Source organism: Lachnoclostridium phytofermentans ISDg (assembly GCF_000018685.1).
Lineage (GTDB): Bacteria > Bacillota > Clostridia > Lachnospirales > Lachnospiraceae > Lachnoclostridium > Lachnoclostridium phytofermentans.
Window position 1 is genome coordinate 3,785,593 of the sequence record NC_010001.1, and the last position, 57,671, is coordinate 3,843,263.

Consider the following 57,671-nt stretch of genomic DNA (forward strand, 5'->3'; position numbering starts at 1 on the left):
TTTTTCTGCTTATAGTTGTCCACGATATTTTGAAGCTTAGCTACTGGAACTGATCCTTTATACAGCTCGCCATCAATCACTGTTAATTCATCATCATTCACATGTTCTAGTGTAATTTGTGCACCATTTACTACTGCTTGCAAGGTTAACTGCATTTCATTCCTCATATTGTTCACCATAGTAAATGTACTTGTAAGACAAAGTACTATACAAATGAGTAAGCATGGCGTAAATACAATCGTAAGTAGCCTCTTTGTAAAATTAAACTTTGTTTTCATTTTTTTTTCCTTTCGCTTACCTCTCAGAATTTACAATTTAATATCGGCTATATCTAATAATTAATTAATATATTTTAGTAAATTAGTACTATTTTTTAAGATTATTAAGAAATACTGTTTCTAATTTCAGACAAAAAAATAGGATCATGTAAAAGAACAAGTCTTTCAAGCATATATCCTATCTTTTATATCATAGAGGCATTTTAAGAAATTCGTTTAGAATATCTCAGAAACAAAATTTCATTTACTCTATTCTAGAGTCCTTGCTTACTAATATTATCAATAGTACGAATGATATGTTCATGTGCAAGTGTTTCCGCTTGCATACCATCTCTTTGACGAATTGCTTCGAAGATAGCAGTATGCTCTTCAATTGACTTTTCTGCACGCTCATTTTCTGACAAGCTAATTTTACGAATGCGTTGAACATAATGATGAAAATCAGAGAGTACATGTTTTAGTATTTTACTGTTTGAAGCCTCATAAATTAACTCATGAAATTTATTATCTAATTCCAAAACCTGCTCATGATGCTGCTTCTTTATATGAAATTCTGCCAGATAAACCACTTCTTCTAACTCTTGAAGTTGTTCTTCCGTAATATTCTCGCATGCCCATCTGGCACATAACCCCTCCAAATAAGACCTGATTACGTAAATATCCTGAATGTCTTTTTCTGTGATTCCAGTAACATAAGCCCCTTTGTTTGGAATGATATTGACCAAACCTTCTAACTCTAGCTGTCTTAAAGCTTCTCTAACCGGAGTTCTACTAACTCCCAATTCATTTCCTATTGTATTTTCTTTTAATTCCTCATGTTGAGCATATTTCCCCGATAAAATATCCTCTCTGATACGGTTAAATACTCTACCTCTTAGTGAATATTTGTCCGTAATCTCATGTTGTAGTTCCTTGCTATCCACGAAAAACTCCTCCTGTGCACGTCACACTTAACATATAGTATTAACGCAAGTATGACAACCCCGTTGTTCTTTATTTGTACAACAACGAGATTGTCATTTATCCTATGTTACATTGCTTCAATTGTCTCCATAATATAATCAGCGAATTCTGCTCCAGTTGCTCCGGTGTTACGTCCAGTTATCACTAATTTTTTCTCGGTAACTGTACAGATATCAAGTGCTTGATAAAGTTTATCTGCTTCTTTACCATATCCGATATGTGCAAGTAACATCGCACCAGCACGAATTACGCTACAAGGATCGGCGTACTGGTCTCTGCCCTCCTGTACCATTCTAGGTGCAGAACCATGAATTGCTTCAAACATCGAATAACGTTTTCCGATATTAGCACTTCCAGCAGTACCAACTCCTCCCTGGAACTCTGCTGCTTCATCTGTAATAATATCACCATAAAGGTTTGGAAGAACCATAACTTGAAAATCTTTTCTTCTCTTCTCATCTATAAGTTTCGCAGTCATAATATCAATATACCAGTCATCCGCTGTGATATCTTTATAATCCTTTGCGATTTCACGGAAGATATCTAAGAACTTTCCATCTGTAGTTTTAATGATATTTGCCTTTGTTACCGCTGTTACTCTAGTTTTACCATTTGCTTTTGCATATTCAAAAGCAGCTCTTATAATACGTTCTGATCCCCCACTTGTTACTACGGTAAAGTCCACTCCTAAGTCCTCGGTAACATGGATGCCCTTACTACCAACCGCATAAGCACCCTCTGTATTCTCACGATAGAAAGTCCAATCAATTCCTTGTTCTGGAATTCTAACCGGTCTAACGTTAGCGAATAAATCTAATTCCTTACGCATCGCTACATTAGCACTTTCAACATTTGGCCATGGATCGCCTTTTCTTGGTGTTGTTGTTGGCCCTTTTAAAATTACATGACATTCCTTTAATTCTTTAAGTACCTCTGCTGGTATTGCAGCATGCTCAGCTGCTCTTCGCTCAATCGTTAATCCATCAATTACTTTGAACTCAACCTTACCCTGTAAGATATCGTCTTTTAGTAGGTATTCCAGAATTCTTTGTGCCTGGCTGGTAATCGCTGGGCCAATTCCATCTCCACCACATACACCGATAATTATTTTATCGAGTGCTTGATAATTAAGAAAATCTCCTTGTGCCTTCATTACCTCAACACGCTTTAATTGCTCCTCAAGGAGCTTTCCGAATGCTTCTTTTGCAGCTGCTATCGATTCCATAGTCATTTTTATATCCTCCTATCGTCTTTCCGAGTTTACACTTTAATCTGTTACAATAAAATTAATCCAATGTTACATTTATGTTTGGTAAATCTACATTATACTCTGACTTGTACGTATTAATCATCTCGATTAACTCTGCGTCAGTCATAACAGTGATACGTCCCTCTTCATACTCCTTATCTACTAACAACTTAATCTTGTTCACCAAAGGATTCGTCTTGTCTAGCATGGATTCCCCTTTTAATTTATAGTAGGTATTCATCCAATGTGCAATTCCTGCTAAACCAGAAGTGTTGGAAACAGAAACCAAGACCGGACGGTTTAAAAACTTTTCTGTATCAAATATATTATATATCTCTTCATTTTTCAAGAGGCCGTCTGCATGAATACCCGCACGGGTCACATTAAAATTCTTCCCTACAAACGGAGTTCTATGAGGAATCTTATAACCAATCTCTTTCTTAAAGTACTCTGCAAGCTCGGTTATCACGGTGGTATCCATACCATCTAAGCTCCCCCTTAGCTGTGCATACTCAAATACCATAGCTTCTAATGGAGTATTACCTGTTCTCTCACCAATACCAAAGAGTGAGCAGTTTACTCCACTCGCTCCATACAACCATGCAGTCGTTGAATTCGTAACAGCTTTATAAAAATCATTGTGTCCATGCCACTCTAATTGTTCCGATGGAACGCCTGCATGAGTAAGTAAGCAATAGATGATTCCCTGTACACTTCTTGGTATTACTGCACCTGCGAAGTTTACTCCATAACCCATGGTATCACATGCACGAATTTTTACTGGAATACCATATTCGATACCGAGTTTCATCAATTCAAAACAGAAAGGAATGACAAACCCATGGATATCCGATCGAGTGATATCCTCCAAATGGCATCTTGGAGCAACTCCTGTTTCCAAACACTCTCTAACTATACTTAAGTAATGCTCCATTGCCTGACTTCTAGTCATCTTCATCTTATAGAAGATGTGATAATCAGAACAGCTAACTAAGATTCCAGTTTCCTTGATTCCAAGATCTTTTACTAATTCAAAATCTTGCTTGCTCGCACGAATCCAAGAAGTAACCTCAGGAAATTCATAGCCACGTTCCATACATTTGTAAACAGCATCTCTATCTTTCTTACTATATAGGAAGAATTCACTCGCTCGGATGATACCATTTGGTCCACCTAGTCTATGTAGATAATCAAATATCGTAACAATTTGTTCCGTAGTATATGGAGCCCTTGATTGCTGACCATCACGGAAAGTTGTATCAGTAATCCAGATGCTCTCCGGCATATTATGAGGTACGATACGATCATTAAATGCGATCTTTGGTATCTCATCATAAGGAAATAAATTGCGGAAAACATTAGGTTGCACTACATCTACTAATTCATAAATATGCTCCTCAAGAGACAATAAATTATTATGATAATTCATGTATACTTTACGATTCTCCATTGCGCTCTCTCCTATACTTCAAATAATTTGTTCCATTGTATACAATAATACCTTTCGTGTCAATAAATTATTTGATTTATATTTTCCCACTGTATATCGATTATTTATACATATCATAAAAAAAGTTATACGAAAAAAAGAGCCCTTGCTCGATAGTTAATTTATTACATCAGCTATATTGCAAAAGCCCCTAAAAGTAATTCGCTATATCGTATAATGTAGATTTAGTATCTTAAATTTATTAATACAAATAATAGAGTAAAGAATTATTATAAATATTAAATTAATTATCATTAGTTAGATGTTATCACAATCTTGTGACATTAAATATTTGAAATAATAATTTGTGATTTAAATAAAAAGTTTGTAACGAATTTGATTCCTACCAGTCTTAATTAAGAGAGTGAGGTGATAAAGTGTCTGAATTTGACAAAATATATTCCGATTACTTCCATGTTGTCTTTAAATATATATATTCCTTATGCAGGGATGCTAATGTTGCAGAGGAGATAACGCAAGAAACTTTTTTTAAGGCAATGAAAAGTATAGACTCCTTTCGTGGGGACTGTAAACTAAGAGTCTGGCTATGCCAGATAGCGAAAAATACTTTTTTAACTTATTATGATAAGGCGAAAAAGCAGCAAGATGTTTCTGTTTTGATACAACCGATAGAAGCAGATTTTGAAAAAGATTATATCAACAAGGAAACAGCCTACGAAATGCATAAGTTATTACATGGCATGGAAGAACCATACAAGGAAGTATTTACACTAAGAGTTTTTGGAGAATTATCATTCCTTCAGATAGGAGACCTATTTGATAAATCAGAAAGCTGGGCACGTGTCACATATTATCGTGCAAAATTAAAATTAAAGGAGAAAATGTTATGAATAAATCATGTGATATCGTAAGGGACTTAATCCCCTTATATATAGATAATGTATGTAGTCAAGAAAGCCGTAAATTTGTAGAAGAACATGTGGAACATTGTGAATCGTGTAAAGAGGAATTAAGTAAAAATCGAATTGAATTTGAAAGTATGACGTTTAAAACCGATAAGGAAGAAGTGGAAGCAATGAAAAATATCGCGCATAAATGGAAGAAGGATAGAAAGATATCTTTTATGAAAGGAATATTCTTTACATCATTATTGGCAACGGTGGCATGTCCTATATTATTTAATATCATTGGCTCTAAAGTATTAGAGGATGGGACGCTTGTTGAACCATTTGCACTTATTCCACTGGCTTACTTGTTTTTATTAATTACGATTATTTCAGGGATTATTATCGCTTTAAAAAGCAGAATAAAAAGAATGAAATAGAGATAAATAAGATCTAAAGCGCGTTGTAATGCTGTAATGCCAGGAAGGTATAAAGGGGCTTTTGCAATTATTTTGCATAAGCCCCTTTATCATTCTTATTTAGAAAACTCATCAATACGCTGTTTCATTACTTTATTAAAGTTTGCAACCCTTCGATCATACGTCTCTTCCATAAATCTGCTTGCTAAGAGGAAGTCTGCTGTCGCAAGGTTATTTGCAATTGGAATATCATAAACAACTGCAATACGAAGTAACGCTTTCACATCAGGATCATGTGGTTGAGACTCTAGTGGATCCCATAAAAATATAATAAAATCAATATTACCTTCTACAATACGTGCACCAATCTGCTGATCACCACCAAGAGGGCCGCTATTAAAAGCACGTACCGGAAGTCCAGTCTTCTCGGCTATTAATTTAGCTGTGGTACCAGTTCCGCAAAGAAAATGTTGCTTTAATACTTCCTTATGCTTTTCTGCCCATTCTACAATTTCTTTTTTCTTACCATCATGTGCAACTAATGCGATATGCTTCGTTTTATCCATGGTAAAATAGATATAATCATCCTCTAACATATTGTTCTCCTTTGTTACTATAGTATAACTTCTGATAAAAAGTGCGTTTAGCACCGTAAAACTGTTTATTAGAACGTTATTTAGTTCCAATAATAAAGATAATTAGATTATGTAGTATTCTGTCCAAAGTTACCATTCTCATAACCATATTTATTACAATCTTCTATAAAATATCTTATCACGCATTCTTCATTTGACAGAATTACAACCCTTTCTTTAACTATCATATCAAAGTTAAAACGTTGTTTCAAGCTGTATTTCAAATACAAAACTCTTCCTTTTTTTTATGAAAAATGATATGATAATATTACTTGAAAGAAAAGAGGTAATGCAATGAGTCAGAATGTTATTGTTGTAGCACTTGGTCGAAGTGCATTTGGTGAAACCTTCCCAGAACAACGTGCAAATGTGAAAAAAGCTGCTTGTGCAGTTGCTGATCTTGTTGATGCGGGATATCAGGTAGTTGTTACATTCAGCAATGGTCCTCAGATTGGTATGGTGCATACCGCCATGACAGAATTTAGTCGTCTTGATTCGAAATATACAGTAGCTCCTATGTCCGTTTGCGGTGCAATGAGCCAAGGATATATCGGATATGATTTACAAAGTATGATACGTACGGAGTTACTCTTACGTGGAATTTATAAGCCTGTTTCTACAATTATTACACAGGTAAAAGTAGACCCATTCGATAAAGCATTCTCTCAACCATCAAAAATTATCGGTAGATTTATGACAGAAGCTGAGGCCGCGAAAGAAGAAAAGAAGGGTAACTACGTGTTAAAACAGGACAAGGGATACCGTCGTATTATTGCTTCTCCAAAGCCAATGGATATATATGAAATTGATGCAATTAAAGCACTTGTCGATGCAAATCAAATCGTTATCGCTGGTGGCGGCGGTGGAATTCCAGTATTAGAACAAGGCCCGGTACTAAAGGGTGCTAGCGCTATTATTGAAAAAGATTTAGTTGCTGGAATGTTAGCAAATCTATTAAATGCCTCTACCTTACTTTTCTTAACTGATGTGGACAAAGTAGAATTAAATTATGGAAAAGAAAATGCAACACCACTCGATACACTTTCAGTATCCGATGCTACAAAGTATATGGAAGAAGGTTATTTTGAAGAAGGTGCAATGCTTCCAAAAATCGAAGCAAGCGTTGAGTTCGTAGGTGCTGGCAATGGTCGTCGTGCAATTATTACTAATCTTGAGAAAGCACTCGAAGGGTTGTCTCATAAGACTGGTACTATCATTGAGTAATCAAAGATAAAAGTACGCTACGTGAACTACTTGTCATAATGAAATCATAACCTAAACCAAATTAACGTGCGCCCGCTGGGCGCACTATTTTAAAAACCTGTAAGTTATCCACACATAACTTACAGGTTTTGTTTTTTGTTAACATATTTAATTATAATATCAACATTAATCCGCAATTTCTAACGATACCACTCTTTAGATATCCTCGATTAATTGCTATATAGCGTCTTTTAATAAAGTTTGATTGAAACATCTTTAGATACTCTTCCACGATGGATTTTTGATGTCTTTGCAAGTCCTCATGGAAAAAATGTAAAAATTCTTCCGCTTGATCACGATTTTTAGCTAGCGTTAGCTTTTGATCTTTGATTGACGACATTCGTTTGCGAACGTAAGAGGGAAAATTTATACTTCCAACTACATTGGCGGAATGTTGTCTATAGTCAAGCGTAGCTTTTGGTAAATAACTAATATGCCCAAACGCTGCTGCAATTAACGCCATCCACCAATCATGATACCTAGCAGCATTTGGAGTCTGGGAAAGATAATACTCAAATGCTCGATTAATCATAATCGTACATCCAATGCACTTATTTTCCATTAATAGATGCGCTAGATCAATCTTATTTAAATTAAAATGTTGCGTCTTAAAAAAAGATTCCGATATCTCATTCAGATTTTCATCCACAATTACAGTGTCGGTAAACACAAGCAATGGTTGGTCAACACCATAACGTTTTTCCATCTGTTCCATACGCTTTAATGTTTTACTTACCTTATCAGCATGCCATACATCATCCTGGTCACAGCACATAAAGTATTTTGCTTCTTCAAAATTCTCCATTACCGTTTTAATTCCGTTTAGAAAGTTCTTCGTAACACCTAAGTTACGATGATTTTTATAAAAGTGCAAATTGTTCTCATAGCGATGTTTATATTCCTTTAATATCTGAATGGTTTCATCGGAAGACCCATCATCAAAAACATGTAATACAATATTTTGATGATTGCATGTTAATATAGAATCTATTTGCTCCCTTAAGTATTTTTCACCATTATAGGTGCTCATAATGATATCTACCCTGCTCATATTAATACCCATGCCTTTCATTGCCTGCAATCAAATTAATTCCAATATGACTTATTCATACTAAGCCATACTTTGAATGGCTGTGGTAATAATCGATGTTGCTTCCCAAGAAGATAACCCAAGTATTTAAATCCACTTTCTAGAACAAAATCAATCAATTCTATATATTCTTTTTGATCCATTAAATAACTAATTGTTTGCTTTACTAGCTTTGTGCCTTCCTTTTCAGAAGAGATATTTTTAAATATCGACTGATACTCCTCTTGAGAAACGCCCAAATCAAAATTTCTTCGGAGTTGTTGCATCCATGTGTAATGATGACTATGAGTTACAGTTGCTTTACTTGCATAATAAACCTTATACCCAGCCTTAATTACTCCTGCTGCATATATCATATCTTCATTAAACATTGTTCTTGCAACAAATCCTCCTAAATCCTCATAAACCGACTTACGGTATGCTGCACATACATTAGAACAGAAGTAAGTCTTAATTCCAAGACGATCCAAATCCTCTTTTGACTTTATCTGATCTGTAGATGGATAATTAAATATTCTTGTATATTTTTCAACTAACTTAGCATTCTGCGCTGCTTCCTGTCTTCCATAAGTAACAGCGACTTCCTCCATCTTGAATGGTTCTATTAGATTTTCTAATAGGTATTCATTATTTGGAATCGCATCCTGTGTCATAAATACCATATATTCAGAATTTGAAAGACTAGCACCATATGCTCTTGTACCACCATGGTCAAATTCTGATTGCTCAATGGAAATTAAATGAATGTCCACAGATTCACTTCCTGCGATTTTTGTACGAGAGACCAATTTATCAACTCTTTTTTTGATTACCTCTGTTGCGTAATCTGGTAATACCTCTGTATTAAGAAGCCATATATTCTTAGGCTTTATGGTTTGTTTTAATAACTGGATTAATAGCTTATCAAACTTCTTGTCCGGTCTATACAGCGGTATTATCACATCCAGATTCTTATTTTGATCCATTGTTCTTCATCCCATTCCTTTGTTGATATATTCATGATTATATCCAAACAGATAAATCTCATTCTTTCTCTTATAGGAAAGCAGTATGTATAATCCATCTCATTATATGCTAGAACAAAGAGTCCGTCAAGAAGTCACACATACCCCATTTGCTTTCATACATACCCCCTTTAGTTTCAATATGCTTCTAGCACATAGTGACCTGGTGCTCGTTCAACCATTCTTTGAGCGTCCCTTTCCTTATATTTACTAGAAATAATATTAAATTCTTTCCACTCGTCTTTACTTAAAACATTAACAAATTTACTCTCGCTGTGTTTACCTGATATAATATCAACTTCTCTTCCCTTGTATTTATTTGAAATTACATCAAAATTTATATTCCGAGAACTTGGTTTCATCTCACTTTGGTTATCATTTAGTTCTCCTCTTCTCTCCATAATTACTCTTCTTAACGGATCAGGTTTTGGAATAGAGGAAATCAACATCTTGGTATAAGTATGATAAGGAGTTGTAAAAAGCCGATTCGTCGGCGCTATCTCAACAATCCTTCCATGATAAAGAACTGCGATTCGATCTGTAAAATATCGCATTACTGACATATCATGTGAAATAAAAAGGTAAGTTAGCCCGCGAGTTTCTTGAAGTCTCTTCATAAGATTTAATATCTGTGCCCGCACTGAAACATCTAAGGCTGAAATAGGTTCATCTGCCACAATAAATTGCGGTTCCATAATAAGTGCCCTCGCAATACCAATTCGCTGCCGTTGTCCTCCAGAAAATTCTGTTGGATATCGATTTTTATATTCAGGCCGTAAGCCAACCTCAAGCATTATTTTATCAATCAGGCTTTCCCTCTCCGAATTCGATAATGCTTGATTCGTAGCAAAAAGCCCTTCTCCAATAATATCTGAAACTTTCGCTCGCTCATTTAGGGATGCCATTGGATCTTGAAAAATCATTTGCATTTCATGACATAGCGTTCTTCTTGTATCTGTAGATAGTTTATGATTAATTTTCATACCTTTATAAGTTATGTCTCCTTCTACTGTATCAATCATTCGCATGATTGCTCTTCCTATCGTAGTCTTTCCTGAACCAGACTCTCCCATAAGACCAAAGATTTCTCCTTTTTGAATCGAAAAGCTTGCTTTCTTTACAGCCAGATTTTCTCCGCTTTTCCCATGATTTCCCCCATATCCAATTGATACTGAATTTAAACTTAATAATTCCAAGATAGATCCTCCAGCTAAGTCTACTTACTTAGGAATATTATATTTTTAATACATAGGTTTCAGCAAAGTCCAAATACATAAGATTACAACTAAATGCAAACACATCTAATAATAGTCTAGCCTCACTTGCTTCTAATCATATGTGTTCCTAATTTCCTTTGAATTTCCCATATGATAATACTCTTTTAGAATTCTAGGTAGCTCTACCTTCGGTGCTCTCTTATCCATTAGCCAAGATTTTACCTGATGTGTGTCACTAACTTTATAGTAAGGAGGAGCACAGGTAAAATCCCGAACTAAAGCATAAGGATTTCTTGGTGCAAATACATCACCTATTATTTTTTCCCCCGGATTTGGTAATGTTCCACTTAGATAGACTAGCTCCTGCCCCGGTTGATAAAGAGCAGGTTGAGATGACAACAACGACCAAGTATAGGGGTGTCTTGCATCACGAAAGATGTCCTCACTTGTTCCAACTTCGATAATTTCTCCTGCATACATGATAGCAACACGGTCAGCGACCTTTGCAACTACTCCAAAATCGTGCGTAATATAGACAACCGTCAATTGGTATTTACGCTGTAATTCCATCAATAAATTAAGTACTTGTTCTTGTATCGTAACATCTAGGGCAGTCGTTGGTTCATCACACAATAATATCTTTGGTTTACATGCAAGCGCAATCGCTATTACAACTCTTTGCCTCATACCTCCAGAGCACTCATGTGGGTAATAATTTCTTGCTCTTTCAGGATCACGAATTCCAACTTCAGTAAGAAGTTTGATTACTTCCTCTTTTCGCTTCGCTCTACTTAGTGATTGGTGGATTGAAATTGCTTCCTCAATCTGATCTCCTATTGTGAACAAAGGATTTAGGCTAGTCATAGGATCTTGTAATATCATCGCTATCTCCTGCCCTCTAATATTCCTAAAATCTCGTTCCAAATGATAAGCTGCTAAATTTTTTGCCCGATACAAAATTCTCCCTGACACAATCTTTGCATTTGGTTCTAATAGTCCAAGAATAGACTTTAATAATACTGATTTTCCACAGCCAGATTCCCCTACAATAACTAAATTCTCTCCTTTCACTACTTCTAGACTTACACCACGAAGCACATGAAGTACTGATTTTCTAACAATAAAATCCACAGTTAAACTTTCTATTGATATAATGCTTTCTACCATACTAACCCCTCTTCTGTTGCAATAGTGTGAAAAACCTTGATTTTTTACACATAAAACCATACCCATTCAGTAGGCATGTAAAAGAAATATTTAATTTAAGAAATCTAAGGTTTCTTTCACCTTGAATACATGCCAGCTTAGTAGTAGGCTGGAAGTTTGTGCCGAGGATTACGCAGGAACTTCTGTGTGAGAAATCTTGATTTTTCACGCTATTATCTGTGATTTTTCGGGTCTGCAGCATCCGCAAAAGCATTTCCAATCAGATAAAAGGAAACTGTAATAATAGAAACAATCAAAGTTGGAAATAAAAGCTGATACCTAAGCCCTGGCATCATCAGTTTCGCTCTTCCTGCTTGAATTAGATTACCAAGGCTTGGAATATTTAATGGTAGCCCTAAGCCAAGATATGTTATGAATACTTCACTTCCTATCACAGACGGAATAGATAGTGATACTCTCATCAGAATAACGGAAATCAGATATGGCATGCAGTTCTTTCGAAGGATTCTTGATGTACTAGTTCCAAGCATTCGAGATGCTATATTAAATTCCTTATCCCTAATTAATAGCATCTGATTTCTAATAAATCTTGCCATTTGAATCCACCCAGTTGCACAAAGTGCAAGTATTAAAGTCGGTATTCCTGGTCTTAATATATAGGAAATTAAGATTAGTACAATTGTAGAAGGAATATTATCAAGCAGATTATAGATTTCTGTAAAGAATGCATCAAGCTTTCTAACATAACCCCATAGTAATCCAACTATAGTTCCGATGAAAGCCTCCAAGAAGGATACGGTAATTCCTAAAAACAAAGAAGTTCTAGTACCTGCCCATGTTCTGCTCCATAAGTCCTGCCCTATCGAATTTGTACCAAACCAGAAGTCCTTATTCGGTGCTTGATTTCTAATTTGCTGCCCTGTTTTCCTACTGTTATAGATTAGATTCGGATCCTTTTGCTTTGGTAAGTAAGGCTGTATTGTTATAAAAACAATTAATAACAAAAGGACAAACAAGAAAAACATTGCAAAGCGATTTTTTGCAAAGGTTTTCCATGTGGTCTTCCAATATGAATCTTCTTCTATATCCCTAATCTTATTTTCTTCTATGATTCGATTCGCAAAACGAAAGGAGTCTAACTCTGATGCATTTGCCCACTCTTTCGTTTTTTGTTCTCGCCACGTCATCTAAGCACCTCCCCTTGAAGTTAATTTCACTCTAGGGTCAATAAGACAAAGTAGGATATCTCCTAACAGAACCCCTAAGATTCCTGTTACTGCAAATAAAATGACAATTGCCTGTACCATCGTATTATCTTGTCTTTGAATCACCTGAACAAGCAACCCTCCCATTCCTGGAATACTATATAACGACTCTACATAGATTGAGCCTATCATTGTATTAAAGATGGAGTTTGGTAGATACTGAATCATTGGTACAATCGCATTCTTTAGCATATGCTTTTTAAGGATTCGATCAGAAGAAACACCTTTCACCTTTGCTAAGATAACATATCCTTTATTTTCTTCCTCTATGAGATACCTTCTAAGCCATGTTGTATAAAATGCTATATTTCCAAGGGACATAGAGATGACCGGAAGAATCCACGTTGTTATATCATTTGCATGATAAAGCATCTTAATATGAAGTTTTTCCGTCCCAATTGCCTGTATTAACAATATGTAAATAGCAGAAGGCACCGCCTGTAATATAACTAGAAATAGCGTTCCAAGTCGGTCAATCCACTTTCCCTTATGAGAAGCCATCTTCATACTAAGTGGAATGGATATTAGAAGTGCTAAAAATAAGGAGCTTAATCCAAATTTCATTGAAATAGGTATTTTTTGTTTTAAGATATCGGTTACTAAAACATTTGCCATATAGGTTCGCGAATGGCCAAAATCTCCATGAAAGGCACCTTTCACATAATGAAAAAATTGTACTGGTAGAGGATCAAGTAGCCCCATATTCTTTAGCCCTGATTCAATTTGCTCCTTCGATAATTTTTCGTAATTTGGGAAATAGCCCTCAATTGGCATCATCCTAAGAAGAGAGAAGACGATAAAAACTACAAGAAGTAAGGTTAGTATTGAGCGTATAAATCGGCGTAATATATATTTTCCCATGACTTCACTCCTTTTCCTAACCTTCATCAACCATCCTTCTTTTGTTTTTTCTCCTTCTCCCAAACTGCCTTATTAATTTCCACTATTTTGTTATTCAGTATCACTTTATAGTATTTCATCCCTTTGTATCTTGAGGTAGAAACTCCAAAACTTGCATAGGAACTTTCATAAATATTTAACTTTGTCATCTGATAAGATACCGGTGATATACTAAATGGTATCACTAATGCATGTTTAATCAGAAAAGCTTCCGCCTCTGAAAATGCTGTATAACGTTCTTTTATGTCTAGTACACTTTCTTTCGCTTTTGTAAGTAACTCATAATAGGTATCAATGACAGGCTTGATGGATAGTTTTTCTTCCTTTGATGGTAATAGATTCGTTGCCAAGTCATCATCAAAAAACTCTGTAAAGGTCTGCGGGTCTGCATAATCAGCTCCCCAGTTACATTTTAACATCGCATAATCTCCTCTCTCCCTTACTTGAGAAGTAAAGTTCTGAGAAGGTCCAGCCTCTACTATAAATTTCACAAAATCTTTTCCTAGAAGATTTTCCATCTGCTGTGCTATAACAATACATTCATTTGCCCAGTCGGTAGAATTAGCACGATATCGTAATAAAATCTTTACCGGGAAGGTACAACCTACCTCTTTTAGCTCCTGCTTAGCCTTCTCTTTATAGATAACCGCCATATCTTTATTAAAACTATCTCGTTTGGATATATCATAGAGTGCTGGAAACTCTGTGTAATCTTCCTCTTCAAAGCGAATGAAGTTAGGGGGGGTAATTGTATTTAACAAAAGTTCTTCTGGGTGGTTTGGTTCGGCTACTCGAAGTGCTTTCACTCGGTCCATCGCACTCATAATAGCCAAGCGAAAATTCTCATTCTGAACTGCCTTTTTCCAGTTCTGAGGCTCATATCGTTTATCAAATTTCGGATTAAAGTTAAATATGTAAAAGAAGGAGTAATCCGTTTTTTTTCTACCTCTACTTACCAGATCTTTTGTATTTTCCTGATCCATAAATGTATCAAGTAAATCAGAATGTATCGCTGCATAATCAATTTCACCGCGTAATGCAAGTGCGGGTGCCAAGGTTGCTGCCTCTGAGTTATAGGTTTCTTCGATTCTTTTTATATAAACACGATCAGCGTCCCAATTTTCTTCATTTTTTTGATAAATACGTTTTTCTTGAGGCTTAAATACAGATAGTCTGTACGCTCCATTATAATAGAGCGTATCTGGTCCTGTTGCTGCACCAAATTGCTCTTTTAATTCGTCTAATAAAGGACCATAGGCTGGCATAAAGCATCCATACGTTAAGTAAGATAGGAAATAAGGGCAAGGTTGTTCTAGTGTATAGACTAATGTATAGTTTCCAAAGGATTTTACTCCGACTCTTCTAAAGTCTCCTTGTCTATCATAATAATCTTTTGCATTCTTAATTAAACCAAACAAGAGCTTTGCAGTCTCACTCTCATATTCTTTGGTTAAGACATATTGCATCGCACTGACAAAGTCCTTTGCAGTTACTTCTGCTATCTTTTCTCCTTTTTCATTTACCCAGTATTCTCCTTCCCTAAGTTCGAATGTAACTGAAAGTCCATCCTCACTTACCTTCCAACTTGTCGCTAACGAAGGAATTAAATTACCAAAGGAATCATATTCCACAAGAGTATCAATCACATTAGCACCAACTCGTATTTCATGAGAAGATGAGGTAACGAGATAATTTAAGGTAGAAACCTCAGAGGAATACAACAAACGATAGGTCGACTCCTCATTATCTACTATTTTACTTGTCCCGAAGCATCCTGATACAAACAGTAAACTAAAACAAAGTAAAAGAAGAACAATTCTTTTCTCTACTTTCATCCACTGCCTCCAACGCCCCACCTAAATGGTAAGATACAAATCCTGTCTTTTAACTTTATTTCCTACCTACTGAAAATATGAGTTAGTAAACAAGAAAAATACGCCTTGCATACTTTTCTTGATATGAATTAAAAATTATCTTGCTTTATGAAATATAGACAATGAAGTCATACATATTCGGTCTCCGTGTCCATCATCTCATTCAATCAAAATATCAATGATTACATATTTTAATTTTTGTAAACTCTTTTAAAATAAACCATAGCATAAATTATTCCAGAAAAAATAAATGCTATTTCTATAAAAAAAATCCAACCATTCTTTCCGTTAAATTGTACAATTGTGTTTCCTAATAAAATTAGAAGTATAGATGCATATTTAAGATTAGATGTAGATAATTTCGAAATAAATAAACTGTTAATTCCAAGTAGTGTTAAGAATAAAATAATTAAAATAAAAATATTATAAATCATTCATGAAATACCTCCTATTAAATATATATTGAAAGAATATTAGAAACTATATTATATTACTATTATTAATATAATTCTACATAAATGTTAATAGTTAGTGTAATGTGATATTGATATTTTATATAAGTGTTATATAAGAGTTTCAAGATAAACCAGTATGAGCTGTAGTGTGATTAATTGAGATATAGAAAAAAAGAGAAGAATCTCCACGTCCTAGTTAGAAGTTCTTCTCTCATTTTTTATAAATTAGTTATCTCTATTTGTGTTTTATCCATGACAAGTAAATATTAACAAAGCGTACTTTTTTTACTTGCTTGTAATATCATTCACTCATTTATAGTAAGTTCATGATATCTATCGTTGCAATCATATTCAAAAAATATTCCTTAGTCTGATAAGGCTGGGTTTGCATAATCTATAAAGCTAATATTTAAGTCAACATTTCCTTTGATACCAGGAATTGTCCCCGAATCAGAATACTGATACATCTGAAAATCATAAGGGAAAGTTAGGTTATTTCCGTAATAAGCAAACCACAAATCGTACTCCGATAATTGCTCTAAGTCAATCCCCATGACCATCCATTTTGTGTTTGCATAAATCATTGGATGGTAACCTGCCGTTTGAATCTTCTCACAGAAAGTCTTCGTAATATCTGTTCTAAGCTGTCTCGCTAATTTATTCGCTCTTGCATCATAGGTTGTAACATACTCAGTATCAAAAATAACTGGATAAGAAATTTTGTAATCTTTGATTAACTCTAGGATAAATTCCGCTTCCTCATTCGCTTCTTCTAATGTTACTGCTTGTGAAAAGAAATAAACACCTACAGAAACTCCTGCTTTCGTAGCTCCTTCAACATTTTTAACAAAATATGGGTCAATCTCTAAAGTACCTTCATTAAATCCTCGAAAACCTAGACGAAGGATTGCAAATTCTACTCCGGATTCCTTTACCTTTTTCCAGTCGATATCTCCCTGATACTTCGATACATCAATTCCATGAATTGATTTCTTAACCCCTTGCTCCATGTATTCTAACTTACCATTTGACGGAATAAAATTCTCTGGCTGGTAGGATAAACGTGGAATATTATTAGATAATGGCACCAAATATCGCTTATTTTCATGACCCCATAACGCAATTCTATCCTCTAAGATGTCTGTACTTGGAATAATCAAACCACCTTTTTCACTATCCTCTTGATCCGCGGTTACGTAAGCGCTATAGGTTGTCTTACCTAAAGAAATAACTCCATCCTTTAAAATAAGTTTTGCAGATAATTCTCCAAGATACTCCTTCTCAGAAAGTGAGACCACTGTTTCAAAGACAAATCCTTCCTCACCAATCTTTAAATCAAAATTTTTATCAAATTTCAGTAAAAATTCATCATAGTATACCGCATCAATATAAGCTTCTTTAGTTATAGCATAGGTATAGGATGCTGAGCCTAACTTCATCGTCATCCTCATATCTCCGTCTTGATTTGTGACGCTGTGAAGTTCCTCATAATTTAATACAAATAAATCTTTTATCGCTTGCTCCATAGAAAACACTGGATATTCCCATAAAGTATCGACATCCATAATTCTCACTTCCTTCGGGATGCTACTATCTTTCCCGGCATAATTTAGAAATGCGAATTGCTTCATTCCTTCTGATAGAAAAGAGCCATACTTAGGACATAAGCCTTCCAAACCAGAAGTTAGATCGTAATTCCAATTCAGCTCCATCATCTTTGTCCCATTATCGATAAGAATTCGGAGACGATCCTCTATTTCTTCCTCTAAAAATTCGTTACGATAACATATCTTTACCGTTCCATCTGTAAATACCAGATATTCAAGCCCAAATAACCGTTCCGTTGTTACTTTAAATGGTGCGATTTCGTTTTGCAGCTCAGGCGTAATTAATTTTGCTAATTCCTTCACTTGCTTTACTGTTTTTACCGCTGGGGATAACTCACCACCACTATTCCCCTCCTGAAAGATAGAGCCACCAGAAGTTGGTACATTACTTCTCGCATCTAATGTTAAGTGAACTGCAAAAGAAATCCCAATTATAAGTAATATTGCACCCTCTAAAATTGCTAGTTTCTTAAATGAGGTTCTTCTTCGTTTTTTATTCTTTTTTTGCTCCATCGATTCCGTGTAAGGGTTTCTTACCGGTTGATCATTAAGTTTTTTCTTGACCTCATCAAGCTCGGATAAGACAATTTCCAAATAGTCCTTCATATCCTGAAGCTCTCTGTTATCTCTTTCTCCGTTATCCATTGTACTCTCCTATTTATTAACTTTCGCTTTTTATAATAATCGAAAGATTGCTTCGTGAATCTTCGTTGCTATGTATGCGTTATTCATTGTATATAAATGGATTCCATCCACTCCACTTGCTACTAAATGCATAATTTGTTCTACTGCATACGCAATTCCAGCATCTCTTAATGCTTCTTCCTGGTGTTCATAACGTTGTAAAATCTTAGCGAGTTTAGAAGGAATACTAGCTCCACACATGGTAACCATACGCTCAATTTGTTTCTTATTTACTACTGGCATAATCCCAGCCTCAATTGGAACTGTAATTCCTTTATTTCTTGCTTTTTCTAAGAAATTAAAAAAATAATCATTATCAAAAAACAATTGGGAGATCAGATGATCTGCACCACAATCCACCTTATACTTTAAATATTCTAGATTCTCCTCCATACTAGATGCTTCTATATGAATTTCAGGATAACAAGCCCCAGATAGATGAAAATCTCCCTTAGTCTTAATGTATTCCACTAAGTTGCTGGCATAAGTAAAGTCTTTTTTGGGCTCTATCTCTGGATTCCTGTCTCCCCTTAAAGCCAAGATATTCATAATTCCTTGACTTTTTAGATACTCAAGGGTGGTATCCATATCTTCTTTCGTAGAATTTACGCAAGTAAGATGAGTAAGTGCATCGATTCCATAATTTGATTGTATATAAGATGCAATATCACAGGTAGTATGATCAGCCGCATTACCTCCGGCACCATACGTTACGCTAATGAAATCAGGATTTAATTTTGTTAACTCGCCTAAAACACGATATATACTTTCCACTGGACTATCCTTCTTTGGTGGAAATACCTCAAGGGAAAATACGGTTTTCCCTTGTCCGAACTTTTTTGATATCTGCATCGGTCTGCTCCCCCTGTTTATCTCTTTTTGAAATCTTATCAGACCCCGACCTCCTATGTCAACAACTTGCGGTAGAATCTGTCAATAAATATTGCTCCCATTGGTGCTGTGATTAAAATAGATATTACCGCTACTGTTAACACAGTCTCACCGCATGGTAATCCCATGGAAAGAGGAATAGCTCCAATCGCTGCCTGAACAGTAGCTTTTGGTGTATAAGCAAGCATACAAAATACTCTTTCTTTCCTTGTCAGCAGTGTTTTTATTAAACAAAGTAATACTCCTAACATTCTAAAGCAGAGTGCACCAAGAACCAATAAGATGACAACTCCTCCTGCTTTCACTGCATAAGAAAGATCAACCGACGCACCGACTAAAGCAAATAGAACAATCTCTGCAGCCACCCATAATTTATTATATTTTGCAGATAAACGTTCTGAAAGAATTGGATAGGTTTGATATAACGTAATTCCTAAGCTCATGATTGCAAGTAACCCCGACATTGGTAGAAATTCTTGCATTCTTGTCTCTAACTCTAATAATAAAAATGAAATACTTAATAGTATAAGAATCTTCACAGAGTCACGGTAATGAAACTTACGAAAGAACCAATTTAGTATAATCCCAGTGATTACTCCAAATAAAATTCCAAGAACAATGGATACCGGTATTCCGACAAATGCAAATACTGACACACCTTCTCCCCCCGCAAGAGACGTAAATGCAGTAAATAATACAATGACATATACATCATCTACTGATGCTCCTGCTAAAATAAGCTCTGGAATACTATGTTTCTTTCCACGACCCTCTTCCATAATACGAAGCATTCTAGGAACTACTACCGCAGGAGAAACTGCAGCAATTACAGCTCCGATAATTGCAGCTTCTAATATAGAGATCTTTAATAAGGCTGGAGCCAATAATACAACTCCTATGATTTCTAAACTAGCAGGTACAAAACACATTAATATCGCTGGGCGTCCAACCTTTTTCAGGGATTTTAAATCAAGAGACAAACCAGCACGCGTCAAGATGATTACCAACGCTAATTTTCTTAAATCCGGTGAAATCGTAAGAATCGATCCATCCAGCAGATTAAGAGCATAAGGACTTAAGATCATTCCAGCTAATAGGATTCCTATTAAACTTGGTAATTTTAACTTTTGTGCAAGTCCTCCTAATAATAAAGAAAGCAAAAAAATGAGTGCTAAACTTATTAACATAAAAACCTCCTAAATTTGTATTAAATATCAAAAAAGCTGATTCCCCCTGTGATAATTCACAGAAGTCATCAGCTTTATAAGCAGTTTAGGTAAAACCTTGGGAGAACTTCATTCCCGTCAGTAAGTATATCAGTTAATTTTCCGTATGTCAAACTAAATAAATCCACTATTTCATCTTCTAATAAACCCACCTATTTCATCTTCCTAAATAAATCCAGCTATTTCATCTTCCACTTTTTCTAAATATGAGTTAGAATGGTACTGATTGGTAGAATGTGTATTAAAGAGCGTTACATTAGAACTAATAACTTGTGTCATACTATAGCAATGACAATAGTTACCGTTACATATAGTAAAAGATTTTGCACGTAATCATCTCTTACTTTAAATTAACGTACATACTGATACTTAGAACAAGAAAAGTACGTAACACGAACATTTCCTTGTAGAAAAAAATATTATACGAATACAATAAAAGGAGTCTTATCTTGAAAACATTAAAAGATTTATACAAAATAGGTGCCGGTCCATCCAGTTCTCATACCATGGGTCCAGCCAAAGCAGCAACTCTTTTCAAAGCAGATTTTCCTGATGTAGATTATTATGAAATAGTTTTATACGATTCCTTAGCAAAAACAGGACGTGGACATCGTACCGACCGAGCACTGCGACAAGCGCTTGCTCCAATTGAAGTCAAAATAATATTTGATACAACAACAAAAGGACTTCCTCATCCAAATACCCTTGATTTTCGTGCAATGAAGCAAGAAGAGCTTGTAGGTAGTATGCGTGTCTATAGTGTTGGTGGTGGGAGTATCCAAATTGAAGGTCGAAAAGACGCTGAATTAACAGATATCTACCCATTAAATAGTTTTACCGAAATTGCAGAGTATTGTCGTACTAACAATTTGCGTATCTGGCAATATGTTGAGGAAATAGAGGGGCCTTCGATTTGGGATTATCTCTCTGAGGTCTGGTTCCAGATGAAAACTTCCATCCATCAAGGCCTGTCTACACAAGGTGAACTTCCTGGAGGATTGCATATTCAAAGAAAAGCTTACTATCTTTTAAATCAACGTCATATGGACGAATCTGCAGAGACAAGGGAAAATCGTACCGTATGTGCTTATGCCTATGCAGTAAGTGAACAAAATGCAGATAACGGAATTATTGTAACAGCTCCGACATGCGGCGCTGCCGGTGTAGTACCCGCTGTACTTAAATATATGCAAGAGAAAAAAGGATTTTCTGATATAGATATTATACATGCTCTTGCTACTGGTGGAATCATCGGAAACTTAATTAAAACAAATGCATCCATTAGTGGAGCAGAGTGTGGTTGTCAAGCTGAGATTGGAAGTGCATGTAGTATGGCTTCTGCGGCTTTAGCAGAATTAGTTGGTATGGGAATCAATCAGATTGAATATGCTGCCGAAGTCGCTATGGAACACCATCTAGGGCTTACTTGCGATCCAATAAAAGGTATGGTGCAAATTCCATGCATTGAGCGAAATGCGGTAGCAGCCATGCGTGCTATTAATGCTTTAAGTTTAGCAAACTTTCTAGCGGAAACCAGAAAAATCTCCTTTGATATGGTTATCGCGACGATGTACCAAACCGGAAAAGACATGCTCCATCATTATAAGGAAACCTCAGAAGGTGGACTTGCTAAGATGTATCCGGTTGATGAAAATGAAAATGACAGTGACGATGATAAATAAGAAAAATAAATCTCAAATGTCAAATATATATTCATAGTTATTTACCGTATCATAAATTATGTAAAAGGACTTTAAAGTAACCGTTTAACTCCAATATATTGAGACATTAATACTGCCAAGTGATAATCTTGTAACTTCACTTGGCAGTCCTCTTATAAAAGGTGAAATTAGGTTTAAGTTTTCCATCTAACCTATTACTAATTCCCTCATTAAACTCTTAACGGTAGTCATTTCTTTCAAACGATAAACTTCTGAACCGCAGAATAATAACGCATTGTCAATATTGCCTTTAACTGCATTAATCAAGGCCTTCGTAATACAGTATGGTGTATTGCTTGGATTGCAGGTTACAATACATCGTAAACAACGATCAATTCTTTCTCGTTCTGTTTTTATTTTTTCTAAGAACTTATTGTGAATTGCTCTTCCTGGCATTCCAACAGGACTTAGAACAATTTCTATGTCTTCTTTCTTCGCCTTCAAATACTCATTCTTATACGCCTGCGAAGCATCGCATTCCTCCGTTACAACAAATCTCGATGCTATTTGAACACCGTCTGCTCCTAGGGATAAGCAATGTATAATATCATTATGATCAAAAACTCCGCCTGCTACAATCACTGGTATTTTAACCTGATATTTCTCTTCATAGCTCTTTTTGCAGTCTATGATTTTCTTAATTTCTTCTTCATAGTTCCAGTTTTCAAATCCATCTAACTCTTCCAAAGAGAATCCTAAGTGACCTCCAGCTTTTGGTCCTTCAATAACTAGAAAATCCGCAGTTCGATGATATTTTCTATCCCACATCTTTAAAATTACATTAGCCGCTTTTACACTAGACACAATTGGTGCTATCTTGGTATTAAATCCTTCTACATACTCTGGTAATGAGATGGGTAACCCCGCACCTGAAATAATTACGTCTGCTCCACTTTTCGCTGCACAAATGACATATTCCTTATAATTTTGCGATGCTACCATAATATTAACACCGACAATTCCATTTTCAGAAATTTCTTTGGCCTTAATCAAATGCTTCTCTATCGCACGAAGATTCGCATTCACTGGATTGGTATAGAAGTCTTCCTCTTCAAATCCAATCTGCGCAGTGGAAATAATACCAATTCCACCTTCTTTTGCTACATTCCCAGCAAGACGGCTAAGGCTAATTCCAACACCCATACCGCCTTGAATTATTGGAAATCTTGATTTTAAATTACCTATAATCAGTGGTTTTAGCTCCATGATATTACTCCTTTTCATACTGAATGTTTGCAATGCAATACTATAAGCCGTCGACGACTTTCTCACACTCTTATACACTTTACTTAGCAATTTCTTGCGCTATATAAAATTCAGTATATTTTTTATTCTGAAACGAAGTTTATATCTGTTCTTTATTCCCCCACCACCGAATAATAAGTTTATTCGTTTAAAGCATTGATTACATTATTTAAGATATTCTATAATATCTTCTGGTTTTTCAACAATAACCTGAGCACCGCTGCGTATTAATTCCTCCCTATTGCGAAATCCCCAATCTACGGATAAGAATTTTAAACCAGCATTCTTCGCAGTTTCTATATCTACCTCAGAATCACCGATATACAAAGCTTCCTCTACACAGCTTCCCAATTCTTTTAGTGCAATATTTACGGTATCGGGATATGGCTTTTTCCGAACCCCCTCTCGCTGTCCAATGGCAACTTCGATATAGTTTGAAAAATACAACTGATTTAAATCTTTCACTGCTGCATCAAACTTATTCGATACTATAGCAAGATGATACCCTTGATTTTTTAGACTACTCAAAAGTGTAAGAATACCATCATAAGGCTTTGTCTTGTTATCGCAATTCCTTGCATAATGCACTTTGAAACACTCCAAAACTTCCTTTGATTTCTCGTTATCTAGTTGCTCAGGAACTGCCAATTCCATTAAGCGAGCTACCCCATTTCCTACAAACTGGCGAACTTCCTCTAAGCTTCTTTCTGGATAACCATAGGTGGAAAGTGTAGCATTCACACTATCCTTAAGATCCTCTAAGGTATTTAATAATGTACCATCCAAGTCAAATATCACTGTCTTAATTTGTTGCATTTTTTCCCTCATTTCTGCGCACGCATGAATGCGTGTGCTTTACTGTGCACATCAAGTTTTCTCCTAAATCTTTCTCCTTCGCTTAAATACTATTATTATAACAAGCTGTGTAAAAAAATCAAATTTAAAGGGAATGTAAAGTATACTCGCATTACCGCTTTTGGTAATATTCCTTTATACAATGAAACACAGGAAAACGTTGAAGATTTATCTAAAACATGATATTGACTTATGACACCTGAATCAGACATCTTATTTTATGCATAGTATTGGGCCTGTGCATTATAAAGCGATGCATAGATGCCGTTTTCCTTTAACAGCTTTTCATGGGTACCGCGTTCTGAAATATTACCGCCATCTATCACGATAATATTATCGCAGAATTTGCAGCTGCTCATTCTGTGGGAGATATAAATTGCTGTCTTCCCCTCTACTATGGTACTAAAATTCTCATAGATTTCCGCTTCTGCTATGGGATCAAGGGCAGCAGTGGGTTCGTCTAGGATTACAAAAGGGCCGTCCTTGTACAATGCCCTGGCAATTGCGATTTTTTGAGCTTCGCCTCCTGATACTTCTACCCCTTCTCCGTTATTTTTATAAAGCTGCGTATTAAGTTTATGAGGCATCGATTCTATCCGGTTTCTGATTCCTGCCTTTTCAAGAACTTTCCACTGTCCCTCTTCCTCAGAAGTCTCTCCTATGGTTAGATTGTCTGATAGTGGAAGAGCTAAGAGCTTAAAATCCTGGAATACAACAGAAAAGACCTTGGTATATTCCTCATAGTCGTAGTACTTTATATCAATTCCATTCAAAAGAATTCTTCCCTCTGTCGGGTCATAGAGCCTGCATAGCAGCTTAATTAAGGTTGTTTTTCCGGCTCCGTTCTTTCCTACTATGGCGTATTTTTGACCCACCTTGAATGTGAGGTTAATGTTATCTAATATTTTGCTACTCGTTCCCGGGTACCAAAAGCTTACATTTTCAAAGGCAAATTCATATTCACCGTCAGAGCGTTTCTCAATTGGAAGGGTCCCTGTATAGTTTGAATTTGGCTTATTGATAAACTCATAATAGGTATTTAAGTATTCTGTTCGGTAATAGAAGCTGTTATATTCTACGATTTCACTTCGGATGGAAGCTGTAAGTTCAAGGATGGCACCTGCATACATAAACACTTCTCCGATATTGATAACCCCATAAATTGCCTTTCCTCCCAGTATCACATATACCAGCCCAGAAGTTAACTGGGTTAGTAATACAATGACCCCCGTATATACGCCGTCCGTTGTTGACCATTTTAAAAAGATACTGTTGATATTCTTCATGATGCTTTTTAAATAATGATCTAAGAGTCCCTGCATGGAATAAATTCGAATATCCTTTCCATACTGGTAATTATACATAAGTGCCAGCATGTATTCTCCAAGAGAATTTAAATGCTGATTTTTCTTTTCCACCTCATAAAATTTCTTATAGGATATAGCGGATAGCTTAAGGCTAATTAGAAAAATCACTGTGAAGACCACAATTATCAGGAGGGAAGACCATATAGAGGAAAAGAAATTCCTGCTGTCCGTTTTTACGTGGGTAAAAAGAGAAATCACAAAGGCAAGTGAAAACAGGATCGAAAATCCTTTTTCAATCAGAATGTAGATGCTTTGTATCTGATTGCTGATGCCTCCCGAGCTATTTTCTCCTCCCTGGACTCTTCGGATGGCATCCATGGTCTCAGTTTTTTCGAATTCCTCATATTCCATGGTAAATGCCTTTTCTGCAGTTTTTAAGTAGATAGTATCTGCACAGGCTTCTCTTAAAACAATGACAGATTGATCACAAGCTTTTTTAATCAGATTCAGGATCAGGGCTGCGGTCAGTAATATTATAATGTCAAGGATGCATTCCTGGTACTGCCCTTTTACCACTTTGTTGAGAACTCTCCCATAAAAGAACAGTTGTGTAAAAGGACCTGCTGCTCCTGCTAATGCACCCATTACGATAATCCATATAATATTCGGATGATCCGTTTTTATCAGCTTTATAAAGGAAATAGAATCATGCCATACTTTCTTGAATTTCATCTTCTTCCTCCTTGTAATATTTACTCTGGATTTGAAACATATTTGCATACTTTCCGTTAAGCCTTACAAGTTCTTCATGGCTTCCCTCTTCTGCAATCATCCCCTTTTCAAGAAAAAGGATTTTGTCACAGTACCTGGTAGATGCCAGCCTGTGGGATATAAACAAAGCGGTTCTTTCATGAAGTAGACTCTGATACTGCTCATAAAGTTCACTTTCTGCGATGGCATCCATAGCCGCAGTAGGTTCGTCAAACAGTAAAAGTTTAGCCTTCTTATATAAAGCCCTTGCAAGCAATAGCTTTTGCAGCTCGCCGCCTGAGAGCTGTATACCGCTTTCTTCTACATCCTTATTTAAGTAAGTATTTATTCCTTTTGGTAGGCTCTCTATCTTCTTCCTTAATCCTGCCAGTTCCAGCGCTTGATCAAGGTCTTTTCGATTAATTTTACTATCTGGCACCCCACAGATGTTCTCTCCTATTGTTAAGGACAGAACAGCAGTATCCTGGAAGATAACAGCGATTTGCTTAAAATAACTTTCTATATTAAGCTCCCTGGTATCTATCCCATTAATAAGTATTCTGCCACTTGTCGGCTGATAGAAACCGCACATCAGTTTTACAAGGGTAGTCTTGCCGGCACCGTTTACTCCTACCAGTGCATATTTATCCCCCTTATTCATGTGAAAGCTGATATCCTTAAGCACATAACTTGATGCGCCTTCATACTGGTAGGAAACATGGTCAAATACAATATCAAGAGCCATATCCTCTTCCTCTATCTCCTTCCCATCCTTGTGGGAAAAGATATCTTTCAGGTCGCAGAATTTTCTAAAATCACAAATCATATAATGGCATCTCCCAAGTTCCGAGATCTCCTCTGTAATCTTCATCATCCAACTTGCCACTCCACTTACGATACCAAGATAAAGGACAAATTCGGATACAGATAGACCATGCATCAGCAAATAAATCAAATACCCGTAGCATAAACCATCCCTAATAAACTTTAAAAGGATTTCCACCACATCATTTACATAATAGATACCTCTGACTTTAGACTTAATTTTCTTTAACCTGTTATTTGCTGATGTGTACACTCTACCAATAAGCTTATCTAACTGATAAAGCCTGATATCCTTACCTGCCTTTAAATCAAAGGACTGCTCCTGTAAATAACCTTGTGTAATTTTAATCTTAGATATTTCGTTCTTTTGTTTGTTCTCATAGAGTTTGGCACGGTGAAATACCATTACCTGAATTGCTGAAAGCACCAGCAAAAGCAGCAGAATAACCGGATTAATCCATCCTATTACAACGGCATAGGTTATAAGCCCTAATACATTGGTTAGAAGGAGAACATTTCGGTGCATAAAACCCTCCAGACCATGCCAGTTACCATAGACGCTGTCTCCCGCTTTTTTTAGTTCCTCCCTCACTGACTCCTTTTCCAATTGGCTGTAATCTATGGAAAAACACCTTTGGAACAGGATCAAAGAAAAGAAATTCATTCGGATATCAATATACTGGTTTCTGTTTCTATTGGACAGAAAAGCCTGAACAGCTGAGATGGCACCATACACCGAAAATACTATGAACATCATCTGAATGAATTTTGGTACCCCCGCTCTTTTCTCCAAAAGTCCCACTACAATAGAAGGAAGTATAATCCCGCAAAGCGGAAGTAATACATTAAAAATGATTTCTGCCAAACCGTAGAAAATCAGTGATTTATCATACTTCCACATATTTGCATAAATATAATGAAAGTTGTCTCTCAAAGAATAAGGCACTTCTTTTCCCTTTTTCATATACACGCTCCTTAATTTTCTTTTTGTAAATACAAGAAACTATCTGTTTCCTGTGTAATCCTTTTGTAGTCTACAGTAGCACTATATCATCATTTATCTTTTTATTAAAAAAAGTGCACGAATAGCTAAATTTCGTGCACGAGTGGTATTCTCTAAAGTGGGAGCATGATTTCCGTTACAAATACCCCTGGTTCATTTTTTCTGTTTATATATCCCTCATATTTTTCCACAATATTAGTAATACGTTTCAGTCCATGTCCATGGTTTCCCCGTTTTGTTGTTATATAGTCTTCATCCAGCTTTCTTATTACTTCACCGGTTGCATTGGCAACGGATATATAGAGCTGCTTTTTAAGCACTCCAACATAAAGGCGGATAAATCTTTTCCCTTCCTGCTCCGACATCTTATTACAAGCCTCTACGGCATTGTCAATAAGGTTCCCGATAAGCACGCACAGGTCAATGTCCGACACCGTAAGGTCTTTTGGTACTTCGGCCTTATAATGAATATCTATATCATCCTTTAAGGCAAGAGAAAGCTTGGAGTTAAGAATCGCATCCAGATTGACATTTCCGGATTCTATCAGATAATTGATACTGTCCAGATCATTCTCTAGCCTGTCCAGATACCCTTTTGCTTCCTCAACCTGATTCACCTTTAAATGTGCTTTTAACGTCTGGAGGTGATTATGGTAGTCATGGCGCCAGCCTCTCATGGTCATATAAATATTCTGTACCTCATTTACCTGCTTTGTTAATAGCTGGTTCTGATACAAAACCGTATTTTCTTCATAGGTTTTCTTAAGATAATAAACGCTACCTTCCGTGAGAAAATAAAGGAGCAAAAGAATGTATTCATGAAATATTCTTCCCTCAGATACCATTATTCCATTCACAGTTATCGCTCCTGTTATCAGATAGAATAACCCATGATACCAAAAGGACATTCTTCGGTGTCTTACCTGCAGTACTTCAAACGAAAACAGTTCAATCATTGTAAGACTTATTATGGTTGCAATACTTTCGCCGTAAAATGAACCAATCCCAAACCATATTCCTGCTATTACAAAGGGAACCAGAATATAAAGAAAACTCTTTTTATCCTCTCTTTTAATCTGTCTACAAAGGAGATATAAGACCATGACTGCTAATGGAATTGCTTTTAAACAATCTGATATCAAAGTTCTCCTCCTTTATAATAGTTAATAAACGCCTGGTTGACTGCTTCGTAGGAATTCCTGCTGATTGGTACCTTCTCTCCACTGCTTAAGATACAATCCGTTCTTGTTATTCTCTCTATCTGGCTTACATTTACCAGATAGCTTCTATGGGTAGCAATAAAATCTTTCCCCAGTTCTTTTGCGATCTCATTGATATTCTTTTTTACCTCAAGGTTTTTGTCTGCCATATGTATCTGAATATAATGGCCAAGAGCTTCTATATAGCAGATATCACTATGCATAAGCTTAACCTTCTCTCCTGCACTTCCTAAAATAATATAGCTCTTTTCTTCTTCCAAGGATTTTAGTACCATATCTAGGAGGGGAAAAAGCTGTTGCTTTGTAAGAGGCTTCATCAGATACCTGGCAGCCCCTACCTCATAGCCCTCAAATACATACTCTCTGCTATTTGACAAAAAGGCTATGGTTACCTTCTTATCTATCTTTCGAATCTTCCTTGCCAAATCCACTCCATTCATCTGGCCTAATTCGATATCCAAGATAATAAAATCAAAGGAGAAGGATTCTTGGTTCTCAAAAAGCATTTCTTCCGCACTGGCATACACTACAATATCGCAGCTCTTTCCGGAAGCACTCTCCCATTTATCAGTCAACTCCTTTAAAAATATATATTGTGCTTTCTCATCATCACAGTATGCAATTCTCATAACACATCTCCAATAGGTGTATTTCTTTATAGTATTCCATTTATCATTATATTTGATAAGCTATATTGATGTAAATAGTTAAAGTAAATATGATGCTGAAGAAGTAAGTAACCTTAGATTTATTTCAGACAGCTTTTTACATAATTTTCATAATATATTTGACGCCAGTTTTTTAATATGCTAGTATAGTTATATCGACACTATTGCAATAGTACAGGAGACACTTATGGATAAATTACTGTCAGTGTAACATCAAGCTGACCATTCTAATACATTTTTCTTAACTCTGCCCCTTTTTTAAATTTTTATAAAGTAAAGCTCTAAAATTGTATTATAATTTTAGAGCTTTACTTCTTTCTATTCACTTCTTGCTATCATGCTTATTAACGGAAAACCATTCTGCTTTTACTACATCATGGCTATGTTTTGTTAAAATATGTTGATTCCACGATAAATATTGCACTTATCACTTTGTTGATGTCTGTTATAATCAAAGCATTAAACAAACGAACTGGTAAGCTGTATTACTTGTTATTATTAAGAAAAAGAACCCTCCTCGAACTTTTCCTTGTCATGAATATAGAAGGACAAATAGAATACTCCCCAACTTCTTCATGGATTATTATTCAATTTGCCCAGGGTAATTTAACATACATAAAATTGCTTAATTAGACCTTCAAACATCTCATCTGCCATCTTTAAGGCTTCTTCCTCAATCTCATCAAAAATTGCTACGTCCTCAGCATATTTACCACTTAATCTTAATACGGCTTCTTGTTCTGTCATCTGAAGATGACTATCGAAGAAATCTCTCCAATCCTCTACATCCCAGTATGGATTAATCTCAGCTAAAAATGTTACTATTTCGTCTGCGTTTTCATACCATTTACGACGAGCTTCATCCGCTGCCGCAGTATCTCCCTTTTTCAATGCATTCACTAACTCACCTGCAAGTTGCAAATGTTGAGTAAAAAGGTCTTCAAACTCTAGCGCAGTCTGCCTTCCATAGAATAGTCTGAAAAGATTTCCAAAATCAGTTGGATTTCTCATTAGTCTCTTCGTAACTGGTTCCAAATCTCCCAATGATGCTGCTGTGCTGATGATAAAAGAACGTGTCCAAAGAACATGCTGTTGCCATAGATCACGTAACTCATTTGATAAATCTAATTGTCTTCTTGTGAATTCGTAGTTCATACAATCCATACCATAACTCCTTGAAGAAGTTTCATATAATTTATTGTATGCTTGAAAAAATAGTGGGTTACTGAATTTTTTGTATTCTTTATTTACATTTTGATTATGTGGATACTCAAAAGAAATCTTATTCTAACATAATCCTTTATAAACTGTTTAACTATTGATTTAATAAGTATATACCACTATCTGCAGTATCTTGTTTCTGCTTTAGTTGTTGTTTTTGTATAAATTCAGGTCATGTAAGATTAAATTATTGATATTGAACATATGTTCTGTATGAGATATAATATAGCTTATAATAGAAGGTTTCAGTGAGGTGTAACTATGATTTATCTAGATTCTTTTACCTTTCCGGACGACGAGATGGAGTTTGACTTCATATTATCTATACAACGAAAATGTTATAACACTTTTTATCCCTTTAAGATATTGTCAAGGAAAGAACTCTCAATACTAAACTTTGAACCAATCACAATTTTATATGGTGGTAATGGTTCTGGTAAAACAACAGCTTTAAATATTATTTCGGAAAAGCTTAAGTTAAAAAGAGATTCCAGGTTTAATCAATCTAGCTTTTTCCCTGATTATATCAAGCTTTGTGACTATTCACTGTTAAGAGAAATCCCAAGCAATAGTAGGACAATTACCAGTGATGATGTATTTGACTATATGTTAAACATTCGAATGATGAACGAAGGTATTGATGTCAAACGAGAAGAACTTTTTGATGACTATTTAGATGCCAAGTATTCCAGTTTTAAATTCAACTCCATGGATGATTATGAACAATTAAAAAAGGTGAACCAAGCAAGAAGTAAAACGCAATCAAAATATATTCGTACTAATCTTATGGAAAATATACGAGAACATTCAAACGGTGAAAATGCATTTCTGTATTTTCAAGAAAAAATACAAGAAAATGGATTGTATCTTCTTGATGAGCCTGAGAATAGTCTCTCGCCAGAACGACAGATGGAACTCATTAACTTCATACAAGATTCCGTTAGATTTTTTGGGTGTCAATTCATAATATCAACGCACTCTCCATTCTTATTAAGTATGAAATATGCTAAAATCTATGATCTTGATGAAACTCCAGTGAAGGTTAAGCCTTGGACAGAACTTAAAAATATCAAAATGTACCATGAGTTTTTTGAAGCACATAGAAATGAGTTTTAATATCTTGTTATCTTATTTTTAAGTACATCATGTCATAACTTTTCTTTGCCATATAAAAAAGTGACTATGAAACCTTGTAGATAAAATCAGGTTTGATAGTCACTTTCTATTTTTTTATTTCCGATTAGAACTCTTTATACATCTCCTTTTTCGCGCCACATACTGGACAATTATCAGGAGCATCATCTAGTATGGTATGACCGCAAACTGGACAGATATGAACAGAAGTGAATTCCATATCTTTACCTTCTTTAGCACATTCCTGTGCTTTAGCAAACATATCAGCATGAATTTTTTCTGCTTCTAACGCGAAATGGAAGGAACGCTGTGCACCTTTTTCTCCTTGAAACTCGGCAGTATTTAAATATACTGGGTACATCTGCTCTACTTCGTGGAGTTCACCATTAATTGCTCCTTGAAGGTTATCCACTGTTTTACCATTACCGAATACACCACCTGCTGTTACAGTTGCATCTGCCATCTCTCCATCAATTTCACGAAAATGATTGTTCGCATGAACCAACTCAGCATATGCGATTGCTTCAAATAATCTTGCAATGTTCTTAAAGCCTTCCTTTTCTGCAATCTTAGCCCATGTTAAATATCTCATATGAGCTAAGCTTTCTCCGCCATATGCGGAATGTAAAAAGTCACTTGTCATAGCGTTTTGAACTGCCATATTTATACCTCCTAATTATTCCGGGATCAAGGCTTGTATTCTTTAAAAGGATAAGCATCGTTTTGATTCCCTTTTTATATTTAATAAGGTCCCAGTGAAAGTACGATGTTATAATATACTTTCACTGATACCAATATTACAAAACTTTGTTTCCATCTTCTTTGGGTGATAAATTTTTTAATTATACCTTTGACAATATTTCTATGACCTATACTAATTTCTATGACTTAACTATTTTCTATGACTTATACTATTTTCTATGACTTATACTGTTTCTATGACTTATTCAATTTTCTATTTTATACATATTTTCTATACTTATACAAATTCATTCATTAATTGCTTAATAACCGTGCTATCTCTTTGCCGTTCAACCAGTGGCTCTCTTCCTGCTAGAACAATATTTTTTTGATGGAAGGTTTGTTTTTGTTCTTGATATAACACGCCAATTGGAATTCTATCATCAAATTCCATTGCACGTTCCATAGCCTCTAGTTTATTGGAAGAATCATAGTCTTCCTCCAAGTGATATACTCTACTCTTATAATAGGCATACGTATTTACTTTGTTAAAGGTAACGCAAGGTTGTAATATATCTACTATTGCATAACCAGGATAAGTAATTGCCTGTTTCATAATCTCAGTTAAGTGTTTGGTATCTCCACTAAATGCTCTGGCTACAAACCCTGCTCCTGCTGCTATCGCCATAAGAACTGGGTTTAGAGGAGTATTCACACTACCAGTTACTTGAACACCAGTAATCTGTCCTTCTGATGTCGTAGGGGAAGCCTGACCTTTCGTTAAACCATAAATCTGATTATCATGAACAAAGTGCGTAATACCAACATTTCTCCTGATGTTATGAATAAAATGATTACCACCTTCGCCATAAGAATCGCCGTCTCCTGTGTCTACAATTACCGTCAGTTTTTCATTTGCAATCTTAGCAGCAACTGCTGCCGGTAATGATCTTCCGTGTAGTCCACAAAAACTATTTGCACTAATATATTGAGGTGTCTTCGCTGCCTGACCAATTCCACCTACCATTAAAACTTCATAAGGATCTTTCTTTAATTCTTCTAGCGCTGTCTTAAGACATTGTAGAATACTAAAATTACCGCACCCTGGACACCATGCTGTTTCATACGTTTTGAATTCACACATACTACTTCTGACCTCCTTTTCGTATTTTTTCTACGATCTCTTCACCGGAAATCTGTCTGCCATCGTATTTTAAAATACTACCAGTACAAAGAATTCCAGTCTGTTCACGAATAAGGTCTTTTAATTGCCCCGTTGCATTTTGCTCTATGTTAACAATTTGCTTTGCTTTACTTGCCTTTTCCATTAAGAGTTTCGTAGGAAGTGGGTAAACATCACCAAAGGATAATGCACCATATTTACCAGGTTCATCTTCATTAAGTATACTTACCGCTTCTGCAATCGGACCATAGGTGGATCCCCATCCAAGGAATAAGGTCTCACAGTTTTCCTCACCAAAAAATTCTGGCTCTAAGAGCTCTTCTCTTAAAAGTTCTAGCTTCTTCATACGTTTATCCATCATTTGATTGCGCACATCCGCCGACTCTGTAATAAAGCCACGCTCATCATGTTCATCACTATCAACTGATACAAAGTTTCTTGACTTTCCGGGAATCAGTCTTGGCGAGATACCATTTTCCGTTAATTGATACCTTAAGTATTCTCCCTCTTTGTATTCGTCATTCGAAGGATTAGCAATTTTTATATTTGATATATCAAATGGTTCTACTGTCGCTGTAGAATCTCCCAAATATTGATCGCTTAATATAATGACTGGTATCTGATACTTTTCTGTAATGTCAAATGCACGAATCGTTTGGTAAAATGCATCCTTATGATTTCTAAGTGCAATCACCATCCTTGGAAACTCTCCTTGAGCCGCAGAAATTACGAATTTCAAATCACTCTGTTCTGTTCTAGTAGGCAATCCAGTTGCAGGACCTGGACGTTGTACATTCACCGCAACCAAAGGAATCTCTGCGATACCAGAAAGTCCTAGTGCCTCAACTTTTAAACAAAATCCTCCGCCAGAGGTTCCTGTCATAGCTCTTGCTCCTGCATACGAAGCTCCAATAGCCATATTAATGGCAGCAATCTCATCTTCTGCCTGCTCTACAACGAAATCTGCTTCCACACTCTTAGAAGCTAGATATTCCATAATAGCTGTTGATGGTGACATAGGATATGCAGAATAGAACTTAATTCCTGCTGCAATTGCTCCAAGTGCTAATGACTTACTACCAGATATAATCATCCAATCACTAAAGTTACCAGGTGTTATAGAAAATCTAGTTTCTACACTTTCATAACCAAGCCTTACTGCTTTTACGTTCATATCAAGATACGCTTCTTTTACTAAGTTCTTCATTGTCTCTTCTACATGATCTGTAGCGATACCAAAAAGCTTTAATATTACACCAATCGCAATACTTCCGGAAACTCGAACGTTACCAAGTTCTTTTGCCATACCACCCATATTAAGCTTAATTGCTTTTGGATCTGTAGTAGTTAATTTCGTATCACATAAAATAAAACCATCTTGCTTTAAATTTTGTTTATGTAATTCTACAGTATCATCATCAAGGGCTATCATACCGTCCAATTCATTACTATGTGATGTTATTATTTCATTTCCAAAACGAATCAAGGAAAAGTTATGTCCGCCTCGAACACGAGACATAAAATCCTTTATTGTAAATACATAATATCCTGCTTTTTTAAGTAAAACTTCTAGGTTTGCAACCGTTGTATCGATTCCTTGCCCGGCTGCACCACCAACTAAAATATTGTACATAATGCACCTCCTTAATAATTTAGTATTTTATTGTATTATATAACTTATATTACCATAAAACAACCAAATATGAGTAGTATTTTTTATACATTTTGCAAAACACTCTATATTTAATTGTTAATATGCGTTTATAGACAATGTTAATCGCCTCATTCTAATAATGTGTCCTTATATTTATTAATTGTGATATTATTCTCATATTGCAGATACTATTCATCAGAACACAACATGATAACTATTAATTTTTCAGCTTACTATTCAAACGTGACTTTTTCTGAGTTTTCAAATTTTCTATTTAATCAAATATTTTTTATTTTTTTATATTCACATTTAATCTGCAAAATTTTCCTATGGGTGCATTTATGTGAAATATTTAAACGTTATACTATATTCTTAAAGTAATGTATTATGTATTTAAATAGATTCTTAGCCATACCCACTATTAAATGTGATAACCACTTTATGATTGATAAAATTGAGGAGAAGTCAACAGAGCTGTCACTAAAGTGTGGCAGCTCTGCATAAAGGTAATATGTTTTAAGTTATTTGTGTATTGTTATTTATGTACTGTAATCTTGACTACTTCTGGATAATTTTAAGTAGTGCTATAAATCTATAGCTTATCCGATTTTACCCAAATCTTTGAATCAGATATCACGCTGTAATATGAATTTAACAACTTTTACGTTGCCATCCATTTCTGTACCATTTATAAGAAAGCCACATTTTTTTGTATAAAAATTAATATTTTCAGTTTTATCTTCCGGAGTTACCAATGTTATTGTTCTCCAATCACTATAGTATTCTAGAGCATATCTGAAAGCTCCACTACCTAACCCTTGATGTTGATATTGTGGAATCAGACAAAGGCAACCCAAATAATAATTTCCATCTCCTCTATTCTCAAGAGATATAACGCCTACAGGTAACTCATCCATCGTTATAATGTGTTTTTCAGATTTCTGCAGTGACAAAGTCATACTTTCTACTGTTCTCCCATACGCTGGGCATTCACCATATTTCAGATAATCCGATAAGAATGCTTTGTTGTACAATTCTATCAATAATTCTGAATCTTTTTCATTCGCTTTTTGATATCTAATATTCATCAAAATTCTCCTTATATTAAGCTTATTTATTCTTAAGAATACTTTTTGATGTATTAATACTCATTCAGTATAGAATCCAACTTATACATAAGTGATTTATCTTATATTCTATGTTCCTTCAAAGTATTCTACTATAAGCCTCAACTCTAAGTCTTTTTCAACTCTATTAATAACGATGCAATACATAATATCGAAGCATATCATCTTCATGAGTATATAAAAATCCTAACTTCTCTAGAACATGCTGACTCCTTCTATTTCTTAATACCGCATCAGCATATAATGTTAATAGACCTAAACTTTTAAAAGCATAGTCAATCATTAGCCTTTCAGCCTGTGTACCATACCCATGCCCTTTAACACTATCATTTACAAGTGCTACGCTTAATGTACCGCACCTCTTTTTAAAATCTATGTACTTAATCTGTATTTCACCAATTGTTTTATCATCTAGGCAAATAGCAAAGTAATGTCGCGTCGGGTCTAATACTTTATTTTCATAATAATCATCCACTAAAGGTTTCGAATATATATATGACTTTATATCCGAATCTTTAGAAAAAATCATAGGGTCATAAATATATTGCTTATAAAATTCATGAACTCTCTCTTTGGTATACGGTAATAAAGAAATCTTAGGCATATCATTTCCTCTGTTTTTTCTTGTTTCGATATGTTGATCCAACCCATTCACACTTCCATTTCATATAAAGCCATTGACTGACCATTGTCATAATCAATGATTTTAACAATTTTAAATCCTGCATTAAGGTATATCTGCCTTACTTCTTTTTCATTAAGACCCCACGCTGTTACTTCTCGCATTACCCATATGGCTTTATCAACTTCTCCTATTTTTAACTTTAACTCATTCATACAATAGCTCCACCTTTTACTGATTCTCTGTTTCTTACTTCTTTTACTTCGTATCTATAGAGCATATAAGAATGTCCAAGTAACTTTTAAAATGAACCCTCTTTTAGTGATAAAAATTCATGATTAAATTGATTTCCTAAACGCGTAAGTTCACCTAGTACACGATTTAATCCATTATCTGTTTTATACCAATTATCTCTATTAATATCATGTCCATTTTCATTATATGTAACTGAACTAATAAAGAACTTAGTGTTAGGAAACGCAAATTGATAGAACATTAAGCATCTCCTTGCATGAAAGTTTTTACAGCATATAATTTCTGTTTTGGGACTAATGCCTTTGGCATTAGTACTTGTCTTGTAAATCTTGCATTTTCAGCTGTGCTCCCAGATTGGTTTTCACCTATAATCTTTTCTTTTTCAACATTATTTATTGTTAATACATCCGTATAGAAATCACATTCCGTCAGATAATCTTTATGATATATCTCACATTTTGATTTTACACCATTAAATTTTCCGGTCTTTACACTTACACCACCCGAAGGAACTATGATAGGTGCATAACCATTTAAGGCTGATAAATTCCGGTATCCACTCATTAGCTATACCATGTAATAATAAAAACTGTGTTTTACCATTACTGTACAGCGGAACGCCTACTGAACCAGCATTCAAAATCATCTTTCCATTATGTTCAATTTTATTCTGAATATGAGTATGACCACATAATATAACGGATGATGCTATGGAGTCCATAATTTCATAAGTCCTAGCGCTCTTTGTTACTAGTTTTTCATTTACTTTATAGGGTGAACCATGACATATTGTAAGCTGAGGCATATCATCGATAGTAATGGTTTCAGCGGGTTGTAGCTTCTGAAAAAATTCTAAATCTTTCTTGTCTAGATGGTTATAAGTATACAGCATTGCACCTGTCGTAGAATTATTATCCTGCCATATTATTTCACTATTCTCACGAAAATTTAGCCAATAATCATCTTTGTTTCCCTTTATAAAATTGCACTCATATTTCGTATTCATCTCATAAATTATTTGCATGGTTTTTTGGGGATAACCTAGATCACCAAGATAATCACCCAAAAATATATATCTATTTATGTTATGAGATAACGCATAATCAATGCATTTTTTCAAAGCAATATAATTACTATGAATATCTGATAAAACTGCAATATCCATTTATGTATTCCACTCCTTATTTGTTAATTGACCACAAATTATAATTTCATTCTCATTCAAGGTAATAAGCTTAAATTTTCAATTAAGATTAATTAGAGTGTACCTAAGGGCTCCTTTTAAAAACAAAAATCTATGAATATCATGGATTTCTATCAAGCACGTTATTGGATTATAATTCTGCCACCTTATAGTACATTGATTAAAAAGCTTACCAGCACATCTATTATTTATGTACTCTACTGTGTACTAGAGTAATACTCTATATATCATATCCATTTTTCATCAAAAGTTGCTGCGCGGTACTTATTGAATCAACACCAGTGGCATTTTTAATAGGAGCAAATTCTTTTTCTCTGATTACTTCGAACGGAAGGCAGTTATCGAAAAGATGAACCATATCTAATACAAGTTCTTCAAATTTATATCCATTAGGTTCTTTCGGTTCAATATATTTATCATCAACAGTTAGATATGGTATTTTTTTCTCTACCACATGAATAGGTAAATCATACTTCATAATATCTTCTAATTTATCTAAGCGGAACAAATAATTTAGCGTAACTCCAAATGCATAGCTTAACTCACCATTATCTTTTCTTTCATTAAGTATTTCGTCAGTCATCTCGTAATATTCTACAATAGATGGCTTTCCATCTTCTAAGCATAATACACCAACACGTTCATCTGGATTAGATTTTCTTACTACTTTTGCACCGCTTAAATGATTGGTTGCAATTGTGGCACCAACAAAATATGGATCTGCAATTTTTTGGAGAACATTATCGACAGAAAACACATTTATCCACTCTATTTTACTATTATGTAAGTCATCAAGTATATTTGCCTTAACCATAGATGAAAACCAACCTCCATTGCCATTAGGAGATAGTGAAAGTTGGTCTGGGGCTTCCATTAATAATTTGCCAGCATAATCCACCGAAGGAGTCATATCTTGAATATAAAAAGTTATAAAATCGTTGGGATAACCAAAAAAGTCATGTTCATTCAAAAAAGATATCGTTTGCTCATTATTTTTTTTACTTGTCATTATGTATAATGGTATCCAAGTATCTGCCGCTTTTGCTGTATCTATAATATTTTTAAATATTAATTCAAATATAAATACATCTTTTGTAAGACCTATATTTACCATTCCTTTAGGAATTTCACATCCTAGACGTGTACCTTGTCCTCCTGCTAATACAACCGCAGCAACTTTACCAGTTTGAATTGTCTTAATACCAATATCATAATATATATCTTTATTGGATTTAATTTGTTCAATACTCATCCCTTCAAGGGGTTCGTATATGACACTATTTTTGCTGATATTTTTATGAATGCAATAAATAAGTTTCCAATCTACTTTTTCTATTTGGGCAGCTAAATTATCCTTGTCATCTTGAGATAATTTATCATAATAAGATAAAAGATGCTCCTGATTGTGTTCCTTTAGTAGCAATGATAAATCACTTTTATTCATAACTTTCTCCCCTTATGATATATGCAATTATTTCTCCAAACTAAGAAAATAGTTTATATACTAAAAAAGCTCCCTTCTTTAATGATATTTCAAGAGCGTGTAGCGTATGTAGACCCATAATAATTACCTATTAACTCTGCCTGATTTCCCATTAATTAGATAATCTCCGTATCGGAAAAAACATGTATCCTTTTCCTGTTTCAGGGCAATTGAAATCATGCACAGCACCTGCTAATGTTATATTGTTCTCCTGTAAATATTTAATTACGTTTTGAAAAGTATCATTATTTTCATTTTCAACATAAATATACTCATACCCAGGAACAACCCATTTCGTCCATCCAAGCGGAGCTTCTGAACCATCTAAGCATTCTACTCCGGCAAGATATAAGCCTTGCGAAAAATCATTTTCCCAAGGGTTGAACGAGTGCGAAAAATCAGACATTACTCCCCATATTCCGAGAAGATTCCCGTTATCGTCCTTTTTCGCTAAGTGTGACACTTCATTAAAATGTGAGTTTGCATCATCCCAAAGTTTTTCAATAAATCCATCGCCATCCTTTGTTGATCCTTCTTTCCCAATAACAATAAATGAATCTACTATACATTTTTCTATATTCATAAAGAGCCTCCATAATCATATTATATAGTTGATAAACAAAAATATTTATAATTTTATTTCTAAACCGTCATACGCAATATGATATTTATTTAAATTGGAATGAAACTCCAAGTTCTCATGTATGTCATTTCCTTCATGTGATATATGCGTAGCATAGACATAGGTATTTTCGTTAATAATCTTTCTAACTCGCATTTCATTAATAATTTCAATGACTTGTCCGCTATCTAGATGACCTCCTTGATTATACCCTTTTCCATAAGTTTGGTCTAAAACAACTAAATCAAGTTTATAATTTTGGATTATGTTCCATGCTTTGCTTGATAAATTTAACAAATCAGTACCATAAAAGATATATTTTCCTTTATGTCCGATTATATATACTAAGGCTTCTAATCGTTTATCGTGTTCTGAATCTATTGCTATTATTTCATAATCATTTAGTACTTTTATATCTCCACTTTTTATCAAATGTAAATTATAATTCATATCTTTCTGCCAACTAGTATCATTTATATCAAAAGTTGGTTCATTTTCTTTTATCCAATGATTCATATCACTACATGTACCAGAAGAGCAAATAATATCAAGATGAGTTAGGTTTTTTGTAGCATATTTCTTCATATAGATTTTCCTCTTTCTAACAATCTATGATTTTCGTAAAAATCATGGGATTCCGTAAGTACGAGATGGGATTTAAAATCCAATCCTGTATGTTTTTCCTTGCCTTTAATGTTACTCCTTCTTCTTCCGATAATCGCTTAACATACATTAATAACCTCCATAATAATTTGATGATGTAAACTCATTTTATCAGATTTTTAAATATAAATAAACATAAATTACCAAACCAGTTGTGTATTACTAAAATTTTATATGCACTCTCTCTACACTTTATCAAATAGTGTAATCTTCTCAAGCATTAAAATTATGACCACTCTAGAGTATATTTAGGATCAAAACTCAGAACTAGAGAACCTGATAATCATGAATAATGCAATGTCAAAAAAGTGGTGCACATACGGTGTACATTTAAGCGCAACAAAAAATCCCTTGAAAATCAAGAGATTTTGTAAACGCGAGACGGGATTCTAATCATATCCCTTTTATACATCTATTCTCTCTCCATGGATTACCACACGTCCTCCATCTGGACATTTTGCATCAAATACAGGAGCCTTACCATCGCCATAATCTAAAATCGCTCCGTTTTGTAACGCATAAATCGACGGATATGCGCAATTCCATAATTCATGACACATAGGCGGACATAAATCTTCTACGATGAAACAATCTCCACTTTTATGATAACCACCTCGGCATTTGCTTTCAACAACCGTTATTTTAACCTTTATCATATGTTTCTCCACCCCAATTCTAATTTATAAGTTCTGATACAATTTATTATAATCAGTAGGTAATTCCGTAAAGCCATCCCAATCTAAAAACTATTTTGTGTTTAATTAAAAAGTTCGAATTAATTTAATACCTTATTATATACCCACTCCTCTAAAGCTCTTTTGCTGAATATATAATGGCCTCCCACTTTAGTATAAGGTATTCCTTCTAACTTACCGTTTTCAATATCTATAATTAAAGCATCTTGTTCATAACCGAGCACATTCCCTAGTTACACAAGCATTTTTCCGAACCAAATCCTAAACAGTTTATTTCTTCAATAGATAGATTAATATTTCTATTCTTATATTCTTGTATAACCTGTTCCCGTATAAAATTAGCATCACCTAACGTTGCTAATAAAAATTTGCATTTTGTACACCTCATATAGGTATTAAAAATTGTTGATTTCAGTAATCCATTGTCAGCTAAATCTTTTACAAAAGAATAAAAAAGAAGTTTTGGTAAAGGTTTTATTTTGGATACTTTTGAATAAACTTCGGGAAGAGAATTACTTATTTTCATTACACAAATAATTATCTGCGAATATTCATGAGAATATTTTTCAGTAAGCTGCTTGGCTTCGATTCTATAATCTAATGTATTCTTATCAAAAAAACCTTTTCTAATGAGTGAATCATATATTTCTTTATGTTCCAAATAATATAAATCTCCGAAATATTCTTTATGTATCGGAGCAGGTAAAAACGCCACTATCTTTTCTATATCGCTTAATTCATCAATTGCACACTCTATTCCAGCTTTACGATATTCTGAAGGTGCTATTCCATATTCTAGTAGGAAGGCTCTTGTATAAGCTTCATTACTCTCATAGCCATTATCAACAGCAATATCTAGAATACGATTTTGTTTCAAAAGTGATTGTGTACTTAATTCTAAACGACGTTTCTTTATGTATTTATAGGGTGTATACCCTATAATCTGCTTAAAACTTTCTATGAAATATGGAATTGACATATCTGCGATCTTACTACATTGCTCAATAGTTATTACATCAGGAATGTTCTTATTAATATATTCGATGGAGTCAAAAATGCTAGTTAAATTACTCATGGACTACCTCCTATTTACCGACATTATAACAAAGTTAAATTCAAAGTACTTGATAAAAATTAAGATAAGTATTAAATCTTTGAATTTAAAGGTAATCCATTCTGCGCCAAAAGGGGTTCTAGTTTGAACGAACACATCCTAAATACTGAGGATGACTTACATTAACTAGATCTGTAATTCTACCAGATAATTGTGTTGGACGGAAAGTAACTTTATCTATTTCATCTAAGGACATCCATAAACTTTCTTCTTGTTGCCAGTCTTTTTCTGTGATTTCAATAGTTTTTTCACTTATCAGTTTTGCAAGGAAAATATGTATTATTCTATGAGAATAATCAAAATGTTTTTCTCGTAGCTCATTGTTATCACAAATTTCTTCTGCAAGTGCAATAAATCTAATAACTCTTACTTTATATCCTGTTTCTTCTAAAACTTCTCTTGTAACGGCATCTTCCATCGTTTCAAATTGATTTTGACCACCACCAGGTAGATCAAAATAGACCTCGTTATTTTCTGTAATACATCTATTAACAAGTATTCTATCATTATGTAGAATAATTGCTTTAGCTGCGCTCCTAATTGCCATATCATTTACCTACCTTTTTAAACTATTTTATGGCTATATTCTTAGAGAAAAATAATACCAAGTCATCATCGTTACAACATTGCGCATACTGCCCTAATTGTTTGCCCTGATACCAAACCCCTGAGCCATCAGGTATATATCCACGTTTAACATATATTCTTTGCGCTGCTCCATATCCTGAATGTACACCAACTGCCAGATATACCAAATCACTAATATTTGCGGCTTCTCCCTCCACAATATCTAAAAGTTTATTTCCGATTCCTAGATTATTCTTGTCAAAAAACACTCCAAAATCAACGATCTCTGGAATGTTCTGATTGCCAAAAGGTCCCTCTTCAGGACTTAATACAAGGGTGCAGATTCCGGCTACATTTCCTTCATATACTGCTACAAAGACTTTTCTTTTATTTTCTTGTTGCTCTTTAAAATATCCTAAATATGTTTCCAAAGATGGATGCCAGCCATAAGATAAATATGTATTATAAAAAACACCTGCATCTTCTATCAGTATATCCCTAATTGTTAACGTGCTTGATTCAAAGTATATCATACTATCATCCCTTTACTATCTCTCGCATTTTGACGGAGATTTTTGACTTATCCGATTGCCAGGATTGAAATGAAAGTTATTGTAAATCATTAGATTTCAAATTTAAATTTGATTTCTGTATTTGTAATGTTTTTCAATTCATTTATATTAATTATGACACCGCCCATAGCTTCATAAAATTTCTGACCATTTACATTTTCTGTGTTACAAGAAACAATAAACTCATTGTAACCATTTGCTTTAACAGTATCGCGTGCTACATTCATTAACAATCTACCAATGCCTCTTCTCTGGTACTCCTTTAAAATATAAAGTAATCCCAGCTCTTGCTTATAGTCCATATACGGTTTGAATGGTGTACCAATGTCCATAAAGCCTATTACTTTTTCTCTATCCAAGGTAACAAATAATTTGATATTAGGGTTATCTATGATTTTCTTAAATGTATTTACATTTCTTTCAACGTCAAAGTTATCAAGACTTTCATCAGAATAAATACCCCGATACGTTGTATTCCAGACTTGTTTTTTTACAATAGCCAAATCTAAACAATCTTTGTACTCCGCCAATCGATAGCTAATCTCTTTCATTTGGTTTTCCTCCATAACTGCTTCTAACAATTAATCCAAACAAAGAATATTCATTTCTATTAGTTAGTAATACTTAAATATCATTTCCATCGGTGACACTTAATTGTTTTAACTCAATGTCCATGCATTTCTATATTCCTTTCGTAAATACCGGCTTAAAGGATCTTCCAACACTCATCTAAAGCCCAATTCTGCATTTTTACAAATAAATTGCCTTTCAAATCTTCATAATCAACCCATTCTAGACAATGATCCTTTTCTATTGGTAATTGTTTTTGTTCCAATAATGTTCCACTATAATAAGTTTGTATTGGATGAAAATATTTAATTGTAGGATGACTACTATAATGATTACTATATGTTTCGGCTGAGCAAACACGTTTTTTAATTACAACTTCATATCCTATTTCTTCCATGCATTCCCGAATTATGCACATTTCATCACTTTCACCTTGTTCAATTCCACCACCTAACAGGAAATAACCTTTAGATGTTTTTACAACTCCAATCTTACTTTCTTTTATTGGAATAAGGTAAGCACCTTTTCTGTCTGTATATTCGACATTTATCTTTTCTCCAAATATTTTATGCATTATTGTCACCTTCAAATCTGCTTATGCAAATATGCACCACCAGACACCGTATTTATCGATTAATTCCACACCGCAAGGGCAGAAACACAATTCCCCAAATGGTGTTATAATTTCGCTTCCTTCTAGCAATGTTTCGTACGCCTTTCGCACCTTATCTTCTTGACCTTCTCCAAATTGAATACAAAACTGCATTGTATTACCTGTAACTCTTTTTTCACCACCCGCTCTGGTATCGTCATTTGCTTCACCAACTGCAATAGCTTGTCCGCAAACATTAAGCTCTCTATGTATTACTACTCCGTTTTCATCAACGTCTTGATAGCCTATCTGGGCATCAAATGCCTTTTTATAAAATTCAAAAGCCTCGTCACTACCCTTAACATAAATTTGCAATAATACTCTAAACATACAATATCCTCCTTAAGTTTGATTTTATAAGTAAAAATTATTGGTGTGGCATTTATGGGTTATAGGATTAAGGGGTTATATAGATAATTAAATCTGTAAATTACAAATACCCATGATAGGGAATTGAAATCAAATTACATTTTTTGTTATATATCACAGGTTTATTGTACCACACATAATTCAAACTATAAACTAAATTCTTCCAATTAAACAATATACATTCCATCACTTGTTTGCATCCTAAGCACTTTCCTAATTGGTGTATACTTGCATTCTGTAAACCAGAAATAAATCGAAAATTATGTATTGCACATATTAGGGCAGCAAAAAATCCCTTGAAAAAAAACAAGGGATTTTGCAAACACGAGATAGGATTCGAATAAATCCAGGCACATATGGATGTGTGCTTATTTCTTTATCAATTTTGATTCACATTTGGTAAGGGTAGTGAATCAACTTAACTTTGTATTTTGCTTATTATTGGATTATTCCTTTACAACAGGGTACCAGAGCTCATAAGTATAGTTTTCTTTCGGAAAGTCATAATCAAAATACACTTCAACATCAGGGATAGAATTATCCGCCCTTCTGTATCCGGAAGATGGGAACCATTCCTGCCATATACGATTAATTAACTCTGTTACTGTGCCCTCAGCTTCGAAAATAGCCCAAGTTGCTTCGGGAATATTAATCTGGTCTAAATCTTGCACCTCAGAATTCTTTGTTGATGTGGCTATGTAATAATCAAATGTGTGCTCACCGCCAAAGTTGGCACATAAGCCTAACAAGCCTTTTGGTTCACCATTCGATTGCTTTATGATTTTTTCATAGGTTTCTTGTGGTAAATCACGCCAGAAATGCGGTAGTAAATTTTCCACCATATCATTTCTGAATGTTTTCTTGGCTCCGACAACTTTAAAAGCCTCTTTTTTCTCGATTCTACACTTCATATTAATCTCTCCATTCAATATTATTTGGAAAGTGATGCGAGGATAAGAATTAATAAAGATTTTACGGCTTCTTGCATATTGAGGTGATACCTTATGTTGATTTTGAAAAGCTCTGTTAAATGCAGTTGGCGATGAATAACCATATTTCATGGATATATTTATAATTTTTTCATCACTATTTTGCAGTTCTAGTGCGGCAAGCGAAAGACGTCGGCGCCTGATGTATTCGCTTAACTGTATTCCTGTAACAATGAAAAACATATTTGATAGATCATTTCGAGAACATAATGCTAATTTAGCAGCATAGTCAAAATCAATTTCATTACTCAGGTTTTCTTCAATGTAATCAAGAGCTCTGTTCAATCGTATGTTCCAATCCAAATAGCACATCTCCTTTCATTTACAAGTATATCAGGAGAGAAAAGTGTAATCCTCTCTTTCGTCATCTTCTTATGAGAGGTTATTCGATTATTCTATGTACTTGTTAATAGTTTCATTGCTCCAAATATGAGCCTCTACATATCGTTCAGGTCCAAATTTACCGTCGTCATTCCAGTCTTGTGGCAAGCCGTACTTAGCTATTATATCGAGGATTTCATCATATAAATATAGTTTTTTGCGATATTCTTTGTTATCGGTTATGCGAGGACTGAATGTAGGGTGGGAGTCTCCGTATGTAAAAGATATTGATGTTAAATCGAACTCCTCTATTGGAATTTTTATATATGCACAATTTTCAAACCAAGTACTAAGCCATGGGCTATGTTCTATAACCATATAATGAGGTACTTGCCTTCTGATAATTCCACCCTTTTCCTTGAATTTTTCTCTTAATATTTCTTCATAGTATAATCGGTCTTTAATATATGTTGTTTGCCTTTTAGCACATTGGACATCAGGCTTATTTCTTTTTATTTCATCTAAAATCATTTTTGCCTCTTCAGCGGAGGTATCAGATAGATTTCTAAATGGCCCTATTGTTTTATCATAATAATGATATAGATACATTTTTAATTTACTCCTTGCTGCATGGTTCGATTAGCAACTTAAGATATTATAGGACATTATTCAATTTTTTTTAGTCCTTCAAAAAGTTCATTATACGATTTTTGATTTTTGCATCTACCATATGATAATTCTTTATTATCGCCATATTCAAGAAGAAAGCACTTTGTCAATTCTTCAACCGTTTGTTCTAATGAAATAAAGAATTGACTATATGCAAAATCATAAGCTGGTGTCCCTTCTTGAAAATTAGCAGTAATTAAAGACTCTGTAACTTGGTCAAGCGGGTACATTTTCAAATGAAACAATTCATGAACAATTACTTCTTCAAGATTTTCCTGTTTAGGATTGGCCCTATTAAGAAGTAGTAAGGCTTTTCTATCATCGCAGTCAACCTTAAAATCTCCTGTTTTTCTCCAATTGATATCATCAACAAATTCAAGCTTAATATCCCAGTCTGGGATTATACGTAATTTCTTACACCACTTTTCAAAAGACTGAATTATTTTGTTTTCATCAACCTTCATGATTACCTCCCAAATAAATACTTTATTTTTTGATTTATATCTTTTAATGGTGATTTCTTTAATTGATTCCATATCTTCTTGGGCAAATTGCTCTACACTTATTACAGTCTACTGTACCAAATCCTCTTTTGGTACTTCCATATGTATTCGCTCTACATTCCTTTTGCTTTACGCCAATTCCGTCTAAAGCTTTAACAGGACATTATTAATGCATATATTACAACTATCAATACAAAAACTTTCAGAAAGGGGATCCGACGTAATTTCTAAGTCAGTTAAAACTGCACCTATTGTCAACATATTCCCATATTGTCTGTTTATCAAAAGTGAGTTTTTTCCTATGCGTCCTAACCCCGCCTGTTCAGCAGCATGTTTCATAGAAATTAGTCCTCGACCCTCCATACTTTCTTCATCCCAGTATTCATATGGGGTATCACAAGGCAAAGGCACTGCAATTTTATCGTAATTTTTTTCTATCATAATAGCTGTTTGAAAAGCTATTTTATCAACCATCGGACAGCTTATTTCGTTAAAATGAGCGTATATTAATCTTGAATCTACATGTAATAGTCCCTTGGGTAGAGCAACAGCAAAAACGATAACTGTCTTACATTCTTCAAATATGTCTAAGGGGCGAAATCCTTTTGGCGCATTTGAAAATCTGTCAACAGATGCAAATCCACACACATCAGCTCCCAAGCTCAAAATGCAATCTCTAATTTGTTCTTTCACGTTTTACCCCCTTAGACAATGGTTTGTTTTATTTCAATGCATAAAATATTTACTTAATAATTATGCTCATTTTGTGATGCTAAGTTGCTTAACGGGAAACCACAATTCAATATAACCATATTCTTTGTCCCCACCATAAATCTCAAAATTCGCACCGGAAACTCTTTCATAATTAGCAGTAGGTAGCCATTCTGAATAGAATCTTTTTTGAAGATTTCTCAAAACTTCCATAGAACCTTCATTCCACATAAATTTTTCCGATGGAAATATGGCATATGTCTGTGAGGGTATATGTTGGATTGTATAGCCATCCGTTTTGAAGCTATCCGAAACAAAGGAACATAACATATATGGGAATGTATTTCCTTCTGTTTTCCGGTAATTTTCAACGCCATGGATTTTACATAAATCCTGAGAAATAAATTTTGGTAAATCCCCTGATGCATTAAATAGTCTTTCGTAATCACCATTTTGATGCGACTTTCGCCATAATTCAGCAGGGCTCACAAAACTATCTTCTCCTGATAAAGATGCAACTGTTTCGATTCCAAAAACATCAAAAGCTTCTTTTGTTTCAATTCTGTAATTCATTTCTTTCTCTCCTTTAATTGAAATTTGAAAGGAGATTTTGGGATAAGCTTTCAATTCTACGCCTGATTGTTTAGCTTCATTAGGTGTAATACCATGAATATTTGAAAACGCCCTGGAAAAAGAAACTGTCGAGTCATATCCATATTTCAATGCTACATCAATTACTTTAGCATTAGTATTTTGTAATTCTATTGCCGCTTGTGTTAAACGTCTTCTACGTATATATTCGGCTATTGGCACATCTGTAATAAAAGAGAACATACGCTGAAAATTATATGATGAACAACAAGCTTTTTGGGCTACTATTGTAAAATCAATATCCTCAGTTAGATTATTTTCAATATAATCAAGAGCCGCATTCATTTTCGTTAACATATCCATATAATCCCCTCCTTTCAACTAAAGTCTATCATTATGAATTTCTTAAGTAGCAACTATTTATGCACAATTTCGTTCTGTATTATATAAATATTCCGTACTACAAATTACATTTTATCACTCTATCCAATCTTACCATAATATCACAGAGAACAAAATTCTTTTTTAAAAAAGCATACATTCTTACTCCAAAGTGTATCCCTACTCTCATCTGCCTACGTTCAAGCATTTAAAAACAAAAAATCTCTTGAAATTAAAGGGATGTAAGAAGCATTGAAATTAACATATAGTCAAACATGATTTAAGAAAGTGGAATCGAAACAACGAAGGCACATTCTATGCATGGATATTCGTATTATTGAAACATGGATGAATGCAAAACATCCCAGCCCCACGAAGAGCGAGCAGGTCAGTTGTTAAACTGCCCTAGCATTACACGAGAAGGACTACCGCAAGTCGATTAAGTAACGCTGGAATGCCACTGGATATGATACGGGATATTTTCGGACAAGTCGATTAGAAGACTACACTTAGGTATATTTATAATCCGAATACAGAACAAGAGAATCTAAAAATCATGAGTAAAGCATTATCAAAAGAGTAGTGCACATACGATGCACATATCAGCGCATCAAAAAATCCCTTGAAAATCAAGGGATTTCGTAAGCACGAGACGGGATTCGAATTCTACCCCCTCGAAAAAATACTAATAGAAAGGGACTTTCCGGCACATCCAATTTTTACGTACTCAAGTACGTACTCAAAATCAAATAACAATTATTCTAAAAAATTGTGACGCTTTAGATAAAGATTGCAAATCAAGTTAGCATTCTTATCACACATAGTTATTTATTTCTTTCAGTCCTATTTCACGTATATCATCTAATTCTTCAACTGTCATTAATTTAGCTTCATAAAGGTTTAAATATTCCTGTGAAACGGTTTGATTAAAAATCAATAAATCATCTGTATTAATCGTAACCGGTATTCCATAATCATACAATTTTCTTATAGGGTGGACATCATATCCTTTTACCACCCCCAGCATTACATTGCTTGAGGGGCAAATGTTTAATTGAACCCTGTTATCTGCTAACCATTTCATAATAAGAGGAGATGTTACCGCTGCAATTCCATGATGGACTTCATCAAGTTCTAATTCTTCGACAGCCTCCATCACATCATTAGCGGTGCCAAATTCACCTACATGCGCTTTCAGTCTTAGTCCTGAATCTTTCGCTTTTCTGTATATCTTTTTAAAATTCTTTATCGGTTGAGCAAATTCATCATTACAAATATCAAGGGACTTAAACCAATGAAATGACAATATTTCATCAAGTCGAGAGTAGGTATTATCAACATCACAACAAGCTCGGTTGAAGGTTAATTCAGGTAAAAATATCGTTGACGGAGCTAACCTTTGCTTGAAAGTATTCATCGTCTGTATGAATAAACCTAAATCCATACCACCAATTTTATTAGCTTCATCCGTCTCCAAACTCATTGCCAATACATGTATATTATCATCATAAGCTTGTACGAAAGCTGCCTCAAGGCGCTTTAAATAAGTACAATGAACTTTTATGTTATCAGTAAACCAAGAATGCATATGGAACATAGATTCAAATACAGCTGGAGGCTGGTCGATTTTTATATTTGTCTGGGATGCGATATAGTTAACATTCCCTCCGCACCCAGCATGATTATGTAAATCACTCTTGGGAATAGAACTTAACTCTAAAAGATTATTATTTTGTAAACATGTTTTGAATTCATGTATCATTTCCACACCTCGCGTTCTTATTAGAAAAATTTTTACTTCACCATATGTAACAATTATGAAAAGCTCGATATTACATTATCTGTAAAATTATGTGCTTCATAGCTCACGAAATCTCTGAACATATCAATAACTTTACCTATTATAACATTCTTTTTTGCGATTGCCAACATATTCCAATAACGGTTACACATCACATTTTGATTAAAAATGTATGGGTAAACGGTTATTGGGATTTTTTATGCCATTTTTCAGATATTGAGCAAATGGTTTAATCATATTTAGATTATCAAAGACGAAGGGAGAAACAAACAAATTGAGTTTTGTTAATTTAATTTAACAAAACAAAATGAGTTGAAAGGATGATGAAAACATCCTTGTACTTAATTATCATCTCAAAAGGAGATTTCACCATGCGACTCCGCCAAAGAAGCATGGCAGGGAATGAAAGAACCCTTTATTAAATTTCTTTCTGGAACACAGAGTGTTTCGTGGCAAAACAATCGTCCATAAGATTGTAAAAAGAGTGGGTTGTGCTTAGCTTTAACAGATACCCATTGTTTATATTTTGAACACGAAAAAGTGAGAAAGGAATTATTATGTCGCACAAGAACAAAAAATCTCTAGTTGACCAAGTGAAGCAATCTTTGGACAGTAAGCTTGCGATTGGTCGTTCCAAACATCAGGATAAGCTCTCTGAAAATGAGAGAAAAGAAATTACATCAAATTATATTTATAGCTGGGAGACATATCGTAGTTATCTGAAGCACGGTTGTTATTTCGTTCTCTGGTGCAAAGATAAATATCGCTGTAAAACCTTAGAACAATGTAGAAGCTATGCTGATGAGTGGCTGGAAAGCAGGAAAGCTCTCTCTGCAAGTACACAGAAGTTAGAAGCAAGCTCCCTCGCCAAGATCTTCGGATGTTCTACCACTGAATTTATAAAAACAGATGAGAGATTAAGAGCAAATATCAAAAGAAGTCGTGGTACTAAGAAACGGGATGCACATTTCTCTGAAACAAAGAATAAGGAACTTGTTGAATTCTGCCGCGCCACTGGATTAAGACGTGCAGAAGTTTCCGCTTTGATGGGAAACTGTCTGAAAGAAGAGGATGGAATGTACTATATTATCGTCCGTTCTGGTTCGAAAGGCGGGAAATATCGTGAAGTGCCAGTAATAGGGGATGTTGACTTAGTAGTCCAGAAAATGAATGAAGCCGAAAATAACAAGGTATGGAATAAGATACATAATGCAGCTGATATACATTCCTACCGTGGTGATTATGCAACCGCTATTTATCTTGCTAATGCTAGACCGCTTGACCAGATACCAAAGTGTGACCGTTATTATTGCCGGAAGGATAAGAAGGGAGTCTGGTATGACAAAGAGGCGATGAAACTCACATCAAAGGCACTCGGACATAACAGAATCAGCGTCATTGCTGAACATTACCTGAATAATTCCTTGTTTTCAAAATAATCTTGCATATTTAAATTGAGGCATAGAAACAAAAATAACAAACAAAAATTAATAAATCATAACAAACAAAAATGCCATCTTATTCTAAAGTGAGGCATTTTTATGAAACAAATCAGTCCGGAAGAGAAAAAACTTTTGCAAGAATACTTTACCTGCGGTACAATGAAGTCGGATGAGCTGGAAAGTATAGTGAAAGAAATGAAGAAAGAAAAAGTTTTAAAGAAGCATCCATACAAGATTACACCGCCGATTAAGGACGGTGGACGCTGGATGACTTATATCCTTGATACAGAGGTAAATAAAAGAGTCAAGATTACTTCCTACACCGAGGATGGGATATATCAGAAACTATATAAGATTTATTTTCCAGTAAAGAAAGAAACCTTGGAAATTCTGTATCCCCTGTGGATTGAGAAACGTAAGGGCATGAACCTGAGTAGCAGAACGATTCAAAGAAACCGAAATCATTGGGAGAAGTATTACGAAGACACTAAAATTGTTAGAAAGTCCATTGACAGAATAACAGTCGAGGATATCGAAGATTTCTTTCACAGTTGTATCAGTGATTATGATATGACTAAGAAAGATTTGGATAATATGAAGCTGATTTTCAAAGACCTGATGAAATATGCCAAGAAAAAAGGATTAATCTTATCCAATCCATATGATGATATCGAAATCAAATTGAATGGATGTAAACCGCCGAATAATCCCAAGGATGAAAGCAGGGTCTATCTCCCAGAAGAAAAGGAGAAGCTCTTTCTTCAGCTGAACAAGCGGTTAATGCAGATGCCTTTTGAGACCGATGCCTATGTTGTATTTCTTCTCTTCAAGCTTGGGCTTAGAATTGGAGAAGCTGTGGCGCTGAAATGGGTGGATATTGACTGGGAAGCCAGAGAAATACATATTCATCGGATGGAAAGTCGTGTTGAAGATGAAAACGGGAAACTCAAAGTAGCCATCTGTGAGTATACGAAGAAGAAAAGCCCTGCTGGTGACCGGTATCTCCCTTTAAGTGATTATGAAATTAATCTGTTTCAGGCGGTTAAGCGTATCAATGAAGAAGCTGGATATTCAGATGGGGATTTTATTTTCTGCGATAAAGAAGGCAGAACCAAGATTCGCGAGGTCGATAACTGTATCCGTGCTCAGTGCAGACGTGCAGGAATTGAAGTGAAATCTGCTCATGATATTCGCAGAACGGTAGCATCAGAAATGAGAAGAAAAAAAGTGGAAATTGAAGACATTCAATGGTATCTTGGTCACAATGATGAAGCTACCACTCGTACCTACATACTGAATAACCAAGGAAAGCAGAAGACATCAGAACAAATTGTGAATGCTCTTTCAGAGATGAACGGAAGTGACGTACTCATGGGTACTCAAAACTCCGGAAATGAAAAATCGCCAGAAGCCTGATAAATAAAGGACTTCTGACGAATTAAGTTAAGCGCGAGACGGGATTCGAACCAAAATCCTATCCTACAAATACTGAAAAGAAAGGGGTTCCATCCACTTCTGATTTATGTGCACATAATAGTGCACATATTTTTTTATGAATTTTAAAAGACTCTTTCAAAATCAATGCGACAAATTGGAATTTGTCGCTCACATTTATATAATTTTTTATTCTTAAAATCAGAAATCCTAATGCTTAATTTCTACGATGCTTTTCTGAGAGCAACGCATATAATGTCACCCATTTATTGGGGTTACCCACTTTGCCTACATTGAAATAGGGTTCAGCGAAAGACTTGCTAAGTATATATTTGCCTTCGCTGTCTTTTTTACTATCCAATAACGCCCAAGCTTTTTCGCAATTAGGGTGATTCGCCGCGCCAAGAATCGAAAGTCCGTACATAATCATTTGCAAACCTATGTGAACATGGTCAATAGGATAAAATGTTCCCGACATTTCTTCAATAATAACTTTTTCGTAGTCATCAGGGCGGAATGCGACATGGTAGTTTATATAGAACTCTGTCAAAAGTTCAAACTGTGGTAAAACAACGCTAATCTTTTTTAGTTCCGCCGCCAGTAAAAGATATGTGGTTGTTTGTCTATAACAACCCATTTCCGGTAACTTAGAGTCGTTTGTTTTCTTGGTCTTGTCCAAACATCTAAATGTGCCGTCTTCGCGTATTGTTGAAAAGGCCAAAGATATTTGTTCTTTCACCCACGAATGTTCGTAATATCCGAGTGACACTAGATTTCTTAACAGCAATATTTTAGCACACTTCATACTAAGATTCATATTCTTGATGATACGTTCAATGTAGCCATCAACAGGAACATCTACACGTGTCAAGCCAATTTCCGCGAGTGTACAAAAAGCGTTTATATCTTCCCATTTATTATTAAGTTTGAACTTATCCATAATCAAACTTACCGTATCTGAAACTAATAAACTGTCATAAGCCTTTATAACTTCAGGTTCGTCTTTTTTCATACACAAAAGCTCTGTCATTGCACGATATTTCACTTCCGGAGTTTCATCTTCAAGAATCCAATTTCTAATATTATTCATTGATGTGTCCCTTTCTATAAGCAATTGCATCAATTTGAAAAAGAATTCCATCACCCTGCAAATTCTGTTTGTATTGACTTTCTTGCTGGATATTTCCCGTCAAATCTTTTTTTAATAACTTTTTTCATGATTGGTATATCCCATATATTTTTAAACAAAGCGTCGAATTTTACTACCGATTCCAATGTTAATCCGATAGAACTCAATCTTTTGCTTAAATGGTCAAAGGCACCGTTAATTTGATTTTCAATCGGTTGCCCAATATTCCCCACGCAGTAGCTCATAAACAAAAAATCACCCGCTTCGACCATACCAGAGTGTGCCCATTGGTCGTTTACATCATACCTTATAATTTCTGACATATCATATCCTCCTTATATAAATTTCCACTTCATGTTTAATAACAAAATCAATCCATATAATCTCATCGACAAATTCAAATTTATTTGTATATTATTAAATCATAATACCATATTGAATAATATAAATAAATAATATTTTCCAATAATAACTGTGTACACTAATCATCATAGTGTATTCTCTACACTTCCTCGGAAAAGTGTATACTTTCTTTTTGATTATAATTAATTAATTCGTTTATTAACTCTGAAAAGGCAATTTAAAAAGCGTGGAAAAACATCCATCAAGAATGAAAAGATATGTGAAATGTATCATAAACGATGTAATATCCACTTCGGAGAGGTGGAATCGAGTAGGAGGCGGTGACTAACCGCCGTCCTCTCACAGCACCGTGCGTACCGTTCGGTACATGGCGCTTTCAATAGTTGACGTGCACTGACTGATATGCATTGGCTAAGTCATAAAGCCACTGTGTATCAGTCTTTCTTTTGTTAAAGCTATATTGACCGCCACTATATGTGTCACAAACCAATAACCTCTCCGGCTATTAGCCGTTTTATATGCCAAGTCTTTGGATACTCCAAGTTTTAAGAGGTTTCTCATCTTTGTCTTAGACCTCTTCCATTGCTTCCAAATACACATTCGAATCCGATGGTAGAGCCAACCATTGATGTCCTCAATAGGGTTCTTCATACTTGCTATTCCGTAATAGTTAAGCCATCCTCTAGCATACACCTTTATCTTTTCTAATGCTGGTCTTATACTCTGAACCGACCTTCGGGAAGAAAGTTCTCTCAGCTTGGATTTAAACTTCTTCCATGACTTCGGATGAACTCTGACATATATGCCATTTCCGTTCCTTCCCAATACAAAGCC

The 57,671-nt window shown here is 34.8% G+C and carries 56 protein-coding genes, 1 pseudogene and 1 riboswitch (2 of these 58 only partly in view); of the genes and pseudogenes, 7 read left to right on the forward strand and 50 right to left on the reverse strand.

Annotated features, from left to right (window positions below; translation table 11 throughout):
- The 4 genes from CPHY_RS16040 to CPHY_RS16055 all read right to left on the reverse strand — a co-directional run.
- Positions 1-155 carry the 5' portion of a methyl-accepting chemotaxis protein gene (locus CPHY_RS16040; protein ID WP_041703736.1) on the reverse strand. It extends 1,408 nt beyond the left edge of the window, so the window shows 155 of its 1,563 coding nt (coding positions 1-155); its start codon is at positions 153-155; its stop codon lies beyond the left edge, outside the window.
- A 377-nt stretch (positions 156-532) separates the two neighbouring features.
- Positions 533-1,201, reverse strand: coding sequence for a GntR family transcriptional regulator (locus tag CPHY_RS16045; RefSeq protein WP_012201102.1), 669 nt, complete (start codon positions 1,199-1,201; stop codon positions 533-535).
- Between the two features lie 107 nt (positions 1,202-1,308).
- Positions 1,309-2,472, reverse strand: a complete 1,164-nt coding sequence (locus CPHY_RS16050) for an isocitrate/isopropylmalate family dehydrogenase (RefSeq protein ID WP_012201103.1) — start codon at positions 2,470-2,472, stop codon at positions 1,309-1,311.
- Between the two features lie 55 nt (positions 2,473-2,527).
- Positions 2,528-3,940: a beta/alpha barrel domain-containing protein gene (locus CPHY_RS16055; RefSeq protein WP_012201104.1), complete on the reverse strand. Its 1,413-nt coding sequence runs from the start codon at positions 3,938-3,940 to the stop codon at positions 2,528-2,530.
- Positions 3,941-4,356: 416 nt separating this feature from the next.
- Between CPHY_RS16055 and CPHY_RS16060 the strand changes: the two genes are divergently transcribed.
- Complete coding sequence (locus tag CPHY_RS16060; protein ID WP_012201105.1) at positions 4,357-4,830, forward strand: RNA polymerase sigma factor; 474 nt, start codon at positions 4,357-4,359, stop codon at positions 4,828-4,830.
- Complete coding sequence (locus tag CPHY_RS16065; RefSeq protein WP_012201106.1) at positions 4,827-5,264, forward strand: DUF3955 domain-containing protein; 438 nt, start codon at positions 4,827-4,829, stop codon at positions 5,262-5,264. Before CPHY_RS16060 ends, CPHY_RS16065 begins: the two co-directional genes overlap by 4 nt.
- Positions 5,265-5,359: 95 nt before the next feature.
- Here the strand turns inward: CPHY_RS16065 and CPHY_RS16070 are convergent, their stop codons facing one another.
- The gene (locus CPHY_RS16070; protein WP_012201107.1) at positions 5,360-5,839 is read right to left on the reverse strand and encodes a methylglyoxal synthase; all 480 of its coding nucleotides are present in this window, start codon (positions 5,837-5,839) and stop codon (positions 5,360-5,362) included.
- 107 nt (positions 5,840-5,946) lie between these two features.
- Positions 5,947-6,102, reverse strand: a complete 156-nt coding sequence (locus CPHY_RS21855; protein WP_157668744.1) for a hypothetical protein — start codon at positions 6,100-6,102, stop codon at positions 5,947-5,949.
- A gap of 70 nt (positions 6,103-6,172) precedes the next feature.
- Here CPHY_RS21855 and arcC point away from each other — a divergent pair, with 70 nt between their 5' ends.
- Complete coding sequence (gene arcC, locus CPHY_RS16075) at positions 6,173-7,102, forward strand: carbamate kinase (RefSeq protein ID WP_012201108.1); 930 nt, start codon at positions 6,173-6,175, stop codon at positions 7,100-7,102.
- A 151-nt stretch (positions 7,103-7,253) separates the two neighbouring features.
- On the opposite strand, the gene CPHY_RS16080 is transcribed toward arcC, so the two are convergent.
- From CPHY_RS16080 to CPHY_RS16130, 10 genes are all read right to left on the reverse strand, one after another.
- A complete protein-coding gene (locus CPHY_RS16080; protein ID WP_049762403.1) occupies positions 7,254-8,204 on the reverse strand; it encodes a glycosyltransferase family 2 protein in 951 nt (316 codons plus the stop codon).
- A gap of 23 nt (positions 8,205-8,227) precedes the next feature.
- A complete protein-coding gene (locus CPHY_RS16085; protein ID WP_012201110.1) occupies positions 8,228-9,196 on the reverse strand; it encodes a glycosyltransferase family 2 protein in 969 nt (322 codons plus the stop codon).
- Between the two features lie 176 nt (positions 9,197-9,372).
- Complete coding sequence (locus CPHY_RS16090) at positions 9,373-10,431, reverse strand: ATP-binding cassette domain-containing protein (RefSeq protein WP_012201111.1); 1,059 nt, start codon at positions 10,429-10,431, stop codon at positions 9,373-9,375.
- A 132-nt stretch (positions 10,432-10,563) separates the two neighbouring features.
- A complete protein-coding gene (locus CPHY_RS16095; protein ID WP_012201112.1) occupies positions 10,564-11,619 on the reverse strand; it encodes an ABC transporter ATP-binding protein in 1,056 nt (351 codons plus the stop codon).
- Between the two features lie 212 nt (positions 11,620-11,831).
- Entirely contained in the window at positions 11,832-12,806 is a 975-nt protein-coding gene (locus CPHY_RS16100; protein ID WP_012201113.1) for an ABC transporter permease, read from the reverse strand.
- Complete coding sequence (locus CPHY_RS16105) at positions 12,807-13,745, reverse strand: ABC transporter permease (RefSeq protein ID WP_012201114.1); 939 nt, start codon at positions 13,743-13,745, stop codon at positions 12,807-12,809. It abuts the gene before it with no gap.
- A gap of 26 nt (positions 13,746-13,771) precedes the next feature.
- Positions 13,772-15,619, reverse strand: coding sequence for a peptide ABC transporter substrate-binding protein (locus tag CPHY_RS16110; RefSeq protein WP_012201115.1), 1,848 nt, complete (start codon positions 15,617-15,619; stop codon positions 13,772-13,774).
- An 859-nt stretch (positions 15,620-16,478) separates the two neighbouring features.
- Positions 16,479-18,365: a glycoside hydrolase family 25 protein gene (locus tag CPHY_RS20975; RefSeq protein ID WP_012201116.1), complete on the reverse strand. Its 1,887-nt coding sequence runs from the start codon at positions 18,363-18,365 to the stop codon at positions 16,479-16,481.
- A 30-nt stretch (positions 18,366-18,395) separates the two neighbouring features.
- Positions 18,396-19,256, reverse strand: coding sequence for a methylenetetrahydrofolate reductase [NAD(P)H] (metF, locus tag CPHY_RS16125; RefSeq protein ID WP_012201117.1), 861 nt, complete (start codon positions 19,254-19,256; stop codon positions 18,396-18,398).
- A 53-nt stretch (positions 19,257-19,309) separates the two neighbouring features.
- Entirely contained in the window at positions 19,310-20,482 is a 1,173-nt protein-coding gene (locus CPHY_RS16130) for a cation:proton antiporter domain-containing protein (RefSeq protein ID WP_012201118.1), read from the reverse strand.
- Positions 20,483-20,534: 52 nt separating this feature from the next.
- A riboswitch (Fluoride riboswitch) is annotated at positions 20,535-20,607 on the reverse strand.
- Positions 20,608-20,970: 363 nt separating this feature from the next.
- Here CPHY_RS16130 and CPHY_RS16135 point away from each other — a divergent pair.
- Entirely contained in the window at positions 20,971-22,203 is a 1,233-nt protein-coding gene (locus CPHY_RS16135) for an L-serine ammonia-lyase, iron-sulfur-dependent, subunit alpha (protein WP_012201119.1), read from the forward strand.
- Between the two features lie 186 nt (positions 22,204-22,389).
- Here CPHY_RS16135 and CPHY_RS16140 read toward each other — a convergent pair whose 3' ends face one another.
- From CPHY_RS16140 to CPHY_RS16170, 7 genes are all read right to left on the reverse strand, one after another.
- Positions 22,390-23,448: an NAD(P)H-dependent flavin oxidoreductase gene (locus tag CPHY_RS16140; RefSeq protein ID WP_012201120.1), complete on the reverse strand. Its 1,059-nt coding sequence runs from the start codon at positions 23,446-23,448 to the stop codon at positions 22,390-22,392.
- Between the two features lie 204 nt (positions 23,449-23,652).
- A complete protein-coding gene (locus CPHY_RS16145) occupies positions 23,653-24,303 on the reverse strand; it encodes an HAD family hydrolase (protein WP_012201121.1) in 651 nt (216 codons plus the stop codon).
- 257 nt (positions 24,304-24,560) lie between these two features.
- The gene (locus tag CPHY_RS16150) at positions 24,561-26,381 is read right to left on the reverse strand and encodes an ABC transporter ATP-binding protein (protein ID WP_012201122.1); all 1,821 of its coding nucleotides are present in this window, start codon (positions 26,379-26,381) and stop codon (positions 24,561-24,563) included.
- Positions 26,356-28,188 carry an ABC transporter ATP-binding protein gene (locus CPHY_RS16155; RefSeq protein ID WP_012201123.1) on the reverse strand — a complete coding sequence of 611 codons (1,833 nt, stop codon included), beginning with the start codon at positions 28,186-28,188 and terminating at the stop codon, positions 26,356-26,358. The genes CPHY_RS16150 and CPHY_RS16155 overlap by 26 nt, the downstream gene beginning before the upstream one ends.
- A gap of 152 nt (positions 28,189-28,340) precedes the next feature.
- On the reverse strand, positions 28,341-29,369 hold the full coding sequence (locus CPHY_RS16160) for a sensor histidine kinase (RefSeq protein WP_012201124.1): 1,029 nt from the start codon (positions 29,367-29,369) through the stop codon (positions 28,341-28,343).
- Positions 29,366-30,076 carry a LytR/AlgR family response regulator transcription factor gene (locus CPHY_RS16165; protein WP_012201125.1) on the reverse strand — a complete coding sequence of 237 codons (711 nt, stop codon included), beginning with the start codon at positions 30,074-30,076 and terminating at the stop codon, positions 29,366-29,368. The genes CPHY_RS16160 and CPHY_RS16165 overlap by 4 nt, the downstream gene beginning before the upstream one ends.
- A 645-nt stretch (positions 30,077-30,721) precedes the next feature.
- Positions 30,722-31,279, reverse strand: a complete 558-nt coding sequence (locus CPHY_RS16170) for a hypothetical protein (protein WP_012201126.1) — start codon at positions 31,277-31,279, stop codon at positions 30,722-30,724.
- A gap of 318 nt (positions 31,280-31,597) precedes the next feature.
- Here CPHY_RS16170 and CPHY_RS16175 point away from each other — a divergent pair, with 318 nt between their 5' ends.
- The gene (locus tag CPHY_RS16175; protein WP_012201127.1) at positions 31,598-32,452 is read left to right on the forward strand and encodes an AAA family ATPase; all 855 of its coding nucleotides are present in this window, start codon (positions 31,598-31,600) and stop codon (positions 32,450-32,452) included.
- A 124-nt stretch (positions 32,453-32,576) separates the two neighbouring features.
- Here the strand turns inward: CPHY_RS16175 and CPHY_RS16180 are convergent, their stop codons facing one another.
- The 24 genes from CPHY_RS16180 to CPHY_RS16295 all read right to left on the reverse strand — a co-directional run bounded on the left by CPHY_RS16180 (position 32,577) and on the right by CPHY_RS16295 (position 52,430).
- Positions 32,577-33,131, reverse strand: a complete 555-nt coding sequence (locus CPHY_RS16180; protein WP_012201128.1) for a rubrerythrin family protein — start codon at positions 33,129-33,131, stop codon at positions 32,577-32,579.
- 318 nt (positions 33,132-33,449) lie between these two features.
- A complete protein-coding gene (locus tag CPHY_RS16185; RefSeq protein ID WP_012201129.1) occupies positions 33,450-34,295 on the reverse strand; it encodes a 2-oxoacid:ferredoxin oxidoreductase subunit beta in 846 nt (281 codons plus the stop codon).
- A 1-nt stretch (position 34,296) separates the two neighbouring features.
- Complete coding sequence (locus CPHY_RS16190) at positions 34,297-35,967, reverse strand: 2-oxoacid:acceptor oxidoreductase subunit alpha (RefSeq protein ID WP_012201130.1); 1,671 nt, start codon at positions 35,965-35,967, stop codon at positions 34,297-34,299.
- A gap of 647 nt (positions 35,968-36,614) precedes the next feature.
- Positions 36,615-37,076 carry a GNAT family N-acetyltransferase gene (locus tag CPHY_RS16195; protein WP_012201131.1) on the reverse strand — a complete coding sequence of 154 codons (462 nt, stop codon included), beginning with the start codon at positions 37,074-37,076 and terminating at the stop codon, positions 36,615-36,617.
- Between the two features lie 166 nt (positions 37,077-37,242).
- Positions 37,243-37,761 carry a GNAT family N-acetyltransferase gene (locus CPHY_RS16200; RefSeq protein ID WP_049762404.1) on the reverse strand — a complete coding sequence of 173 codons (519 nt, stop codon included), beginning with the start codon at positions 37,759-37,761 and terminating at the stop codon, positions 37,243-37,245.
- A gap of 5 nt (positions 37,762-37,766) precedes the next feature.
- Positions 37,767-37,952, reverse strand: a complete 186-nt coding sequence (locus CPHY_RS16205) for a hypothetical protein (RefSeq protein WP_041703739.1) — start codon at positions 37,950-37,952, stop codon at positions 37,767-37,769.
- Positions 37,953-38,232: 280 nt separating this feature from the next.
- A complete protein-coding gene (locus CPHY_RS21385) occupies positions 38,233-38,556 on the reverse strand; it encodes an ElyC/SanA/YdcF family protein (RefSeq protein ID WP_081428567.1) in 324 nt (107 codons plus the stop codon).
- The gene (locus tag CPHY_RS16215; protein ID WP_012201133.1) at positions 38,465-39,157 is read right to left on the reverse strand and encodes a metallophosphoesterase family protein; all 693 of its coding nucleotides are present in this window, start codon (positions 39,155-39,157) and stop codon (positions 38,465-38,467) included. The genes CPHY_RS21385 and CPHY_RS16215 overlap by 92 nt, the downstream gene beginning before the upstream one ends.
- Positions 39,158-39,416: 259 nt before the next feature.
- Positions 39,417-40,640 carry a UTP--glucose-1-phosphate uridylyltransferase gene (locus CPHY_RS16220; RefSeq protein ID WP_012201134.1) on the reverse strand — a complete coding sequence of 408 codons (1,224 nt, stop codon included), beginning with the start codon at positions 40,638-40,640 and terminating at the stop codon, positions 39,417-39,419.
- Between the two features lie 151 nt (positions 40,641-40,791).
- The gene (locus CPHY_RS16225; RefSeq protein WP_012201135.1) at positions 40,792-41,262 is read right to left on the reverse strand and encodes a GyrI-like domain-containing protein; all 471 of its coding nucleotides are present in this window, start codon (positions 41,260-41,262) and stop codon (positions 40,792-40,794) included.
- 45 nt (positions 41,263-41,307) lie between these two features.
- Positions 41,308-41,886: an MBL fold metallo-hydrolase gene (locus CPHY_RS16230; RefSeq protein ID WP_012201136.1), complete on the reverse strand. Its 579-nt coding sequence runs from the start codon at positions 41,884-41,886 to the stop codon at positions 41,308-41,310.
- Positions 41,887-42,368: 482 nt separating this feature from the next.
- Entirely contained in the window at positions 42,369-42,620 is a 252-nt protein-coding gene (locus CPHY_RS16235; protein ID WP_041703740.1) for a TIGR04076 family protein, read from the reverse strand.
- 268 nt (positions 42,621-42,888) lie between these two features.
- Positions 42,889-43,734: a helix-turn-helix domain-containing protein gene (locus CPHY_RS20985; RefSeq protein WP_012201138.1), complete on the reverse strand. Its 846-nt coding sequence runs from the start codon at positions 43,732-43,734 to the stop codon at positions 42,889-42,891.
- Positions 43,735-43,852: 118 nt separating this feature from the next.
- Positions 43,853-44,320 carry an NUDIX domain-containing protein gene (locus CPHY_RS16245; protein WP_012201139.1) on the reverse strand — a complete coding sequence of 156 codons (468 nt, stop codon included), beginning with the start codon at positions 44,318-44,320 and terminating at the stop codon, positions 43,853-43,855.
- A gap of 22 nt (positions 44,321-44,342) precedes the next feature.
- Positions 44,343-44,873, reverse strand: coding sequence for a GNAT family N-acetyltransferase (locus CPHY_RS16250; RefSeq protein ID WP_012201140.1), 531 nt, complete (start codon positions 44,871-44,873; stop codon positions 44,343-44,345).
- An 89-nt stretch (positions 44,874-44,962) separates the two neighbouring features.
- On the reverse strand, positions 44,963-45,463 hold the full coding sequence (locus tag CPHY_RS20990) for a GNAT family N-acetyltransferase (protein WP_012201141.1): 501 nt from the start codon (positions 45,461-45,463) through the stop codon (positions 44,963-44,965).
- A gap of 155 nt (positions 45,464-45,618) precedes the next feature.
- Positions 45,619-46,056: an NUDIX domain-containing protein gene (locus tag CPHY_RS16260; RefSeq protein ID WP_012201142.1), complete on the reverse strand. Its 438-nt coding sequence runs from the start codon at positions 46,054-46,056 to the stop codon at positions 45,619-45,621.
- A 21-nt stretch (positions 46,057-46,077) separates the two neighbouring features.
- Positions 46,078-46,464 carry a VOC family protein gene (locus CPHY_RS16265; RefSeq protein ID WP_012201143.1) on the reverse strand — a complete coding sequence of 129 codons (387 nt, stop codon included), beginning with the start codon at positions 46,462-46,464 and terminating at the stop codon, positions 46,078-46,080.
- A gap of 485 nt (positions 46,465-46,949) precedes the next feature.
- Positions 46,950-47,795 (reverse strand): AraC family transcriptional regulator, encoded by an 846-nt coding sequence (locus CPHY_RS16270; protein ID WP_012201144.1) that lies wholly within the window; start codon positions 47,793-47,795, stop codon positions 46,950-46,952.
- A gap of 87 nt (positions 47,796-47,882) precedes the next feature.
- Positions 47,883-48,422, reverse strand: coding sequence for a hypothetical protein (locus CPHY_RS16275; RefSeq protein ID WP_012201145.1), 540 nt, complete (start codon positions 48,420-48,422; stop codon positions 47,883-47,885).
- Positions 48,423-48,478: 56 nt separating this feature from the next.
- Positions 48,479-48,946 (reverse strand): hypothetical protein, encoded by a 468-nt coding sequence (locus tag CPHY_RS16280; protein WP_012201146.1) that lies wholly within the window; start codon positions 48,944-48,946, stop codon positions 48,479-48,481.
- Between the two features lie 183 nt (positions 48,947-49,129).
- Positions 49,130-49,678: an epoxyqueuosine reductase gene (locus tag CPHY_RS16285; protein ID WP_012201147.1), complete on the reverse strand. Its 549-nt coding sequence runs from the start codon at positions 49,676-49,678 to the stop codon at positions 49,130-49,132.
- Between the two features lie 66 nt (positions 49,679-49,744).
- Positions 49,745-50,650 carry an AraC family transcriptional regulator gene (locus CPHY_RS16290; RefSeq protein ID WP_012201148.1) on the reverse strand — a complete coding sequence of 302 codons (906 nt, stop codon included), beginning with the start codon at positions 50,648-50,650 and terminating at the stop codon, positions 49,745-49,747.
- An 832-nt stretch (positions 50,651-51,482) separates the two neighbouring features.
- Entirely contained in the window at positions 51,483-52,430 is a 948-nt protein-coding gene (locus tag CPHY_RS16295) for an adenosine deaminase (RefSeq protein WP_012201149.1), read from the reverse strand.
- Positions 52,431-53,026: 596 nt separating this feature from the next.
- On the opposite strand from CPHY_RS16295, the gene CPHY_RS16300 reads away from it, so the two are divergent.
- Entirely contained in the window at positions 53,027-53,908 is an 882-nt protein-coding gene (locus tag CPHY_RS16300; RefSeq protein WP_012201150.1) for a site-specific integrase, read from the forward strand.
- A gap of 102 nt (positions 53,909-54,010) precedes the next feature.
- Positions 54,011-55,327: a tyrosine-type recombinase/integrase gene (locus CPHY_RS16305; protein ID WP_012201151.1), complete on the forward strand. Its 1,317-nt coding sequence runs from the start codon at positions 54,011-54,013 to the stop codon at positions 55,325-55,327.
- A 235-nt stretch (positions 55,328-55,562) separates the two neighbouring features.
- On the opposite strand, the gene CPHY_RS16310 is transcribed toward CPHY_RS16305, so the two are convergent.
- The 3 genes and pseudogenes from CPHY_RS16310 to CPHY_RS16320 form a co-directional block, all read right to left on the reverse strand.
- Complete coding sequence (locus CPHY_RS16310) at positions 55,563-56,435, reverse strand: hypothetical protein (RefSeq protein WP_012201152.1); 873 nt, start codon at positions 56,433-56,435, stop codon at positions 55,563-55,565.
- 50 nt (positions 56,436-56,485) lie between these two features.
- Entirely contained in the window at positions 56,486-56,797 is a 312-nt protein-coding gene (locus CPHY_RS16315; RefSeq protein WP_012201153.1) for a RidA family protein, read from the reverse strand.
- A gap of 416 nt (positions 56,798-57,213) precedes the next feature.
- Positions 57,214-57,671 (reverse strand): annotated as a pseudogene (locus CPHY_RS16320) (reverse transcriptase domain-containing protein) (its annotated part continues 498 nt past the right edge of the window); the annotation flags it as partial.

Excerpts from the sequence above, each read along its gene's own strand:
- CPHY_RS16050 (WP_012201103.1), bottom strand. The coding sequence starts at position 2,472 with ATGACTATGGAATCGATAGCAGCTGCAAAAGAAGCATTCGGAAAGCTC.
- CPHY_RS16055 (WP_012201104.1), bottom strand. The coding sequence starts at position 3,940 with ATGGAGAATCGTAAAGTATACATGAATTATCATAATAATTTATTGTCT.
- CPHY_RS16065 (WP_012201106.1), top strand. The coding sequence starts at position 4,827 with ATGAATAAATCATGTGATATCGTAAGGGACTTAATCCCCTTATATATA.
- CPHY_RS16070 (WP_012201107.1), bottom strand. The coding sequence starts at position 5,839 with ATGTTAGAGGATGATTATATCTATTTTACCATGGATAAAACGAAGCAT.
- arcC (WP_012201108.1), top strand. The coding sequence starts at position 6,173 with ATGAGTCAGAATGTTATTGTTGTAGCACTTGGTCGAAGTGCATTTGGT.
- CPHY_RS16080 (WP_049762403.1), bottom strand. The coding sequence starts at position 8,204 with ATGGGTATTAATATGAGCAGGGTAGATATCATTATGAGCACCTATAAT.
- CPHY_RS16085 (WP_012201110.1), bottom strand. The coding sequence starts at position 9,196 with ATGGATCAAAATAAGAATCTGGATGTGATAATACCGCTGTATAGACCG.
- CPHY_RS16095 (WP_012201112.1), bottom strand. The coding sequence starts at position 11,619 with ATGGTAGAAAGCATTATATCAATAGAAAGTTTAACTGTGGATTTTATT.
- CPHY_RS16100 (WP_012201113.1), bottom strand. The coding sequence starts at position 12,806 with ATGACGTGGCGAGAACAAAAAACGAAAGAGTGGGCAAATGCATCAGAG.
- CPHY_RS16105 (WP_012201114.1), bottom strand. The coding sequence starts at position 13,745 with ATGGGAAAATATATATTACGCCGATTTATACGCTCAATACTAACCTTA.
- CPHY_RS16110 (WP_012201115.1), bottom strand. The coding sequence starts at position 15,619 with ATGAAAGTAGAGAAAAGAATTGTTCTTCTTTTACTTTGTTTTAGTTTA.
- CPHY_RS20975 (WP_012201116.1), bottom strand. The coding sequence starts at position 18,365 with ATGGATAACGGAGAAAGAGATAACAGAGAGCTTCAGGATATGAAGGAC.
- metF (WP_012201117.1), bottom strand. The coding sequence starts at position 19,256 with ATGCAGATATCAAAAAAGTTCGGACAAGGGAAAACCGTATTTTCCCTT.
- CPHY_RS16130 (WP_012201118.1), bottom strand. The coding sequence starts at position 20,482 with ATGTTAATAAGTTTAGCACTCATTTTTTTGCTTTCTTTATTATTAGGA.
- CPHY_RS16140 (WP_012201120.1), bottom strand. The coding sequence starts at position 23,448 with ATGGAGCTAAAACCACTGATTATAGGTAATTTAAAATCAAGATTTCCA.
- CPHY_RS16145 (WP_012201121.1), bottom strand. The coding sequence starts at position 24,303 with ATGCAACAAATTAAGACAGTGATATTTGACTTGGATGGTACATTATTA.
- CPHY_RS16150 (WP_012201122.1), bottom strand. The coding sequence starts at position 26,381 with ATGAAATTCAAGAAAGTATGGCATGATTCTATTTCCTTTATAAAGCTG.
- CPHY_RS16155 (WP_012201123.1), bottom strand. The coding sequence starts at position 28,188 with ATGAAAAAGGGAAAAGAAGTGCCTTATTCTTTGAGAGACAACTTTCAT.
- CPHY_RS16165 (WP_012201125.1), bottom strand. The coding sequence starts at position 30,076 with ATGAGAATTGCATACTGTGATGATGAGAAAGCACAATATATATTTTTA.
- CPHY_RS16170 (WP_012201126.1), bottom strand. The coding sequence starts at position 31,279 with ATGGATTGTATGAACTACGAATTCACAAGAAGACAATTAGATTTATCA.
- CPHY_RS16175 (WP_012201127.1), top strand. The coding sequence starts at position 31,598 with ATGATTTATCTAGATTCTTTTACCTTTCCGGACGACGAGATGGAGTTT.
- CPHY_RS16180 (WP_012201128.1), bottom strand. The coding sequence starts at position 33,131 with ATGGCAGTTCAAAACGCTATGACAAGTGACTTTTTACATTCCGCATAT.
- CPHY_RS16185 (WP_012201129.1), bottom strand. The coding sequence starts at position 34,295 with ATGTGTGAATTCAAAACGTATGAAACAGCATGGTGTCCAGGGTGCGGT.
- CPHY_RS16190 (WP_012201130.1), bottom strand. The coding sequence starts at position 35,967 with ATGTACAATATTTTAGTTGGTGGTGCAGCCGGGCAAGGAATCGATACA.
- CPHY_RS16195 (WP_012201131.1), bottom strand. The coding sequence starts at position 37,076 with ATGAATATTAGATATCAAAAAGCGAATGAAAAAGATTCAGAATTATTG.
- CPHY_RS16205 (WP_041703739.1), bottom strand. The coding sequence starts at position 37,952 with ATGAATGAGTTAAAGTTAAAAATAGGAGAAGTTGATAAAGCCATATGG.
- CPHY_RS21385 (WP_081428567.1), bottom strand. The coding sequence starts at position 38,556 with ATGAGTGGATACCGGAATTTATCAGCCTTAAATGGTTATGCACCTATC.
- CPHY_RS16215 (WP_012201133.1), bottom strand. The coding sequence starts at position 39,157 with ATGGATATTGCAGTTTTATCAGATATTCATAGTAATTATATTGCTTTG.
- CPHY_RS16220 (WP_012201134.1), bottom strand. The coding sequence starts at position 40,640 with ATGAATAAAAGTGATTTATCATTGCTACTAAAGGAACACAATCAGGAG.
- CPHY_RS16225 (WP_012201135.1), bottom strand. The coding sequence starts at position 41,262 with ATGAATATAGAAAAATGTATAGTAGATTCATTTATTGTTATTGGGAAA.
- CPHY_RS16230 (WP_012201136.1), bottom strand. The coding sequence starts at position 41,886 with ATGAAGAAATATGCTACAAAAAACCTAACTCATCTTGATATTATTTGC.
- CPHY_RS16235 (WP_041703740.1), bottom strand. The coding sequence starts at position 42,620 with ATGATAAAGGTTAAAATAACGGTTGTTGAAAGCAAATGCCGAGGTGGT.
- CPHY_RS20985 (WP_012201138.1), bottom strand. The coding sequence starts at position 43,734 with ATGAGTAATTTAACTAGCATTTTTGACTCCATCGAATATATTAATAAG.
- CPHY_RS16245 (WP_012201139.1), bottom strand. The coding sequence starts at position 44,320 with ATGGCAATTAGGAGCGCAGCTAAAGCAATTATTCTACATAATGATAGA.
- CPHY_RS16250 (WP_012201140.1), bottom strand. The coding sequence starts at position 44,873 with ATGATATACTTTGAATCAAGCACGTTAACAATTAGGGATATACTGATA.
- CPHY_RS20990 (WP_012201141.1), bottom strand. The coding sequence starts at position 45,463 with ATGAAAGAGATTAGCTATCGATTGGCGGAGTACAAAGATTGTTTAGAT.
- CPHY_RS16260 (WP_012201142.1), bottom strand. The coding sequence starts at position 46,056 with ATGCATAAAATATTTGGAGAAAAGATAAATGTCGAATATACAGACAGA.
- CPHY_RS16265 (WP_012201143.1), bottom strand. The coding sequence starts at position 46,464 with ATGTTTAGAGTATTATTGCAAATTTATGTTAAGGGTAGTGACGAGGCT.
- CPHY_RS16275 (WP_012201145.1), bottom strand. The coding sequence starts at position 48,422 with ATGTATCTATATCATTATTATGATAAAACAATAGGGCCATTTAGAAAT.
- CPHY_RS16280 (WP_012201146.1), bottom strand. The coding sequence starts at position 48,946 with ATGAAGGTTGATGAAAACAAAATAATTCAGTCTTTTGAAAAGTGGTGT.
- CPHY_RS16290 (WP_012201148.1), bottom strand. The coding sequence starts at position 50,650 with ATGGATATGTTAACGAAAATGAATGCGGCTCTTGATTATATTGAAAAT.
- CPHY_RS16295 (WP_012201149.1), bottom strand. The coding sequence starts at position 52,430 with ATGATACATGAATTCAAAACATGTTTACAAAATAATAATCTTTTAGAG.
- CPHY_RS16300 (WP_012201150.1), top strand. The coding sequence starts at position 53,027 with ATGTCGCACAAGAACAAAAAATCTCTAGTTGACCAAGTGAAGCAATCT.
- CPHY_RS16305 (WP_012201151.1), top strand. The coding sequence starts at position 54,011 with ATGAAACAAATCAGTCCGGAAGAGAAAAAACTTTTGCAAGAATACTTT.
- CPHY_RS16310 (WP_012201152.1), bottom strand. The coding sequence starts at position 56,435 with ATGAATAATATTAGAAATTGGATTCTTGAAGATGAAACTCCGGAAGTG.
- CPHY_RS16315 (WP_012201153.1), bottom strand. The coding sequence starts at position 56,797 with ATGTCAGAAATTATAAGGTATGATGTAAACGACCAATGGGCACACTCT.